The organism is Providencia sp. PROV141, from assembly GCF_028481645.1.
GTDB lineage: Bacteria > Pseudomonadota > Gammaproteobacteria > Enterobacterales > Enterobacteriaceae > Providencia > Providencia rettgeri.
The window spans coordinates 1-41,879 of sequence record NZ_JAMPPR010000027.1 but is presented as its reverse complement, the minus strand read 5'-3'; the positions used below and the strand labels follow the sequence as shown (position 1 = coordinate 41,879).

Below are 41,879 nucleotides of genomic sequence, written 5' to 3'. Positions count from 1 at the left end.
AGCTCACAAGTTGTTTGGTGGGTAGCAGAGTTTTAGTAAAATCCAATGGATATAGTGAGTTGGTGGTTTACCTAATATTGCGATGAATGGAATGACTTGAGTCAAAGTAGTGAGTAACAACTCACCTCTATTTAATTAGCAAAAGAGTGTGGGGTGATAAAGAACTTAGATATAAAGCGATGGAGAAATAAGAAGTGTAGTTGTAGTTGGGAAAAATTAAATTGCATCTTCAATGCATTTAGAGGTTGAATGTTAATGAGAGATACAAAGTAGTAAGTAAGAGCTCACAAGTTGCTTGGTGGGGAGTGGAGTTTTAGTAAAACCCATGGATATAGCGGGGGGTTTACCTATCACCGCGATGAATGGAATGGCTTGAGTCAAAGTAGTGAGTAACAGCTCATCTCTATTTAGTTAGCAAAGGAGTGTGAGGTGATAAAGAACCTAGATATAAAGCGATGGAGAAATAAAAAGTGTAGTTGTAGTTGTAGTTGTAGTTGTAGTTGGGAAAAATTAAATTGCATCTTCAATGTATTTAGAGGGTGAATGCTAATGAGAGGTGTAAAGTAGTAAGTAACAGCTCACGGTTTTTTTGATGGGTCGCAGAGTTTTAGTAAAACCTATGGATATAGTGGGTTGATGGCTTAACCTATTTTCATTATGAATGGAATAGCGTTAATTAAAATAATGAGCAACAACTAACTTGTTATAGAGACAACTAACCTCTATTTGATTAGCAAAGGAGTATGGGGAAATAGGAGGAGGAGAATTAAATCAAGAGGTTGTACTCTAGATATTTATGTGGTGAATGCTAATGGTGGATACAAAGTAATGAGTAACAACTCACTTGTTATAGCAATTAAAAATATATCGGGGAAAAGGGATTAATAAAACATAATGAATAAGGTCGCAGTAAGTTTTAAGTGATTACTTACTATAGAAATATACCAGTAAAGTTTATTAAAAATGCAACTATATTCAATGAATAAATAATAATGACAATATTAAGTATTAAAAATAATACAATGAAAAAGATTAGTTAGCCTACGTTGAAAATTGAGGTTAAATTAGCATTATTTATATGAAATTGATAATTGAATTATTTTCTCGTCTATAATGTATTTTTTATGATATGTGATTTTATATAAATATTTTTTATGATTCAAGTTATATGTTAAAATTTATATTATAAATCAAGTTATTACAAATTCATTTATTTAAAATGTTTGATAAAGGAAATTCTTCCAATATTTTTTTAAACCATGGTGTAAATATTTCAGGGGTAAGAACGATCTCTTGTTTTAATTGAGGAAGACTTATCCACCTTATAGATAAGACTTCTTCCCTATTTGGTTGAATATATTGGTTATAATAACCAATAAAAATATGGTCATATTCATGTTCAATTAAGCCTCCCTGAACATCAGCTTTATAAATTAAGGAACCCGCATATGTCAATGGAGTGACAAAGCCTAGCTCTTCTTGAAGCCTACGTTCAGCTGCTTTCTGAGTATCCTCATTAGGTTTAGGATGACTACAGCAAGAATTTGCCCATTGCCCTGCTGAATGATATTTATGAAGAGCCCGTTGTTGAATTAATAGCTCATTTTGCTCATTAAAGATAAATACTGAAAATGCTCGATGTAGATAACCGAGTTGATGTGCCAATAATTTTGACATAACACCAACAGGTTCATCATGTTCATTAACTAAAATTAATTCATCTTCCATTTATATTATTTTCCGTCATAAAAATTATTACACTAGTTTAGTATAATTAAAAATATAAGTTTGCATATTAGAGCTGTTTATTAGTTAACATGATTTTTTCAAAGCTCACAGCTATTATAAGGTTATATAGCTGTGAGATTAAAAATTATTTTTGTTGTAACACCCAAACAGCGGCTTCAACCCTTGATTTTAAATTGAGCTTTTTAAGTAAATGTTTAACATGTACTTTTACTGTGCTTTCTGCAATATCTAGTTTACGAGCTATCATTTTATTTGATAAGCCTTGTGAGATCAGTTCTAGAATATCGGCTTCCCTTGGTGTTAATGAAGTTATATTATTATCATCCTGTGTGGTATTGTCTCTGAGTGATTCAGCCAGTACAGATGCTAATGTTGGACTAACAACTAGCTTACCGCTAGCGGCTTCTTTTAGGGCGACTATAAGCTCTTCAGGCTCCATATCTTTAAGTAAATAACCATCAGCTCCTCTTTTTAGTGCATTGACTAAGTCATCACTATAATTAGAAACAGTAAAAAGAATAATTCTACCGGATAGTTCTCTTTTTCTAAGTTCATCAAGAGTTTCAAAACCATTCATTCCTGGCATGTTGAGATCCAGTAAAATAAGATCAGGATCTTGCTCTTCAGCGATCTGTATACCTGTTTTACCATCTCCTGCTTCACCGATAACTTGTAATGAAGATTCCAAACTAATCAACTGTTTGACTCCATTTCTTAGCATCGGATGATCATCAATAAGTAGAATGGTTGATTTTTCGTTTACTATATTTGTATTTTCCATAGATGATTTTCCGGTATGTTAAGCGTCAGATAAAGGAAAGGTAACTTTTACCTCTGTTCCACCTTGAAGCCTAGGTGTAATATAACAGTTACCATTAAGGCTTAATGCTCTTTCTCTCATAATAATAAGCCCATAATGATTAAGTTTATCAGTGTTTGACGTGATCCCTGCACCATCGTCGGTAATGGTAATAGTAACAATACCATCATACTGTTTTAATGAAACCTCAGCCGATGTTGCATTAGCATGTTTTAGAATATTAGTTAATGCTTCTCGGACGATTTGTATAATATGAATAGATTGGTGTGGTGAAATACTCTTTGCGGGTAGGTCGTAATTTAAGGTTACTGTATACCCCATACGTTCGCTAAATTCATTAATGGTACTTTCTAATGAGGGAAGTAAGCCAGGTTCCATTAATTTAAGTCTAAATGTGGTTAATAGCTCTCTCAGTTGGCTATATGCGGTATTAATTTCGCTGCGCATTTCCGTTAACAACTGTTGAGGTTTTTCTGGTAATGGTTCAGGCTGTAATTGCAGATAGCTAATTTGCATTTTCAAACAAGATAAAGACTGAGCGATAGAGTCATGAAGTTCGCGTGCAATTGCAGAGCGTTCATCCATGATAAGCAATTGTTGTTGTTGTTCTATTTGGTGCTCCATCGCGAGCATACCAGAGATTTGTTTTGCTAGAACAGAAACAAGGTTGTTTTGTTCGTCTGAAAGTATTTGATTATCTTCAATCTCACCAATAATAACGCCATAACGATGCATATTGTCTGATAAATCCCATTGTAAGCTGAGAGGTTTATCGATTGAAATTTGTTGTTTTAGCTGCGTTGTTTTCGCTTCAGATAATCCGGTTGAATGGCAACATATTTCATGAAAATATGCTTCATTACTCTCTTCATACAACCGTAAACTTAGATTTTTGAGTATGGTAATGTTTTCTAGTTCAATAAGGACTTTTTGTAATCGTAAATAGAGGGGATCTGACGAATGAAGAATTTGGTTTGATTGATATAAATAAGATAACACCTTATTTTTTGTGATTAAATCTGCAGTTTTTTCTGCAACTCTTTCTTCAAGTTGATGATAGCTTAGCGCTAATTCATCTGACATCTGGTTCAGCGTTTCTCCTAACGCATTTAATTCATCTTGCCTATTATTTTTTGGGTAGCGTTGGCTAAAATCTTTTCGTCCAATCGCATTGACCATTGATAATAATTTAACCCATGGGTAATAAATTTTTCGTCTTAGGTGCCAGATGGTTCCCATGAGTAATAAGAAGACTAAGCTAATAAAAATCAGTTGTGTCATAGCAACATAAGCAATCTTTCTTTCTGTTTTTTCATCAATGTTATGAACCAACTCATCAAGTTTACTTACAAATGATATAACTTCGTATCTTGCATCGTTAGGCGTATTTGCTTCCATTAATGAAGGTCGTAAGATATGTAACCAGTAATTATAGAGCTCATCAAATTGAGGAGTTAAGCTTTCAATTTTTACAACTTGAGTCAGTTCTGGGCTAATGAGGTCAGATTCTAATGCGTCGAGATAACGCTGATTTTGAGTATTCAGAGGGACGAGAGAAAGTAATCTGTAGCTCTGCATTCGTAGTGAACCTGATTTATTTATTGCGTGAGCATTACCTTGTACACTTATAATCATTCGATTGGAAATCGTCATCCCAATAATTCCTAAGATCGCAATCAGTAGCATAAGGCCGATCACTTGGTTAATAATTGAAAATCGACGATACAGTGTGGGCATGTGTCACTTCCTTAAAGAGTCGTGCTAGCGAACTTAAAATGCATAGTTCTAGTATTGTTCATAAAGGGGCGAATATTAAATATACTACTTTGGTAGTAATTTTCTGGTGTTATAACAAAATAGAAAATAGAAAATGAAATTTCTCTTTAAGTTTTTTACTTTTATTTATTGATATATAAGATTAAATTTGATTCAGTCTAGAACGCGGCTACGTATTATAGCTTAAATTAAAGATGAATTTCCTTTGATTTAGATCAGTTTAAATATCGATGAAAATCAATATGTAAAATAATACATATCGAAAAATGTTACTGAAAAACTATCGAATGGCAGGAGTAAAGATAGCTCTAATCGATAGAGCTACCTTTTTGTTTTAGGCTTTTTTAATTTTTTTGAATAGTGAGATTATCGCGACAAGGATTAGGCCGGTTACTAGCCCAAAAAATAAATTAATTATGGTCGGTAAGATAAACTGCATAGTACTACCAATGATAGGTGTTAAGGTTGCGGTAAAGGATATTTCGGTAATCCATTCTGAAATATAGCTGATACCGTGCGTTAGGATACCTCCACCGACCATAAACATCGCAGCTGTTCCTACAATAGATAATGTTTTCATCAGATAAGGAGTCGCATAAATTAAGGAATTACCACATTTTTTTAATAAAGAAGAGGTTTTTTTCTGTAAATAAAAGCCTAAGTCATCTAATTTTACAATACCTGCAACTAAGCCATATACACCGACAGTCATCACGATAGCAATGATAGAGAGTACGGCCACTTGGTTGATAAAAGAGGTGGTGGAAACAATGCCGAGTGTGATGGCAATAATTTCAGCTGATAAAACAAAATCGGTACGAATAGCCCCTTTGATTTTTTTACTTTCAAATTCCTTAAGTTCTTCTGCTGATAATTGCAATTGGTGTTGGGGAAGAGAATCTTTTGCATTAGAATGCAATAGCTTATGAGTGATTTTTTCTGCTCCTTCAAAACAAAGATAGGCTCCACCAATCATGAGTAGAGGCGTGATAGCCCAAGGGATAAACGCACTGATTAACAACGCTAAAGGAACAAGTATTAATTTATTAACAAATGACCCTTTAGCGACGGCACAAACAACAGGAATTTCCCTCTCTGCACGAACACCTGTGACTTGTTGGGCGTTTAGTGCGAGGTCATCACCTAAAACACCGGATGTTTTTTTGGCAGCCATTTTTGTCATGACTGAAACATCGTCTAGCACAGCGGCAATATCATCAAGTAATGTGAGTAAGCTACTTCCAGCCACAAGGATATCCTCAATATTTTTTAAGGTGTCATTAATGTTTATTAGGTCAATTAATGGATAATTAGTTCATTACAATATAAATCATACTTACAAATAAGATAATTCCATTGCAGATTGATAAATCTGAATTTTAAATTATTAAATTATTAAATTTTTATGACAATGGAACCAATGTGATTTTTTCTTTTCTAAATTATTAATTTTAGCGAAGTAACATATTGCTATCTGCTACTTTGCTTTATATTTGGTTTAATTATTTAGCTTATGAATAATTTTTAATAGATTGGTATAGGGTTAATACATGTCTTCTCAGCCAGCTTTGAGTATTGTCGTTGCTGTATATAATGGTGAAAAATTTTTACCTCAGTTTTTTGATAGCTTAATTGCGCAAAAGCTAGAAAATTGGGAGTTGATCGTTGTTAATGACGGCTCTAAAGATAAAAGTGAAGACATCATTAAGTCTTACGCAGATAAATTTGTACATTTAAAAGTGCTTTATCAAGAGAATCAAGGCGTATCAGTTGCCCGTAATACGGGAATGGTTGAGGCTACGGGAAAATATATTACATTCCCTGATATTGACGATGAAATTAGCCCTCAAATGTATGGGCGTTTATTAGAAATCGCATTATCAAATGACCTCGATGTTGCAACCTGTAATGGGACTTATGTTTATACTAATGGTGATGCACCAAAGGCAATTTTCCCACCGAATAAAGTTCCGTCAACTGGGGTAATTTCAGGCCCTGAATGGCTTGAAATAGGCTTAAGCTCACGCAAATTTTTGCATGTAACTTGGCTGAATTTATATCGTTTAGACATGTTGCGCCAACACAAATTTTTCTTTGAACCTAAGTTACATCATCAAGACATCCCTTGGACGACGGAAGTTTTACTCGTGGCGAAGCGCGTGCAATTTATTAATGAACAATACTACCGATATTTAATCCATAACCAATCTGTTTCGCATTCATTGAGTGGTGATGAACGCTCTGTTCGCAAGATAAAAACGTATTTGAAGATTATTGATATGCTTCTAAATATTTACCAGCGTTATCCTGAACAAGTTAAACAGGCACCAGCTTGCTTATGGCAGGTAGGAAAGGAGGGGTTAGGGGTGATTCAAGCGCTATTAGCCATTAAATCACCTGATGTACAGAAGGAAATGGTACAACTATTTTTTGATAAGGGTTATTGGCAAATAGTGTGGGCGCATGCAACAACAGTAAAATTAAAATGGCGATTAATTAGACGCTACACTAAGTTAAAAGAAATTATCAAATCATAATCTTCTGAAAAGGTAGCTGTTTTTATAAGCTACCTTTTTGTTTTTATTTTTCTAGTTGCTTTAGAGATGCAATAAACATATCCCATAACTGAGGGTTATTTAATGTTGTGGCGACTTGTGTATGGCAATCTGCTTTAGCTGGGTGGCGAAAGTCAGTCACTGTCATACCTGTTGTTAGAACGCCTTGTAGCTCGATATCAATTGGAGCCTTAATCGTTTCCATTATGGATGGGTCGATAACATAAGCAACAGCGCATAGGTCGTGAACAGGGGCATGGTCAGTATAGCCATTACGTCTACGGTAACCTGCCGTGTAGTAATTTAGAGATTCAACAACAAAATCACTTACAGGTGTATTTAACGCTGCAATTGCTTCCATTATTTGGTTGTCTGGCCTTGCTTGGTGTGTAAGGTCCAACCCAATCATAGTGATAGGCCAAGTTTCATTAAACACGATATGAGCAGCTTCAGGGTCTATAAGGATATTGAATTCAGCGACTGCAGTACGGTTTCCTGTATGGTAGCCTCCTCCCATTAAAACAATTTCTTTTACTAATTCTACAATTTCAGGTGCTTTTCTCACGGCTAAAGCAATATTTGTGAGTCCTCCAATAGGGACGAGAGTAACTGTTTTAGGGGGATGTGATTTGAGCGTATCAATAATTAAGTCCACAGCGTGGCGTTGGTCAATAGGTAATTTGGGCTCAGGGAGGTGAGTGCCGTCCAGTCCTGTTGTTCCATGAACTTCTGGGGCAGTTTGTATTGTTCTCACTAGTGGCCTAGAGCAACCAGCAGCGATAGGGATATCATTTGCACTAACGAATTCCATAATTGCGCGTGCATTATAAGTAACTTTGTCTAAAGTTTGGTTTCCGACAACCGTCGTTACCGCAAGTAACTCTACATTTGAATTGCCTAATGCTAAGAAAATTGCCATTGCATCATCATGGCCAGGGTCACAATCGATAATAATTTTATTGCTAGACATTATTTCTCCTTTTATTAGGTTATTTACTTTTAATTAACATAATATATGGATGAATTTATTTTTATGTGATGTAAGTTCTATTTTTATGAATACTAATGTAATGAAATTATTCATTAGGGTTACTAATAGAGAGTGATGTGATTAACATATTAATAACAATCGTGTTGAGTTTATAAAGATAATGTGTTCTTTATGAAGTTTTAAGCAATATAAATGAAACCGCCTAGAGGGGTTTTATTAATTAGTTAATAATTGTGGAGGCAGAATGGAGAGCTATCTGGAAAAACTACCTGATGTCATTGATTCTGTTGCAACTAACCAATTTTATCCTAATTTATTATCATGGTTATCTTCATTTATTGCATTCGATAATGCGATTGTTTACTCCTTTGAAAAAGGAGCTCCACCCCGATTTCTTTCTAAAGTAGAGCGCCGCAATAGCGATAGTATTAATAGAATCTATCAACGAGGTGCTTATTTAATGGACCCATTCTACCAAGAAATCCAAAAGGGAGGGGCTTCCAAAGTATTAACATTAAAAGAACTCGCTCCTAAAGGGTTTTACCATACAGATTATTATCTCAATTTTTATCGTAAGACAGGGTGGTGTGATGAAGCTGGGTTGCTATTAGATATTTCAACTGACAGGCAATTAGGCATTTTTTTTGGTAATGAAGATAGGCCTTTTTTCTCAGGCAAATATACGCAAGCGCCACTTAAAGACGCCTTCGATATCATTCGTAGTATGGTCAGACTTCATAAAGACGTTTCTCCTTCTTCGGTGTCGAACCACTATCAACATACTGATATGCAAACACGATTTGGGCTGACACCAAGAGAGTGTGAAGTTGTCGAATTAATCTTAGCAGGTAAAGGTTCACCACAAATTGCACAGATGCTTTTCATTAGTTTAGGAACAGTGAAAAATCATCGTAAAAATATCTATCAAAAACTAAGTATTAATTCACAGGTTGAATTATTTAACTTGTTAATGAATAGGTTAAGCTAAGTATAATGTGTTTTTATATTTATTTTAACTTAGTGATTTAATAGCATTTTATGGCTTGTTATCTTTTTTATTACTGCATTATTTTTTTTATTTTTGTCTAGATGATTTGTATGAACTAAAATTAAATTAATAATCATTATTATTAACATAAGAATGGTTTATTAATTGTTTGATTTTTAGATTATTTTTTATTTTTTTTGAAATTTTATTATTATTTAAATATTCTACTTGCGTCACAATTGTTAACTTTATGTTTCGAATGTCCCTAAAGGGCTATGTAATTGTTAATGTAAGGTTAAGATAATCGAGTTATCGAAAGATACTAAATAGGGTATCCATAATGAATAACCAAGTAGAATCATTGACTTACTATGCTGCAACTAAAAAGTATGACTTACGTTTTCCTACGCTAAAGGAAGATCTTGATGTTGATGTGGTGATTATTGGTGGTGGCTTTTCTGGGATCCACACTGCGCTTGAGCTGTGTGAGAAAGGGATTACCAATATCGCTATTTTGGAAGGACGGCACCTTGGCTACGGTGGTTCAGGGCGCAATGGCGGGCAAGTAATGGCAGGCATTGGCCATGACATCGATGCAATTAAAAAATATGTCGGGCCAGAGGGTTTAGAAACGATTTTTAAACTCAGCAATATGGGCGCAGGGATCATGCGTGATCGCATCGCTAAATATGATATTGATGCAGATTTTTGCCGTGGTTACGCATACTTAGGAAGTAATAAGCGCCAAGAAAAGACCCTACACAGTTGGCTAAAAGATTTCAAGTCAGTTGATCCTGATGAGGAAATTGAATTTTACAGTGGCTCAGAACTAAAACAGATTATTGGTTCTGATGCTTATACCTGTGGGATCAAACACATGGGTGGCGGTCATGTTCATTCATTGAATTTATTATTGGGTGAAGCGAAAGCGATTAGTGAAATATATGGCGCTAAAATATTTGAAAATAGCCAAGTATTAAATGTGGAATATGGTAATACCATCAAAGTCAGAACTGCGATGGGAACGGTTAAAGCACAGAAAATGCTGTGGGCTTGCGATTCATTTTTAAATGGCCTTGAGCCGACGATTTACCCTAAAACTATTAATACTTACGCATATCAATTAATGACGGAAGAGCTGCCTGATGAATTAATCGAGCGAATTAGCCCAATCCGTGGTGCTTATAGTGATATTCGTCCTGTAATAGATTACTACCGGGTGACGAATGAGAATCGCCTACTATTTGGCAGTTCCACTCATTTTCTTGAATACATTCCATCTGACCTTAAAGCATGGAATCGTAACCTAATGCTAAAAGTCTTTCCCTATCTCAAAGATGTCAAAATTGAATTAGCTTGGGGTGGACCAATGGCATGTAGTGCAAATTTATTTCCACAAATTGGTTCATTACCACAACACAAAAATGTGTTTTATGCACAGGGCTATTCAGGTTTTGGTGTTACGCCAAGCCAGATTGTGTGCAAAGTTCTTGCTGAAGGGATGGTGGAAGGTTCTCATCGTTATGACTTAATGAGTTCTATCCCGCACGCCAATATTATTGGTAAAGATAGTTTACGTAATGTGATTGTTTCGTTGGCAAAAATAATGCATCAGACATCCGGTTATTGGCAAGGTCGTCGCTAATTCGCTATCCACCTAACTAGTTTATTTAAATCGATTAAAGGTAAAAATTATGATTAGTCCATTACTGTTAAACAAACCCCTACCAGAGTTATTGAATATTGGTAGCGTGACAAATTTAGGCTCTGTGGTTGTTGAAGGCGATCCTCAAGCGAGTGTTGCCATGATCCACGGTGAACCAACGGATAACCTGACCTGCGGTATTTTTGCTTGTACTAAAGGCAAGTTCAAAATGGTATATCCATTTGATGAAATGGCGACAGTCCACGAAGGTTCGGTGAAGTTAACGGATGTAAAAACCGGTGTAACGGTTGAATACCATAAAGGCGATACCTGGTTTGCCGCGAAAGGTACCGAGGTTTTATGGGAAATTGATACACCACGCTTCGTAAAACATTACTTAGCTTGTGTAAATGCCTAATTAATTTCTATTGAGTGGAGTGATAACAATGAGCGAGTTAACCCTATTACCAGAAGTCAGTGAGTTTTTGAAGCGTCAGCACGGTCATTTTATCAACGGGTTACCGGTTTCTGGCAAGGGCGATACTTTTTTTGATGTTGTTAACCCAGCCACTGAACAGGTTATTGCTAAAGTAAAAGAAGGAACTTTAGCGGAAGTTGATGCCGCAATGGATGCGGCTCATACTGCATTTAAAGGGGTTTGGGCAAACACGACACCAATGGAAAGAGGGAATTGCTTAAACCGCCTTGCTGACCTGCTTGAAAAGCACCTTGAAGAATTAGCCCAGTTAGAAACGTTATGTTCAGGTAAAACCATTCAATTATCTCGTTTTCTTGAAGTGGGGTCATCTGCGCAGTTTTTGCGTTATTTTGCCGGTTGGGCGACGAAAATCAGCGGGGAAACATTGAATGTTTCATTGCCTTCTTTTAATGGTGAGAAATATTCTGCATTTACCCAGCGTGAACCTGTTGGTGTTGTAGCTGGTATTATTCCTTGGAACTTTTCTATCATGATTTCCATTTGGAAATTAGCGGCTGCTTTAACATGTGGCTGTACGATTGTGTTGAAACCAAGTGAATTTACCCCACTAACTATGCTAAGAGTGGTGGAATTGGCAAAAGAGGCGGGAATTCCTGACGGTGTAATTAATATCGTGAATGGTGGTGGTCGTGAAGTTGGGCCGGCACTGATTCATCATCCACTTTGTTCTAAAGTGACATTTACGGGGTCTGTACCAACTGGGCTGGCGGTAGGGCGTTCAGCGATGGAAGGTAAGTTAACCCGAGTAACACTGGAGCTTGGTGGGAAAAATGGTGCTGCGTTCTTAGCTGACCTCCCGGTTGAAAAAATTGTTAATGGGATTATTGAAGCGGGATATCTAAATCAAGGGCAAATTTGCGCAGCTGCTGAGCGGTTCTATATTCCATCTAAATTGATGGATGAAGTATTAGCGCAACTAAAAACGCGTTTGTCTGCGATGAAAGTCGGTTCTCCATTGGATGAAACAACCGAAATGGGGCCGCTGGCCAATAAAGCGCATTATGAAAAAATCTTAGGTTTGTTTGAAAAAGCTCGCCAAGAGGGCAGTGAAATTATTTATGGTGGCCAACCCATTGCAGGTGCTGGGTATTTTGTGCCTCCAACCATTATTCGTGCTAGTAGTCCAGATGATGTGTTAATGAAAGAGGAAACATTTGGACCAATAGGGACTTTCTTGAGTTACGATGATGAAGAAGAACTTATTGATATGATGAATAGTACTCCGTTTGGTTTAGCTGCGAGTTTATGGACAAATGATCTTAGTAAAGCAATGCGCATGATTTCACGCATTGAAGCGGGAACTGTATGGGTGAATATGCATACTTTCCTTGATCCTGCAGTGCCATTTGGTGGCATTAAGTCATCAGGTATTGGTCGTGAATTTGGTAGTGCCTTTATTGAGTATTACACAGAGTTAAAATCTGTCATGGTGCGTTATTAGTGTTCAATTTATATTCAATTAATCAACATTTCCCGGCCATCGTGCCGGGTTTTTTTTGTATTTTATAGATACCATGGCTTATTCGTGGTTATGATGAAAGCTCGTTATTATCCATTATAGGTAACAGTATGAAGAAAGTGTTGATTACAGGTGGCAGCCGAGGGATTGGGAGAGCCACAGCGATTCAATTGGGCAGTCTTGGAATGCATGTACTGATTAACTATAAAAGCGACCAACAAGCGGCTGATGAAGTTGTACAAGAGATTCAATCGGCGGGGGGGATGGCGAATGCGTTGCAATGTGATATCAGTGATGAAAATGACGCTGTTAAATTATTTACAATCATCAAAGAACAGTATGGCGATTTAGATTACTTAGTGAATAATGCTGGAATTTTATTTCAGCAGTGCCGTACAGAAATGCTGACTGCAGCGCGTATTAATCAGGTGTTGGCCACGAATGTGACAGGATTACTGATTTGTTGTCGAGAGTTTATTAAACATGCCTACCATTTTAATCAATTCAAAGATAAAGCCATTGTGAATGTTTCATCTGCGGCTGCGCGTTTAGGTGCAGCAGGGGAATATATTGATTATGCCGCCTCTAAAGGCGCAGTAGATTCGATCACAAAAGGGTTGTCACTTGAGCTTGCAGGATTAGGAATACGTGTTAATGGCGTTCGACCCGGCTATATTTATACTCAAATGCACAAAGATGGCGGTGAGGAAGGTCGAGTTGACCGAGTTGCTTCACAAATACCGATGAAAAGAGGAGGGGAACCACATGAGATTGCTGAAATCATCGTATGGCTGTTAAGTGGTGCATCTTCTTATGTCACAGGTTCAATTATTGATGCGGCGGGTGGCCGTTAGATTTATTGTCATTTTTCTTGGTGAATGATAAACCCGGATGAAACAAGCTCGGTTCGGTTAGTCACATTTGCTTTAGTGAAGATATTGCGTAAGTGAGTCTTCACTGTTGATAGCGAAACCCCCAGTAATAGTGCAATTCGTTTATTGCTCGCACCTTCTCGTACTAAATGGATAATTTCTTGTTCTTTGGGGGTATAAGCCACTAATGAATCAGGTAGTACATCAAATGTCATCAGCTCAGCGACAGGTAAGATAGTGTTTAATCGCATGATTTCTTGTTGGCTAAATGGACTGTCTCGCAGCACTGAAATCCCCGCAATAATTTTATTTTTACGACGAATAAATATTTCAGCCATATCAGTCATGTTATTTGGCCGCATAAAATCATGGAAAAAAGCTTGATTTTGCTGGCGTATTTCAGGATCCATTCTCACTAAGCGTAAATCATCGCTGCGAAAATGGTCAGGGTGTAAAGGATCCAATTGGTGAAAATAAGCGAGATATTCTTCGTGCATTTTTGCCGGTATCCCGTGAAGAACGTAGTTGTCTGGTTGGCAGTGATCATTCACGAGGTAATACACCAATGCAGAAACCGGAATAATATGTGCAATGGTATTTAGGCAGCAATCAATCAATGTTTGTTGATGAGGCTCGAATAATGGTGAATTCATCATATTCCCTTGTGTACTAATCGAATTATTATCATGCCTCTTAATTAATTTAACATAAAATAAACATGTTAATAACGTGAAGTTGATAGCAGTATTTAAAACTCATGAATACCTCATGAATATTGGTTTTCTGCTTTTTGGTATCTTTAGACAGATATTTATTAATATATTAACAAGTGATTTGTTTGCTACATGTTGATATTGCTTTAATTATTTTTTTTGTTCTTAAAAATATGGGTACTTTTCGCGAGCTATACTTTATTTCCCCTCTCTCTGGGTATCGTCCTTTAGAACGATAGCAGCCGATTTAAGCTTATTTCTATAGTGGATATGAAGTTACTTTATTTTTACAAAAAATTCACATCAATGGTTGGATAGAGAGCGAGAGGGAAGCAAGATGAATTTATCCTCAAAATTATCGACACATTTAGAAAAAGGGAAAGTTGGCTTTCCGACCACCTTGGCGAGTTCTGCTGGCTTGATTATGGCCAGTCCTGTTATTTTAACCGTCACGAGTGGATTCGGTATAGGTGGCGATACGTTTGCTTTAGCGGTACTACTTAGTTTCATTATGATGCAAGCTCAGCTAACCACATTTTCGGAGGCTGCGGCAATTTTACCAACGTCAGGCTCAGTATATGACTATATATCTTGTGGGATGGGGCGTTTTTGGGCGATAACAGGTGCGCTTTCGGCTTACTTGATTGTGCATGTGTTTGCAGGAACTGCCGAAACTATTCTGTCAGGGATTATGGCTCTCGTTAATTTTGAACATCTCAACACGGTCTTAGAGACCAGTAACTCATCTTGGATGGTTGGTGTTGGGCTGGTTGTCACGTTTGGTATCTTAAACGCATTTGGTATTGAAGCCTTTGGTAAGGTCGAGGTTGTACTGACATTTGCCATGTGGTCCACGTTAGTGATTTTTAGTGTGAGTGGGCTGTTATTGCCATTTCATGTGGATATGGACGGCTGGTTTGGTCAGCCACTCAATACGGACCCAACACTAATACTGAGCTTTGTTGGTATGGCAATGTTCATGTTTGTGGGTTGTGAGCTAGTGACCCCAATGGCACCTGAAATTAAAAATTCCGCGAAAGTGATTCCCCGTGCGATGACAACGGGTTTATTTTGTGTCGCACTCTGTATGGTGTTATTCGGTGCTGCACTAGCGAACCAAGTGGAAAATGTGGTCGTTGACCCGCAGACAGGTACGCGTTTACTTGAAACACCGATGGCAATCCCTGCATTCGCTGAAATTGTCATGGGGGAGTTTGGTAAATACTGGATAGGTATCGCGTTATTACTGGCTGGTGGAGCGACCATCAATACGTTAATGGCAGCGGTTCCTCGCATTCTTTATGGAATGGCACTTGATGGGGCATTACCACGCATCTTTGCTTATTTACATCCACGTTTCAAAACTCCAGTATTCGGTATTTTAGTGGCTGTAATGATCCCATGTTTGCACGCTTTTGCGATTCAAGGCGACCTTGACCGTATCATTCCATTGGTACTGGCGGCGGTGTGTTCTTGGGGCACGGCTTACTTGCTGGTAACGATTTCAGTGGTGTTATTGCGTATTCGTCGACCTGACTTACATCGCGCCTATCGTTCGCCTTTTTTCCCTATACCGCAAATTATTTCGAGTGTCGGGATTATTTTAGCGATTGTGTACATCACTCCACCAGGCATGAATAAATCGGATATCTATATTCCCTTTGCTATTATGTTAGGTTTAACAGCAGGATATGCATTAATTTGGACCGTTTTCGTACAGAAAGTGAACCCATTTAAACCTGTGGATGTTGAATACGTTTTATCTAATTCCTTCGCTGATGAAGAAATGGAAGGAGGCCAACTTGAGCCATTACGTAACCTCGCCTAAACCGTCTTTGCGGAAGACAATTGGTAAACTTACCCAGCAACGTTTGCCTGCCGGATATCAAACAGGATTGACACTTAATCGTGTTGAGAAGGACATGGCGCCTTATCCATGTGAGTGGGGGGCGCCCGGAGTGCTCCATGTGCAGCTTCAACCTGAATTAACGATTGAGGTGACTGAACGGACAAGAAAATTGTTTCTCGCTTTTATCGTGTATAGCCGTTTTACGGTATCTGGCCAATGTGTAGATAGTATCAATGCAAAAATTGAAGTAAAAACCCGTGGAACTATAAAGAAGAAGCATGTCCATTTTGTTTCGAAACAGATGGATGGGCAGAAAGTTATTGAATGGCTGAATGAGTACCCGATTATTAGGCAAACATTAGAAGAGCTGGAATTTAATCATTGCGAGATAGAGTTTAGCCGAGGTCGTTGGCGTTGTGAAATTGAGCCTTACACGGCATCAGAAATGGTGAGCCGCATTCCCGCAACTCGCCGTTATTTGAGATTAATAAAAAAACAACGCTATTATTTATTGAGCGCACTGCAGTTAATTAACCAACTGGTGGAAAAACGTGCTGTGAGCCATTGAGTTTAAAAGAGTTTTTTGATAGTAATAATTATTATCAATTGACTCGCTGGAATTTGATGTGAAATCTTTGCCTCTTTTAGGTTGTATGTTGTTTTCTTCTGCGGTGATGGCAACACACGCTGACTGTATGCGTTTATCTGAGCTTTCCTTTGCTGAAGGGGTACATGATAGCGAAGGTCATAGCTGCTTATCTTTTGAAGTATCGCAGCAAGATTTTATAAAACAACGCGGTGAGGGTCTTTCCAAGGTTCTGTTATTGGATTCCAATAAACAGCCAGTGCGTGCATTGCAAGAGTACGGTTCAGTTCAAGAACCTCATAGTGCGGATTATTTAGTATCAAAAAATGGGGTTTATTATTTAGCGTTGAATGGTGAGCCGGGTAAGCCCTGGCAATTAAAGTTTGATGTCACCCAGTACCAGCCTTTAGCCATTAAAAAGGATAATGAGCCCGTTAGCCCCAAGCTGCAAAGTTTACTTGATGAATATTATCAAAATGGTGATACAAGCGCATTTTGGCAAGCCGTCGCCGCGCAAGGAACGCCATTGGTTGAAGATTTTTCAAATAGACAAAAACGGGTGACATTCCTTTGGCGTGGTGCGAAAGCAAACGCCTATATTCTAGGTGCGCCGTCAGGTAATCACGAAAGAATGGCCCACTTGGCGGGAACGGATATTTGGTATCGTTCTTTTATTATCCCTAATGATACGTTATCGCAATATAAAATTGCACCTGATATCCCTTCTGTACCGGAAGGCGGTTTTGCTCAACGTAAAGCCATTTTAGTTACAGCGCAGTCTGACCCATATAATTCTCATGTTATTCCTTCCCTAAATGTCGATAAATATAACCGTTTTTCGTTGTTATCATTGGTACCGAACATACGCCAGTGTCACTTCCCTGATATAGAAAATCGGCAGATTAAAGGCCGTTTAGAGACTTTTACGTTGGTGAGTCAAATATTAAAAAACGAAAGAAAAATAACGGTTTATCAACCTAATGTACCAATGGAAACACCGGCGTTATTGTTGCTATTGGATGGGCAAATTTACCTGCAAAACTATCAAATGGAGAAATTCTTTGATAAGTGGATGAATCAGGGGCGTTTTCCAGCGATGAATATTGTATTTGTTGATAGCATAAACTCAGAGCGTCGTGGGGATGAGCTTCCACCTAATAATGGCTTTCCTAAGTTGCTGGCGGATGAGCTCATGCCGCAATTAGCGCAAATGGGAATTCAAGCGCCTGCAAGCCATACGATTATTGCAGGTTCCAGTTATGGTGGGATTGGCGCGACATGGAATGCATTACAACATCCTGAAATCTTCGGTAATGTCATCAGTATGTCAGGATCTTATTGGTGGGCTCCAAAAGATAAAGACCCTGAGTGGTTAATTCGTGAAATCGAAATCATGCCAACGCAACCGATCCGTTTTTTTCTTGAGGCTGGCTTATTCGAGCAACGTGGCAGTTGGGGGGGGATTATTCAAAACCACTACCGATTACTGGATGTACTAAAACACAAAGGTTATCAAGTGGATGCCATTGAGTTACCTAGCGGGCACGACTACGTTTCTTGGTGTGAAACGCTTTATGAGGGAACAAATCAACTTGTGTCACAATGGTAAATTGCCATAACGCTAATTCACAAAAAGCAGCTTATATTTAGCTGCTTTTTCACATTTATGACAAACATCTTCATTTCGCCATAAAAGCGTCATTCAACTGTCATCTAGCTCCTTTAGCATGCCTGTCATTATTTGAAATACACATTTTCTCTTTTCATTATTGATTGGCAAGGAAACAGTTATGACTGGTAATTTTATGAAATCCCTTTTAGCTGTCACGGTAAGTACTTTAATTTTAGGAAGTGCAATCCCTGCCTACGCGGCTGATAAAAATGATGCGGTGTCAGAAAACCGTGCGGCGCAAGGTGATATCACAAAATTTGGTGGTGCGCGTCGTTTAGCGACAGAGCAAACTGATATCATGAAAGCGGCACTTCACAATGGCCAAGCCAAAAATGTGATTTTGTTTATTGGTGATGGTATGGGTGACTCAGAGATAACCGTTGCTCGTAACTATGCAGAAGGTGCTTCAGGGTTCTTTAAAGGTATCGATGCCCTACCAATTACAGGCCAATATACCCATTATGCGTTAGATAAGAAAACACAAAAACCAGACTATGTGACTGACTCTGCAGCGTCTGCCACGGCGTGGTCTTCTGGTGTAAAAACCTACAATGGTGCATTAGGGATTGATGTATTTGGTAACGACCATGAGACATTAATTGAGATAGCTAAACGTAATGGTAAAGCGACGGGTAACGTCACAACTTCTGAGATTCAAGACGCTACGCCAGCTGCACAGTTTTCACATGTGAGTGCGCGTAAATGTTATGGCCCAGAGGAAACCGCAGAAAAATGTGCGGCTAACGCGCTAGAAAATGGCGGTCGTGGTTCAATTTCAGAGCAACTGTTGGTAACTCGCCCAGACGTCACACTTGGTGGTGGAGCTAAGAGCTTCAAGCAAGAAGCAAAGGCGGGTGACTACAAAGGTAAAACGTTGGAGCAACAGGCGATTGAGCGTGGGTATAATATCGTGCGTGACGCTAAGTCATTAGACAGCATTACTGTTGCAAATCAAGATAAACCTGTTCTGGGCTTATTCCATGATGGCAACATGACTGTTGCATGGGAAGGCCCGAAAGCGGTTCATTACGGTAATATCAACAATGCGCCGTTAGAATGTAAACCGAATGCTAAGTTAGACCCGAATGCACCAACATTGGCTCAAATGACGAAAAAAGCGATTGAGCTGTTAGAAGTCAACCCAAATGGTTTCTTCTTGCAGGTTGAAAGCGCTTCTATCGATAAGCAAGACCATAAAGCAAATCCATGTGGTCAAATTGGTGAAACTGTCGCTCTCGACCAAGCTGTACAAGTCGGCTTAGATTTCGCTAAAAAACATGGTGATACATTAGTTATCGTGACTGCTGACCATTCACATTCAAGCCAAATTATTCCAGAAGGCACTAAGTCAACGGGTTTAACGCAAGCGTTGATTACTAAAGACGGTTCTGTGATGGTGGTAAATTACGGTAACTCTGAAGAAGATGATTCTCAAGAGCACACAGGTGCTCAGTTACGTGTGGCAGCTTATGGTCCACATGCGGCAAACGTAATGGGTCTGACTGACCAAACTGATTTGTTCTTTACCATGCGCGATGCAATGGGATTGAAGCAATAAACCAACCCTGTAGTAAAAATTCTCCGCAATAGGATGTTGCGGGGAGTTTTTTTATTTCTAGCTTTTTTTCTTATTTTTCAACCATTCCTCAATAAATGTACTAAACATTTGCACTTCTTTTTTTATTCATTATCTTGATAAATTGATTTATTAAATAACAATAAATGTGCTTATTCATAGGCACGAATAATGAGAATGACATAATGAGAGAAGTTCGCGAACTGCAACGAGAGGAAATCCCATCTGTTTGGTCTATCGACCGCACTGAATTAATTGAAAACCTTTATCTATATCAAAATGGTGAGTTGGTGCTATCCAAACAGCGGTTTGATATGAAAGGTTGGCCAGAAGGCGAACCTGAAGCTTATACCCCTCATTTGTTGGAAAGCTATGACCAAGGAGCGGTATTTCTTGGGGTTTTTGAGCAGGGCAAGCTAATTGCGGCCGCAAGTTTAGATAATGTGTGGCGCGGCGAGCAAAAAAATTTACTGCAGTTGTCTTTCCTGCATGTGAGCCATTCGTACCGAGGTAAAGGTTTAGCAGGGATGTTATTCCAACAATGTGTTGAAATGGCGAAACAAAAAGGGGCAAAAGGGTTATATATTTCTGCGACACCTTCAGAAAATACTGTGCATTTTTATCAACATCTCAGTTGTTCCTTAATTGCCCAACCTGACCCTGAATTGTTTGCATTGGAGCCCGAAGATATTCATTTTATTTATCTATTTCCGTAAGTTTGTATTTTGTAAAATAAGTGTTAATTTATAGCGTGGTGAAATAAAAAAGCATTGAAATTTACTAGAAACCAGATATGATTGATAATCATTATCATTTAAGGGTGTTGAGGTCACTATGCCAACTAGCATATCAAAAACCACAGGTTTAAGGCGTATAGGCGCTGGCCTTTGGGGTGTTTTTGCTGTGATATTGCTGAGCATTGCTTATATACTCAATAATATGGGCTTAGATAATCTAAAAATCATTATGATTACCATGATGGTAGCAACCGCTGGGATGCTATTTAATCGCGGTTCTCGTCGTTTATTGATTATCCCCGCAGTTATTTCACTCACATGTTTTATGATGGCCTTTGTTCTACAAAGGTAGTGCTATCATCTAATCAGTGATTAAATAGAACAAAATAGAGAATTAGGGCAGTGCTAGTCGTACAAGGAAGGTCAAATGGGCAGAGTATTATAAACAATGACTGACCAGTGGTGCGAAAGGGGGGACTTGAACCCCCACGTCCGAAGGACACTAACACCTGAAGCTAGCGCGTCTACCAATTCCGCCACCCTCGCAATACTGTCTTGTCAATACTAAATTATTGTGGTTTATACAAAGTTAGTGGTGCGAAAGGGGGGACTTGAACCCCCACGTCCATAGGACACTAACACCTGAAGCTAGCGCGTCTACCAATTCCGCCACCCTCGCAATACCTAACTAAACTTTGATTCATCAATGCTTCTAACCAGCAATAATGTGGTGCGGATTTTAGGCTAATTTCGACGAACGTCAATAATTTTTTTATGAAGTATTTTCGATTGATGAAAAAATGGCCGGTAAAGGATCACCAGCCAATGAGTAGCACGATCAATTGTGCTTTAATCTAAATTATTAGCGATTAAATTAACGCTTAACTGCTTGGTAAACTTTGAATTTTCCCGTTTTGGCAAGTACTTCGTGACTACCAAAAGCTTTATCAAGTAAATCAGGGTATGGTAAGAAGGCATTAGCCACGATGCGCAAACGTCCACCTTTTTTCAGGTATTTAGGGGCTTGGTAAATCATATTTTCAACCGCACGATAACTGGTGTTTAGGCCATCATGGAATGGTGGATTTGAAATAATCCAATCAAACTTATCGTTAATATCCGAGTAAGCATCACTTGCGATGACTCTGCCGACCAGTTTATTGGCCTCAAGAGTAGATGCTGCGGAATCAAGTGCAGACGCACTGACATCACTTAAAGTGAGCTTGATCTCTGAGTTTTGTGTGCCGATCACTGTAGCGATCACGCCATTACCACAGGCGAGATCAAGCAGATCACCGCTCATTGGATCAGTTAGCGTCGACAACAGTAGATCACTACCGATATCAAGCTCATTATGGCTAAATACCCCAGGTAATGCATTAATTCTAACATTATCAATTTGATAATGACGCCACCAGCGAGCAATATCAAAGGTTGTGGGTTGTTCTAATTCACCATAGTACAAGCCACAGCGGCGTGCAGAGTCGATTTTTTGTAAGCTAGCGATCCCTTCCATAATGGATTCGGCGCTTTTAACACCACTGCGATTCTCACCGACGATAAAAATTTGGCTACCCGCAGCAAGGTGAGTACAAAGGTCATCGAGTTGGAAGCAGGCTTCTTGCTTGTTTTTTTGCCAAAAATAAATGAGAGTATCGCAAGGCTGGATAAATTCTGCTGGGGTTGTGGCAGAGAATAACGCCATATCACCCATTAACGGTTGTAAGCGTTGCCAGTGATGATACTGGTTGGTGATGACGCGAACACTAGCTGCTTCTAAGGTTGCAGCAAGCTCATCCTGAATGTCACCAGCCAAAATGACATGACGATCTGTAAAATGTTCGAGATGGCGTTGAATAACTTCGCTGGCAGGTGTCAGTAATGACATATTCTGTCAATCTCCTAAAATAATAAAAAAACCGATGACATCTTACCAAAGATAAGAGAAATAGCATTGCTCTGTTGGCGCTATTAATCCCCTTTGATAAGATGTGGTTGTAAAATTGCGACTGGAAAATCAAATGACACGACGTGACAGGCTTTTAGAACAAATGGGGATCACTCAATGGATGGTGAGAAATCCTGCCGTGTTACGTGGTGAACGTGGTGTAAGGATCCCAGCGTCGACTAAGCTTATTATTATTACTGATGAGAACCTTGATTTAAATAGCCAATTGCTAAAAGATATTTTTCTTTCCATGAATATTGCACAGGACGATGTGGTTTGTGTCAATTCAGAGCAATTAGGTTTAATCCCAACACCAATAATAACACCATGTTGGGTATTAGGTGATGAAATCCAGCCTGAAGGTTCAAAAGTCATGTTTACTTCACCTGTTTTGTCTGAGCTAAGTACAAGCTGTGGCGCTAAACGGGCACTATGGAAACAAATTTATCAATATGATGAAAATTTCAACACTAAAGCAATCTGATCTCGCAACTGCGTACTTAATTGAGAAGTTAAGCCATGATTTTCCGTGGACTGAGAGAGTTTTTTATGGAAATCAAGGGGAAAAGTACCATAACTTGAAGATTTCTGTTAATAATCAAATTATTGGTTATGCGATAACACAATGTGTTCTTGATGAGGCGACCCTATTCAATATTGCTATTCACCCTGATTACCAAGGGAAAGGGTATGGCCGTTTATTGCTAGAAGAGCTTATCAAGGAACTCATAAAGAAAGGCATTCTCACATTATGGTTAGAAGTGAGGGAATCAAATGCATCAGCTTTGCATTTATACGATAAGCTAGGTTTTCACCAAGTAACGGTACGTAAAGATTACTACCCTGCCAAAAAAGGCCGAGAAGATGCTTTAGTACTTGCTTTAACTCTATTTTCCGATGAATAAATTTAAGTAACAAATAATTTATTACTAATATAATTAAAACCCCAATATGTTGTCAGACATACTGGGGTTTGTGCTTTTAGTGACGATTATTTTTCAATTTCAGGAAGAATAGGTTTACTAATTATTTGGATATTATCTTTTAACTCTTTTTTTGCCGCAGCTTGTGCGTTGATTTCTTCATTGAGGCCTTTATAGGTGGAATAACACATAATTAGCATCATGATGGATAATGGCACCGCCATAGCAACCAGTGCAGATTGCAAACCAGATAATCCACCAGTCATAATGAGCACGATCGCGATTGCTGCAATAATGATTCCCCAAATGGTTTTAGTGACATGAGAAGGATTCGGGTTCCCATTTTCGCTGACCATTCCCAGTACAAATACCGCTGAGTTAGCAGAAGTAATAAAGAAAATCAGCACTAAGACAATGGCTAAAACACTAATAAATGTTGATGCAGGGAAATAGTCCAAGAACTTAAACAATGCAGATGTGACATCGGTTTTTACGGCATCAGCCAGTGCTGTTTGGCCTAGATTTTGAATAAGATGGATTGCTGACCCACCCATGACCGCAAACCAAGCAAAAGCACTTAATACAGGAATAAACACCGCGCCAATCATAAACTCTTTAATTGTTCTTCCTTTCGATATACGAGCGACAAAGCTCCCAACTAACGGCGCCCATGCAATCCACCAGCCAAAGTAAAACAATGTCCAGTTAGCAATCCAAGTACCGTCATTATAGGGTTCAGTGCGAAATGACATGCTGACAAAATTTTGGACGTAGTCACCAATACCTTGGAATAAAACTTTTAAGATAGTTTGGGTGGGGCCAGAGAGAAAGATGAATGCCATCAATCCTAGAGCAAGTATGATATTTAAGTTTGATAGGTGTTTGATTGCGCCTTGTAACCCGGAAATTGTCGAAGCAACATAAACAACAGTAATGATAGCAATTAAACCAATTTGTACATAAATACTAATGGGCAATCCCCATAAGTAATTCATACCACTGTTAACTTGTAGTGTACCAAAGCCTAATGATGTGGCGATACCAATAACGACGGATAACATCACCAATACATTGATCCATTTCCCGACAGACCCGTAGATCCGATCCCCAATTAAGGGATAGAAAACAGAACTGAGTGATGACGGGAGCTTTTTCCTAAATTGGAAATAGCCCAAAGCCACACCGACGAGTGCATAACACGCCCATGCGGAAACCCCCCAGTGCAGATAGACATATTGCATGGCCGCTTTGGCCGACTGTTCTGTTGAACCTTGACCAACGGGTGGGCTGATATAATAGGAAACAGGCTCTGCCACTCCCCAGAACATCAAACTGATACCAATTGAGGCACTGAATAACATCGCAATCCAAGTGACTGTGCTGTATTCCGGCTTATCATTGTCATCACCAAGACGTATGTGACCAAATTTGGAAAATCCAAGAAACATACAGAAGCTGAAAAAGATAAAAACGGAACCGAGGATAAACCAACCTAGGTTGTTATAGATAAAACTTAAGGCGGAATGTGAAAAAGCTTCCAGTTTATCAGGAATAAATGCACCAAAGCTGATTAACGCCAGACTAAAGGCTAGCGACACGTAAAATACGGATTTTTTGTGATTCATCATACCTCTTCTCCAGTTGCTCACTTATTTTTCTTTTATGAGAGTTGGTTTGCAGGGAATACTCGTTTTGTTTTTAAGGGTACTTTTTTGTTAAATGCTACTTTTGGTTTACAAAGAATAGCCATGCAAAGATTACGTAGTCAACAAGTAATTAACTAATTATTAACAGTTGCAATAATTATTGTTAATTCAACTCATTGTTATAAAACAAATAAATGTTATTGATTAAATTTTTGTCAATATTTCATTTGATCATTAATGCGATCTGCATTAACATTCCTGAAAAAGATGTTAACTATAAGTTTACATAAGTGAGGGCAATTATGAGCAATGCAGCTAAAGTCATTTCGATTAATGATCACCTTGATATTGATAACGCATGGACAATCCCTGCTCGTTATTACACGTCTAATGATGTTTTTGAGTATGAAAAAGAAAAAATATTTGCTAATTCATGGGTTTGTGTCGCTCATGTTAGTGAGGTAAGAGAAAAAAATTCGTATATCACTCGTGAGCTCATTGGCGAAAGCCTCGTGATTGTTCGTGGTCGTGATGATGTATTGCGTGGTTTTTATAATGTCTGTCCACACCGTGGACACCAGTTGATCAGCGGTGAAAGTGGTAAAGTCAAAAATGTGATTACTTGCCCTTACCATGCGTGGGCATTCAAGCTAGATGGTCAACTAGCACATGCGACCAATTGTGAGAATGTGAACAATTTTGAAGCAGATGCAATGTCACTGAGTAGCTTCCATGTTATTGAGCATGCAGGGTTTATCTATGTAAATATGACGGCTGGTGAACCTCAACCTATTGAAGAGCAACTTCCTGGCTTAGCCGAAAAAATGCAAGAAGCGTGTGCGGTGATCAGCGATTTAAAACTGGCCGCTCGTTTTGTTAGTCATACACCAGCCAATTGGAAAACCATCGTTGATAACTATATTGAGTGTTATCACTGCCCAACTAACCATGTGAGCTTTGCAAGTTCCGTTGATGTCAACGTATACGAACACCAATTATTGGATAATTGGACTGTTCAAATTGGCAAGGCAAAACCTTCCGAATCATCTTATCAGTTCGATGAATCTGTACTCGACCCGCGTTTCTTTGGCTTCTGGATTTGGCCTAGCACCATGTTTAATATGCCTCCAGGCGGGGATTTCATGACGGTTATCTATGAATTCCCTGTTAATGCAGGGGAAACCTTGCAGCACTATGATATTTATTTCCTCAATGAAGAGCTTACCGAGTATCAGAAAAACCTAGTTGAATGGTATCGCACTGTATTCCGTCCAGAAGATCTTCGCTTGGTAGAAAGTGTACAAAAAGGATTGCGATCACGGGGCTACCGAGGCCAAGGACGCATTATGGCTGACAGGCAGCGTAGTGGAATTAGCGAACATGGCGTCGCCCATTTCCATAAAATTGTCGCCGGCGCACATACTGAGTAATCACGCTATTCATGAAAAATAAAAGGAGAAGTCACAAATGCATCATTTAACTCACCCTGCGCTATTTCGTCAGTCATGCTACATCAATGGGCAATGGGTTGATTCAGATAAGAAAATCCCTGTGACTAATCCTGTTGACCAATCTGTGCTGGGAACGATTCCCAGCCTGTCGGCTGCACAAGTGGATGACGCTATTGAACAAGCGCATGCCGCAATGGATGGTTGGAGCCAACTGACCGCCAAAGCACGTTCTGTCATTCTACGTCGTTGGTTTGAATTGATAGAGGCCAATGTTGACGATTTGGGGCGCTTGATGACCCTAGAACAAGGCAAGCCATTGCACGAAGCAAAAGGTGAAATTCGTTATGCCGCTTCTTTTATTGAATGGTTTGCAGAAGAGGGAAAACGTGTTTATGGGGAAACCATCCCTCAAACGGTGGGAAGTAACCGTCTTTCGACAATCAAGCAGCCGATCGGTGTTTGCAGTGCGATTACTCCGTGGAATTTTCCTGCAGCGATGATCACCCGTAAAGCGGCTCCAGCACTGGCTGCGGGTTGTAGTATCATCATCAAGCCAGCGACTGAAACGCCTTTTACGGCACTCGCCCTCGCTCAATTGGCCGATGAAGCGGGTATTCCCGCAGGGATATTTAACATCATTACTGGGGATTCTCGTGTTCTAGGTGAACGTCTAACTAAACATGAGCTTATCAGCAAGTTTTCATTCACCGGTTCAACGCAAGTTGGTCGAGTATTGTCTGAGCAGTGTGCATCGACAATTAAGAAAACGTCACTCGAACTGGGAGGAAATGCGCCTTTTATTGTTTTTGAAGATGCAGATATTGATAAAGCGGTAAAAAGTGCGGTGCAAGCTAAGTTTCGTAATGGCGGGCAAACCTGTGTTTGTGTGAACCGTTTTTATCTTCAAGATGCTATTTTCGATGAATTTCAATCCAAGTTCGTTGCAGAAGTCGCCAAATTGCAAGTCGGTAATGGCCTTGAAATAGGAACGGATATTGGGCCTATGATCACGACACGTGCCATTGATGGTATGAATGAGTTGCTACAGGATGCACTCGCGAAAGGGGCACATCAATTAACCTTAGGCAGCGAAGTGGCGGAGTATGGCAATTTCTTTAATCCAAAAGTCCTTGTTGATGTTGATGACTCAATGAGGATTGTTCATGAAGAAATCTTTGGTCCCATTGCAACATTAATTCGTTTTAGTGATGAAAATGAAGTAATTACTCGTGCCAATAATACGATTTATGGCTTAGCGGCTTATTTCTTTTCTCGTGATGTTAGCCGTGTTTACCGCGTTGCTGAAAAACTGCAAAGTGGCATGGTCGGTATCAATACAGGCTTAATTTCTAATGAAGTTGCTCCTTTTGGAGGAGTAAAACAATCAGGTTTAGGAAAAGAAGGCTCTCGATATGGCATTGAGGATTATTTAAGTACTAAGTATCTGTGTTTAGATATTGAATAATGAGAGGGTCACTGTGATGAACCAACAAAAAATTGCAGTCAATGTCAGTCGAATTGAGCAAATTAGCCCAAATATCAAAATGTTCGAGTTTGTTGCACAAGAGGGCGCGCTAATGCCTTTTAGTGCAGGTAGTCATGTCACCGTTCATATGGGTGAGCAGGCTGGTTTGCAACGTGCATATTCATTAATCAGTGACCCACAGCAATGTGGAAGCTATTGCATTTCAGTCTTACGTGATGAAAATTCGAAAGGCGGTTCGGCATTTATGCATGAGCACCTATCTGCTGGGGATAGTTTATATTTGTCCCCAGCGCAGAATTTTTTCTCATTAGCTGCGGATAACCAATGTAAGCATATTTTGATCGCAGGTGGGATTGGGATCACGCCTTTTCTTTCTTATCTCTATGAGTTAGAAGAAAATGAAATGGATTTTGAGCTTCATTACTGTTTTCGTGATAGCGCAACAGCGGCATTTCTTGAACATTTACAACAGCGTATTGGCTCGCGTTTATTTCTTTATGACAGCAGCCAAGGGCAGCGAATGTCTGTCGAACAATTGGTTAAAGCACAAGCGAGTAATAGCCATCTGTATGTATGTGGCCCTCAATCATTAATTAATGAGGTGATTGAAAAGGGCCATCAGCACCTTGGTGAATCACAGGTTCATTTTGAAAATTTTGGCGAAATTGCCAGTGAAGGGGATTCATTTGAGGTCTATTTTCAACGTTCAGGCTTTAGTTTGGAAGTGGGTAGAGATGAGTCTATTTTACAGGTAATCGAAGCTGATAAGCGCATTAACGTGGAATGTTTATGCCGTAATGGGGTTTGTGGGACTTGTGAGACGGCGATACTTGAGGGAGAGGCGGACCACCGTGACCACTACCTTGATGATGATGAAAAAGCTGAACAAAAAACGATGATGTTGTGTGTGTCGCGAGCTAAATCTAAACGATTAGTTCTTGATTTATAACCAAAGCTGCCCCGCTTTAGCCATAAGTGGGGCAAGATACTGGTTTTAAATATCTTTTAATTCAAACATTAAAAAAGGTTGTTTTTCATCATTAAAGTGTTGATAAGCTGTAATTTGCTTATCTTGAAAAACGATTTGCCCCCGTCCAGTGCGAAATACTTCATCTAACCAAGGCTTATGGTTTATCACTAATTGATACAATAAACGTTGTAGTTCAAGGTAATCTATTTCAGTCGATTGGTTGTGTAAGTTGCTGGCTAATATTTCACCTGCCTTATCTGTGAATACAACTAAATGATTGAAATGAGATAATAAAACATCAAAATAACATTTGATTTTACGCAGGCGTAGTTCGGTATTTTTACGTTCTGTGTTGTCTAAGCTGATCCCAACCAGCTTTGTCACTTTACCATTAGGACCTTTGACTCCTGTCGCTCGGGAGGTGATCCAGCGGTAATCGCCTTCCCAGTTAATTTTAAAATCCATTTCATGGGCACCACCTTCACGGATAATTTTGGAATATCCATTGACCAATTTCTCTTTAGAGTCGTGGCTCATTAAGGCCCAGAAATCGTCATTACTGGTAATTTTGATGCCATATACGGCTTCAACGTTGTCCGAGTAGTTCAATTCCCCAGTTAATAAGTCCCACTCCCATGTCACGATATCTGCCGATTCTTGAAGGTGGACTTCGTTGATGTTGCGCATGACACCTGAATTGCTAACAGTAACTTGGTTATTGGTATATTCACCGTATTTCAACCATATTTTGTCGACATCTAATAACGTGGCGAGCTTTTCAAGATTATCTTCATCAATCATACCGCCTTTTGTCCACTTATTAACCGCCGTTCGCGAAACACCAAGGGCTTCAGCTGCCTTTAATTGACTCATTTTTTTCTGTTTTAGCAATTTCAACAAACGTTCTTTGAATGTCTCTGTTTCTGTCATCAATTCATGTTTACCTTATAACTTATGGGGTTAACTAAAAACCATGTGATAAGTGAGTCGCAAGGTATTGCTCTAGATTTTCGATAAAGACTCTAAGATTAGCACTCGTTCGGAGACTTCTCGAATATACAGCATAAACATCTGCGGTTTGATGCCATTGCGGTAATACTCGTACTAATTGACCAGACTGTAACTCAGGCTGCACACTCCATTGGGAGCGCAATAGGATCCCTTCACCACTTAAACACCACTGTTTGGCGACTTCACCATTGTTGACGGTTAATTTGCTATTAGGGGTGACCGTCATACTTTCTTGCTGTTGTTCAAGCTTCCATACTGCGGGGGCTTGGTTGCGCTCTTTAATCGCAATACAAAAGTGTTTTTGTTCTAGCTCTTGTGGATATTTTGGATAGCCGTGTGTTGCTAAATAGGTTGGCGAAGCGCACAGAATTCGTTGGTTTTGTGCAATTCGCCTAGCAATAAATTGCTCTGCTATTGCACCGCCAATACAGATATCAACATCAATGTTTTCACTAATAATATCGACAGACTTATCGGTTAAAGTGAGATCAATGCCTAATAAAGGATAATTCCCCCGTAGTGTGAGGATAAACGGGTTAATATAAGTACTGCCAAACCCTGTGCTACAACTGATACGCAGTGAGCCGCGGATCTCTTCACGACAGGCGTTGAGTTGCTGTTGCATCTGTTCCAATTCAGCTAGCATCACTTCACTGCTACGTAAAATAATTTGCCCTTCGTGAGTTAGTTTAATTGAGCGAGCAGTCCTAAAAAATAAAGTTTGTCCTAAATTTTCTTCTAGTAATTTAATGCGTTTAGAAACATAAGCTGGGGACACTAACAGCTGTGAAGCCGCTTGAGAGAAACTCATCAAGCGGGCAACTGTGACAAAAACGCGGATATCCTCTAACGAAGGAAGCTTGTTCATAGTTTGTAAACCTAAGGATTACACTTCATATCTATACTTTATCACAGCAACCCCTAAACTGGAGAACAAACAGACATAATTCATTTATCAGAGGTTTTCACAATGTCACAATTTAATATAGCGGTTATTCCTGGTGATGGTATTGGTACCGAAGTGATCCCTGAAGGATTAAAAGTATTAGTAGCAGCAGCCAATAAACACAATGTAAAACTTAACTTTACCCATTTTGATTGGTCGTGCGAAACCTATCACCGTACTGGGCGCATGATGCCTGAAGATGGCTTAGAACAGTTGCAAAAATTTGATGCGATTTTCCTCGGCGCGGTAGGGTTCCCTGGTGTTCCTGATCATATTTCATTATGGGGGCTGCTATTACCCATCCGCCGCGCTTTTAACCAATATGTTAACTTACGCCCTGTACGCTTATTTGATGGCATTAAATGCCCACTAGCAGATAAAAAACCGGGAGATATTGATTTTTATGTCGTGCGTGAAAACGTTGAAGGGGAATATTCTGCGATTGGCGGTATTCAGTACGAAGGTACGGATGAAGAAATGGTATTGCAACAAAGTATTTTTACCCGTAAAGGTACCGACCGTATCTTAAAATATGCTTTTGATTTGGCGCAGTCACGTGAGAAAAAACATTTAAGTTCAGCGACGAAATCTAATGGGTTATTTCATTCAATGCCTTATTGGGATAGCCGTGTAGCCGAAATGGCGAAGCAATACCCAGATATCAAAGTTGACCAATTCCATATTGATATTTTTGCAGCAAACTTAGTGAGAATGCCAGAGTTCTACGATGTGATTGTTGGGTCAAACCTGTTTGGTGATATTTTGTCTGATTTAGGGCCTGCTTGTACCGGAACTATTGCGATTGCGCCATCGGCCAATATTAACCCAGAAAAACAATTCCCATCGATGTTTGAGCCTGTTCACGGGTCAGCACCTGATATCGCAGGGCAAAATATTGCCAACCCGATTGGTACGATTTGGGCAGCCGCCATGATGATGCAGCATTTGGGGTGCCCCGAGATGCATGATTCTATCATGTCCGCAGTAGAAACAGCGATTAAACAACGTCAACATTTGACTCGCGATATGGGAGGTAATGCCAGTACACAGGCGCTAGGGGATGAAATTACCCGTTTAGTCAGTGCCTAAAGGCGGTGTTTATTGAGTCAATTTAGTGAGCCATCGGGGGACTGTTTTGCCTGTTCCTCGATGCTTTGATTGTTAATACCCCCAAGATCTGCGAAAATATCCGCCAATTTTGATTAACAAGACGGATTTGCGACGCCAAGAGCCACATTGAGCCTCTTCGAATGCTTATACAAATCTGTATATAAACGAAAAGAACGGTTAAATGACAGATCAGAACTTTCTCCATGAAGTTAGCACACGCAGAACGTTTGCTATCATATCCCACCCCGATGCGGGTAAAACCACAATCACTGAAAAAGTGTTATTGTTCGGGCATGCTATTCAACGTGCAGGTACGGTAAAAGGCCGTGGCTCTAATCAACACGCTAAATCTGACTGGATGGAAATGGAAAAGCAGCGTGGTATTTCGATTACTACCTCTGTCATGCAGTTTCCTTATAATGATTGTCTTGTTAACTTACTGGATACCCCAGGTCACGAAGACTTCTCTGAAGATACTTATCGTACATTAACGGCAGTTGACTGCTGCTTGATGGTGATTGACTCAGGTAAAGGGGTTGAAGACCGGACACGTAAACTGATGGAAGTCACCCGTCTACGTGACACCCCAATTTTAACTTTCATGAATAAATTGGACCGTGATATTCGTGACCCGATGGAATTAATGGATGAAGTGGAAAATGAGCTGAAAATTGCTTGTTGTCCAATCACATGGCCTATCGGTTGCGGTAAATTATTCAAGGGTGTTTATCATTTATTACGTGATGAAACAATCCTATACCAAACAGGCCAAGGGCATACGATTCAAGAAGTCCGTATAATTAAAGGGTTAAACAACCCCGATCTCGATGCAGCTGTTGGTGAGGAATTAGCCGCGCAGTTACGCGATGAGTTGGAATTGGTTCAAGGGGCATCCCATGAATTTGACCATGAAGCATTCTTACAGGGTGAATTAACCCCTGTCTTTTTCGGCACTGCGTTAGGTAACTTTGGTGTTGACCATATGTTAGATGGCCTAGTGGAATGGGCTCCACAGCCGCAACCTCGCCAAACAGATTTACGCCAAGTTAATGCGACAGAAGAAAAGTTCACCGGTTTCGTATTTAAAATCCAAGCGAATATGGACCCGAAACACCGTGACCGTGTTGCATTTATGCGTATTGTTTCAGGTACTTATGAAAAGGGTATGAAACTACGCCAAGTGCGTATCAAAAAAGACGTGGTCATTTCTGATGCTTTAACCTTTATGGCGGGGGATCGCTCTCAGGTCGAAAACGCCTATGCAGGGGATATCATTGGGTTACATAACCATGGCACGATTCAAATCGGTGATACCTTCACGCAAGGTGAAGAACTCAAGTTTACGGGGATTCCTAACTTTGCCCCTGAATTATTCCGCCGTATTCGTTTACGTGACCCATTGAAACAAAAACAACTGTTAAAAGGCCTCGTTCAGTTATCTGAAGAGGGAGCGGTACAGGTTTTCCGCCCGTTAACTAACAATGATTTAATTGTTGGTGCGGTAGGGGTGCTGCAGTTTGACGTGGTAGTTTCGCGTTTGAAAAGCGAATATAACGTTGAAGCTATTTATGAAGCCGTTAACGTTTCTACTGCGCGTTGGGTTGAGTGTGATGATGCGAAGAAATTCGAAGAGTTTAAACGCAAAAATGAGCAAAACTTAGCCCTTGATGGTGGCGATAACTTATCTTATATCGCACCGACTATGGTAAATCTTAACCTCACCAGTGAACGTTACCCTGACGTTAAATTCCGTAAAACACGCGAACACTAATTGCGTTGATGACCCACGACTAACAATAGTCAGTGGGTCATCTTATTTCGAACTTCATTTAAAGCTACTTTTCCTGTTTTTTGGTGCTTATCATCAAGAATATTCTGTCTTTATTACCTTTCTCTTTATTTTTTATATTTTTTTACTTAGGCTATATTATTCGTTGTCCATTGCAGTGAAAGGAAGGTTTTTATGAAAAAAGCAAAACTATTGAGCGTGTTAGGAGTTATTGGGTTGAGCTGGGCGCTCGCAGCTTGTAGCTCATCATCGGATAGTGCTTTGAAAAAACAAGCTTCAGAAACGTGGGACAGTGCATCTAAGACAGTGGAAATGGCCGGTAAAGATACTGGAAATGCCATTTCGAGTGGCGCTAAAAATACCGGTGAGTACATTGATGACTCAGCGATTACTGCGGATGTAAAAGGAAAATTACTGGGTACGAAAGGCATTTCAAGTAACAGCGTATCAGTCAAAACCGTCAATGGTGTTGTTTACTTATCCGGTTTCGTAAAATCAGCCGATCAGATGGATAAAATTACCCAAGTTGCATCCCAAGTTAACGGGGTGAAATCAGTGCAAAATGGTTTAGTGATTGCTAACTAATCTATAAATAAATGTCTCAATAGCTCATATTGCTGAATATTTATTGTACAATCTCGATAGAATGGGCTTTCAAAAGGAAGCTCATTCTGTTTTTGAGCTATTTCAAATGAATTTCTGCCATCCAGAGGCATTATGGGAAAACACGTTTCAGTTACACTCGGCACGATTGAGCCGCTAGCATTCTTTGATAATATCAACTCGGGAAAAACTGCCCTGATTTGTGAAGGTGGCGGTCAACGAGGGATTTTTACTGCGGGTGTACTGGATGAGTTTCTTATTTCTGACTTCAACCCTTTTGATCTGATGATAGGTACTTCAGCAGGGGCTCAAAACCTGTCTGCGTATATTTGTGGGCAAGCGGGTTATGCGCGCCGTGTGATCACTCGCTATACGACCAATTCGGCATTTTTTAATCCACTACGTTTTATCCGTGGAGGCCATCTGATTGATTTAGATTGGCTCGTCGACACCACAGCAAAAGAATTCCCATTACGTATACAAGCAGGGCTCGATTTATTAAATTCAGGTCGTGAATTCTATATGGGAGCAAGCCGCAGTGATGATTTTTCGGCTGCTTTTCTAAAGCCGGATGCCGACAACTGGCTCGATATTATTCGTGCATCCAGCGCTATTCCGGGTTTTTATCGGGAAGGTGTTGAATTTGATGGCACGCTTTATCAAGATGGTGGCATTAGTGCTGCTATCCCAGTTGAAGAGGCATACCGCCGCGGTGCAGAGACTATTGTGGTGATCCGTACCGTTCCTTCCCAAATGTATTTTACCCCTGAATGGGTGAAAAGAATGACTCGGTGGCTGGAAGGGGATAAGAATGGCCTACAACGTATGGCCGCGATGCTAAAAGTTCATCTGAAAAGCTACCGTAGAACACAAGAATTTATTGAAAATCCACCAAAAGATGTACAGGTCTTTGAGATTTATCCACCTGTTCCACTGAAAAGCAGTGCGCTGGGCAGTAAGGTGTCTTCGCTTAATCAAGATTACCATACGGGGCGCCGGTGTGGCCGCTATTTTATTGCAGCACTGGGTGATGCCTTTGACCACAACACAAATCGCTTTAGCCATACTTTGGCACAGAAGATTGAGTCTAACCCACTCGATATTCAGCTTGAGCCACAAGTACCAAATGAACTTATTCCGGAATTGGTGACGGAGCCTGTTACATCAATGCCTTTGGCCGCAATATCAGCAAATGAAAATCGTGATGGCTAAACATCAATTTATCGATACCCATTGCCATTTTGATTTTCCACCTTTTAGTGACTCCTTCACTGAAAGTTTGCAGCTTGCTCAACAAAGTGGCGTGAGTGATATTGTTATTCCTACCGTGAGTGTGGATAATTTTGCACGAGTTTGGCAACTGGCACAGCAATATCCGCAGTTACATGCCGCCATGGGGTTTCATCCGTTATATTTGAGCCAATTTCAAGAGAAACACATTGATATTTTGGTTGATTATCTTAACCAAAAAAATAAAAAGTGTGTAGCGATAGGGGAAATTGGGCTCGACCTCTATATGCAAAACCCTCAGTTTGAACGCCAGCAAGGGGTGTTGTCCGCACAATTGAAGCTAGCGAAACAGTTTGATTTACCGGTTATTTTGCATTCACGTAAAAGTCATGACCCACTAGCGGCGATGCTGCGTCGTTTTGATGTTCCTGCTCGTGGAGTCGTACATGGCTTTGCTGGTAGCCTATCTCAAGCACAAGCCTTTGTTAAACTTGGTTATTATATTGGTGTCGGTGGGACAATTACCTATGAAAGAGCGAATAAAACTCGCTATGTGATGTCACAACTTCCTTTGACTTCATTATTATTCGAAACGGATGCCCCTGATATGCCTGTTTCAGGTTTCCAAGGCGAGCCAAATCGGCCTGAACGTATTGAGTGGGTTTTTCGTTCATTATGTGAGCTTCGCCACGAATCCCCTGCAGAAATAGCCCAACAACTTTACAACAATAGTTTGTCGTTATTTAATCTTTCCCAGTAAAACTGCATACATAATCATAAATAATATTTATATAATTTCATTAATTAGCTATTTAAATCTATTTGGTTTTTATTGTGATTAATTGGGACTTTAGTGCCTTTCCAGACTAAACTGAGTTGATTTTGTGATTTTTGTCACATTGTGTGAATTTTTGTTGTTTATTGCAGTATGTATTTGTGATGAGTATTGCGGGTTATTGGTGATGACTAGGTATAATCATCAAATTAAGAGTCAAGGCGACTTACACGTTTCCTTATATATCAACCTAAAATAAAGTGAACAGGGATCCTTCCATGCAGCTCATTATGAGTATTATCGGAATGGCGGTACTTATCGCGATAGCTATTCTATTTTCCAGCAATCGCCGAGCAATTAGGCTACGCACAGTTGGCGGCGCATTTTTAATTCAATTAGCCATTGGTGCATTTGTTCTTTATGTTCCAGCGGGGCGTAGTGTGCTCCAAGGGATGTCTGACGCGGTTTCTAAAGTTATTGGATATGGCCAAGATGGGATGAGCTTCATCTTTGGTGGCCTAGTTTCCGATAAAATGTTTGAGCTGTTTGGTGGCGGTGGTTTTATTTTTGCTTTCCGCGTTTTGCCAATCATTGTTTTCTTCTCTTCATTGATTGCTGTCCTTTACTACTTAGGGATCATGCAGTTAGTGATTAAAATACTTGGTGGTGGCCTACAAAAAATATTGGGAACCTCAAGAACAGAATCGTTATCTGCGACAGCAAATATCTTTGTTGGGCAAACGGAAGCGCCATTGGTTGTTCGTCCTTACATTGCAACAATGACGACATCAGAGTTATTTGCCATTATGTGTGGTGGTTTAGCGTCTGTCGCGGGTTCAGTTTTGGCGGGTTATGCACAAATGGGTGTACCGATGGAATACCTGATTGCTGCTTCCTTTATGGCCGCTCCAGGTGGTTTGTTATTTGCCAAGCTGATGGTTCCAGAAACAGAAGATGTAAAAGATAGGGTTGATGCGACAGATTTAGTCGCTGAAGATGAACGCCCTGCCAATATCATTGATGCGGCCGCTTCTGGGGCATCATCCGGGATGCAACTAGCGCTGAACGTGGGTGCAATGTTATTGGCGTTTATCGCTTTAATTGCATTGATCAATGGTATCTTAGGTGGCATTGGTGGCTGGTTTGATTATCCGCAGCTGTCACTGGAACTATTGTTAGGTTGGTTATTTGCCCCAATCGCATACTTAATTGGTGTGCCGTGGAGTGAAGCGACAATTGCCGGTTCTTTCATCGGCCAAAAAATTGTCGTGAATGAGTTTGTTGCATTCATGAACTTTGGTGAATATATGAAAGCGGATGCTGAAGTACTGGCGGCAGGTAAACAAGTACTTTCTGACCATACTAAAGCGATTATTTCATTTGCATTATGTGGTTTTGCTAACCTTTCATCCGTCGCTATCTTACTCGGTGGTTTAGGCGGAATGGCGCCAAATCGCCGTGGTGATGTTGCTCGTTTAGGTATGAAAGCGGTTATGGCCGGTACCCTGTCTAACTTAATGAGTGCAACGATTGCTGGCTTTTTCTTGACGCTAGGCGCAGCGGCAGTCATTTAAATTATATTGGCTATCAACCAATTCAATTAGACGGAAGGGGAATAATCCTTCCGTTTTCATTTTGATTCGCTATATTCTTTTGTGACTTTTTATATCAATCGTAAATTTTCAACTATTCTTAACTTAGTCAATTAATGATAAAGAATACATTGAAAAGCCATTTGAGAGAAAAATGGATGGCGAGAGAAGGTATAATTAGATGTAGATCACATTTTTTATTTTAATAATGTAACATTCAGTCGATTAATGTGATTTGTAGCACATAAAATGGCACCATTCCATGGTCAAATAGGCATTAGTAAGCTGCTATGGAACTGCTAGTTCTCAGAGTCTAGGACTCTAGGGCATGATGCGGTGAGAAGGATCTCAGCTGCTCAGTTCGGAAAGCATCCGACTAGCATCTTTAAGGAACCAAGCCCGCTCGCCAACAAAGAACGTGTCGTTCTGAAGAATTAACAACGTTGGAGAGTTATATGACTGATTTAAAAGCGGCCGCACAACGCGCGCTGTCCCTTATGGATTTAACCACTTTAAATGATGACGATACTGATGCGAAAGTCATCGCACTGTGCCATCAGGCGAAAAGCCCTGCAGGCAATACGGCAGCAATCTGTATTTATCCTCGTTTTATTCCAATCGCACGTAAAACATTACGTGAGCAAGGCACTCCAGATGTACGAATTGCAACGGTCACAAATTTCCCTCACGGTAACGATGATATTGATATCGCATTAGCTGAAACTAAAGCGGCGATTGCTTACGGTGCGGACGAAGTTGACGTGGTATTCCCTTATCGCGCATTGATTGCCGGTAATGAGCAAATTGGTTTTGACTTAGTGAAAGCCTGTAAAGATGCTTGCGCAGCAGCCAATGTGTTGTTGAAAGTGATCATTGAAACAGGTGAGTTAAAAGATGCAGCATTAATCCGTAAAGCTTCTGAAATTTCCATTAAAGCGGGCGCAGATTTTATTAAAACGTCAACAGGTAAAGTGCCTGTTAATGCAACATTAGAAAGCGCAGAAATCATGATGCAAGTTATCCATGATATGGGCGTGAAAAAAACAGTAGGTTTTAAACCCGCTGGTGGCGTACGTACCGCAGAAGAAGCGGCAGAATACTTAGCGTTAGCTGGTCGAATTTTAGGTGATGATTGGGCAGATAGCCGCCATTTCCGTTTTGGTGCTTCTAGCTTATTAGCAAATTTATTAAATACGCTGGGTTTTGACGTTAAAAAATCAAGCAGCAGCTATTAATTTTCGCAATATCGTTAGCCGATAAATTCGACTTTAAAGGAGCATATTGTGTTTCTGGCACAAGAAATTATCCGTAAAAAACGTGATGGTAAGCCATTAAGCGAAGAAGAGATTCGTTTCTTTATCAATGGTGTTCGCGATAACTCAGTTTCAGAAGGTCAAATTGCTGCATTGGCAATGACTATCTATTTTAATGATATGACCATGCCTGAGCGTGTTGCATTAACGCTAGCCATGCGTGATTCAGGAACTGTTCTGAACTGGAAATCACTCAATCTCAATGGCCCATTAGTTGATAAACATTCAACTGGCGGTGTGGGTGATGTCACTTCATTAATGCTCGGCCCAATGGTCGCAGCGTGTGGTGGCTATGTACCGATGATCTCAGGTCGTGGTTTAGGCCACACCGGTGGCACATTAGATAAACTCGAAGCGATCCCTAATTTCGATATTTTCCCAGATGATGTTCGTTTCCGTGACATTATTAGAGATGTCGGGGTAGCAATTATTGGGCAAACCAATTCATTAGCACCTGCAGACAAACGTTTTTATGCAACCCGTGATATCACAGCAACAGTGGATTCCATTCCGTTAATTACAGCTTCGATCTTAGGTAAAAAATTGGCTGAAGGCCTTGATGCTCTAGTGATGGACGTTAAAGTTGGCTCAGGTGCATTTATGCCAACTTATGAGAAGTCAGAACAGTTAGCTGAGTCTATTGTTAAAGTTGCGAATGGGGCAGGTTGTAAAACCACCGCATTATTGACTGACATGAATGAAGTGTTGGCATCCAGTGCCGGTAACGCTGTTGAAGTACGTGAAGCTGTACAATTTTTGACAGGTGAATATCGTAATCCACGTCTTTATGAAGTCACCATGGCATTATGCGTAGAAATGTTAGTGTCTGGTTCATTAGCCGCAAACCGCGAAGAAGCACGTCAAAAATTACAGGCAGTATTAGACAATGGTAAAGCGGCTGAAGTGTTTGGCCGTATGGTTGCAGCGCAAAAAGGGCCTGCTGATTTTGTTGAAAATTACAACAAATACTTGCCAACTGCGGTACTGAGCAAAGCGGTTTATGCACCAAAAGACGGCATTATCACGCAAATGGATACCCGTGCGCTGGGAATGTCTGTCGTGACTTTAGGTGGTGGTCGTCGTAAAGCGACAGACCCAATTGATTATAGTGTTGGTTTGAGTGATATCGCTGCGTTAGGTGCCAAAGTGGATACCCAAACGCCACTGGCAATTATCCATGCAAATAGTGAAAAAGCGTGGGAAGAAGCAGCGAAGGAAGTGCGTGAAGCGATGGTGATTGGAGATAAAGCACCTGAAGCAACACCAATGGTTTATCGCCAAATCAGCGAGTAATACACAAGATTTTAGTGGTATATCGTATTTAAAAATACCGCAGGAGAAAAATATGAAACGCACATTTATTATGGTTTTGGATTCCTTTGGGATCGGTGCTGCACACGATGCACATAAATTTGGTGATGAAGGCTCAAATACGTTGGGTCACATTGCAGATGCTTGCGCACGCGGCGAAGCGGATATTGGTCGTAAAGGGCCTCTGCATTTACCGAATTTAACAAAATTAGGTTTAGGTAAAGCAGGAGAGGAATCAAGCGGTTCATTCCCTGCGGGCCTTGATCCTAATGCAGAAATTATTGGCGCATACGCTTATGCGAGCGAAATTTCTTCGGGTAAAGATACTCCGTCAGGTCACTGGGAAATTGCGGGTGTGCCTGTCCTATTTGATTGGGGTTATTTCTCTGATGAAGAAAACAGCTTCCCACAAGAACTGCTGGATACTTTAGTCGAGAAAGCAAATTTGCCGGGCTATTTAGGTAACTGCCATTCATCCGGTACAGTTATCCTCGATCAACTGGGTGAAGAGCACATGAAAACCGGTAAACCGATTTTCTATACCTCTGCTGACTCCGTATTCCAAATTGCGTGTCACGAAGAAACTTATGGCTTAGATAAACTGTATGAGCTGTGCGAAATCGCACGTGAAGAGTTAACCAAAGGTGGTTATAACATTGGTCGTGTTATCGCGCGTCCATTTGTTGGTGACAAAGCGGGTAACTTCACACGTACAGGTAACCGTCATGACTTAGCGGTAGAGCCACCGGCACCGACTGTGTTGAAAAAACTGGTTGATGAAAAACAAGGTGAAGTGGTTTCTATCGGTAAAATTGCTGATATTTACGCTCATGTTGGTATCACTAAGAAAATTAAAGCCACAGGTATTGATGCACTGTTCGATGCAACGGTAGAAGAAATGAAACTGGCGGGTGATAACACCATCGTTTTCACTAACTTTGTGGACTTTGACTCAGCATACGGCCACCGCCGTGATGTGGCTGGTTATGCCGCAGCATTAGAATTGTTCGACCGTCGTTTACCTGAACTAATGAAATTAGTGAAAGAAGATGACATTCTGATTTTAACGGCTGACCACGGTTGTGACCCAACTTGGCCAGGTACAGACCATACCCGTGAGCACATCCCAGTGCTGATTTATGGACCAAAAGTGAAACCAGGTTCATTAGGTCACCGTGAAACGTTCGCGGACATAGGGCAGACAGTTGCTAAGTACTTTGATTTGTCGCCGATGGAGTATGGTAAACCAATGCTCTAACACCCATTACCCGTCATTCTTTGAGCTGTC

36 protein-coding genes and 2 tRNA genes are annotated in these 41,879 nt (G+C 40.1%); 26 read left to right on the top strand and 12 right to left on the bottom strand.

Annotated elements, in window-relative coordinates; translation table 11 throughout:
• Positions 1 to 1,206: 1,206 nt before the first annotated feature.
• From idi to PSF09_RS18330, 4 genes are all read right to left on the bottom strand, one after another.
• Positions 1,207 to 1,728 carry an isopentenyl-diphosphate Delta-isomerase gene (gene idi, locus PSF09_RS18345; RefSeq protein ID WP_210840410.1) on the bottom strand — a complete coding sequence of 174 codons (522 nt, stop codon included), beginning with the start codon at positions 1,726 to 1,728 and terminating at the stop codon, positions 1,207 to 1,209.
• A 145-nt stretch (positions 1,729 to 1,873) separates the two neighbouring features.
• Entirely contained in the window at positions 1,874 to 2,530 is a 657-nt protein-coding gene (gene narL, locus PSF09_RS18340; RefSeq protein WP_004914835.1) for a two-component system response regulator NarL, read from the bottom strand.
• Positions 2,531 to 2,548: 18 nt separating this feature from the next.
• Positions 2,549 to 4,306: a nitrate/nitrite two-component system sensor histidine kinase NarX gene (gene narX, locus PSF09_RS18335; protein WP_210840411.1), complete on the bottom strand. Its 1,758-nt coding sequence runs from the start codon at positions 4,304 to 4,306 to the stop codon at positions 2,549 to 2,551.
• A gap of 373 nt (positions 4,307 to 4,679) precedes the next feature.
• Entirely contained in the window at positions 4,680 to 5,594 is a 915-nt protein-coding gene (locus PSF09_RS18330; protein WP_272665675.1) for a DUF808 domain-containing protein, read from the bottom strand.
• A 301-nt stretch (positions 5,595 to 5,895) separates the two neighbouring features.
• On the opposite strand from PSF09_RS18330, the gene PSF09_RS18325 reads away from it, so the two are divergent.
• Entirely contained in the window at positions 5,896 to 6,882 is a 987-nt protein-coding gene (locus PSF09_RS18325; RefSeq protein WP_272684286.1) for a glycosyltransferase, read from the top strand.
• 43 nt (positions 6,883 to 6,925) lie between these two features.
• Here the strand turns inward: PSF09_RS18325 and uriH are convergent, their stop codons facing one another.
• Entirely contained in the window at positions 6,926 to 7,870 is a 945-nt protein-coding gene (uriH, locus tag PSF09_RS18320; RefSeq protein ID WP_272665674.1) for a uridine-preferring nucleoside hydrolase UriH, read from the bottom strand.
• A 265-nt stretch (positions 7,871 to 8,135) separates the two neighbouring features.
• Between uriH and PSF09_RS18315 the strand changes: the two genes are divergently transcribed.
• The 5 genes from PSF09_RS18315 to PSF09_RS18295 all read left to right on the top strand — a co-directional run bounded on the left by PSF09_RS18315 (position 8,136) and on the right by PSF09_RS18295 (position 13,336).
• A complete protein-coding gene (locus tag PSF09_RS18315; RefSeq protein WP_272665673.1) occupies positions 8,136 to 8,879 on the top strand; it encodes a helix-turn-helix transcriptional regulator in 744 nt (247 codons plus the stop codon).
• A 340-nt stretch (positions 8,880 to 9,219) separates the two neighbouring features.
• The gene (locus tag PSF09_RS18310; protein ID WP_210837029.1) at positions 9,220 to 10,524 is read left to right on the top strand and encodes an NAD(P)/FAD-dependent oxidoreductase; all 1,305 of its coding nucleotides are present in this window, start codon (positions 9,220 to 9,222) and stop codon (positions 10,522 to 10,524) included.
• A gap of 49 nt (positions 10,525 to 10,573) precedes the next feature.
• Positions 10,574 to 10,942, top strand: coding sequence for a cupin domain-containing protein (locus PSF09_RS18305; protein ID WP_096865186.1), 369 nt, complete (start codon positions 10,574 to 10,576; stop codon positions 10,940 to 10,942).
• Positions 10,943 to 10,970: 28 nt separating this feature from the next.
• The gene (locus tag PSF09_RS18300) at positions 10,971 to 12,464 is read left to right on the top strand and encodes an aldehyde dehydrogenase family protein (protein WP_210837030.1); all 1,494 of its coding nucleotides are present in this window, start codon (positions 10,971 to 10,973) and stop codon (positions 12,462 to 12,464) included.
• 128 nt (positions 12,465 to 12,592) lie between these two features.
• On the top strand, positions 12,593 to 13,336 hold the full coding sequence (locus tag PSF09_RS18295; protein ID WP_272684285.1) for an SDR family oxidoreductase: 744 nt from the start codon (positions 12,593 to 12,595) through the stop codon (positions 13,334 to 13,336).
• Between the two features lie 8 nt (positions 13,337 to 13,344).
• Here the strand turns inward: PSF09_RS18295 and PSF09_RS18290 are convergent, their stop codons facing one another.
• Entirely contained in the window at positions 13,345 to 14,007 is a 663-nt protein-coding gene (locus tag PSF09_RS18290; RefSeq protein WP_210837032.1) for a helix-turn-helix domain-containing protein, read from the bottom strand.
• A 397-nt stretch (positions 14,008 to 14,404) separates the two neighbouring features.
• Between PSF09_RS18290 and PSF09_RS18285 the strand changes: the two genes are divergently transcribed.
• The 6 genes from PSF09_RS18285 (at position 14,405) to PSF09_RS18260 (ending at position 20,839) form a co-directional block, all read left to right on the top strand.
• The gene (locus PSF09_RS18285) at positions 14,405 to 15,895 is read left to right on the top strand and encodes an APC family permease (protein WP_198642066.1); all 1,491 of its coding nucleotides are present in this window, start codon (positions 14,405 to 14,407) and stop codon (positions 15,893 to 15,895) included.
• Positions 15,870 to 16,484 carry a DUF3156 family protein gene (locus tag PSF09_RS18280; protein WP_272684284.1) on the top strand — a complete coding sequence of 205 codons (615 nt, stop codon included), beginning with the start codon at positions 15,870 to 15,872 and terminating at the stop codon, positions 16,482 to 16,484. The genes PSF09_RS18285 and PSF09_RS18280 overlap by 26 nt, the downstream gene beginning before the upstream one ends.
• A 58-nt stretch (positions 16,485 to 16,542) precedes the next feature.
• Positions 16,543 to 18,111: an alpha/beta hydrolase-fold protein gene (locus PSF09_RS18275; RefSeq protein ID WP_272665668.1), complete on the top strand. Its 1,569-nt coding sequence runs from the start codon at positions 16,543 to 16,545 to the stop codon at positions 18,109 to 18,111.
• A 181-nt stretch (positions 18,112 to 18,292) separates the two neighbouring features.
• Positions 18,293 to 19,732, top strand: coding sequence for an alkaline phosphatase (gene phoA / locus PSF09_RS18270; RefSeq protein ID WP_272665666.1), 1,440 nt, complete (start codon positions 18,293 to 18,295; stop codon positions 19,730 to 19,732).
• A 203-nt stretch (positions 19,733 to 19,935) separates the two neighbouring features.
• Complete coding sequence (locus tag PSF09_RS18265) at positions 19,936 to 20,466, top strand: GNAT family N-acetyltransferase (RefSeq protein WP_272665664.1); 531 nt, start codon at positions 19,936 to 19,938, stop codon at positions 20,464 to 20,466.
• Positions 20,467 to 20,584: 118 nt separating this feature from the next.
• The gene (locus PSF09_RS18260) at positions 20,585 to 20,839 is read left to right on the top strand and encodes a DUF1435 family protein (protein ID WP_272665662.1); all 255 of its coding nucleotides are present in this window, start codon (positions 20,585 to 20,587) and stop codon (positions 20,837 to 20,839) included.
• A 108-nt stretch (positions 20,840 to 20,947) separates the two neighbouring features.
• Here PSF09_RS18260 and PSF09_RS18255 read toward each other — a convergent pair.
• The 3 genes from PSF09_RS18255 to rsmC form a co-directional block, all read right to left on the bottom strand.
• Positions 20,948 to 21,033, bottom strand: a tRNA-Leu gene (locus PSF09_RS18255).
• A gap of 47 nt (positions 21,034 to 21,080) precedes the next feature.
• Positions 21,081 to 21,166 (bottom strand) — tRNA-Leu (locus PSF09_RS18250).
• A gap of 195 nt (positions 21,167 to 21,361) precedes the next feature.
• The gene (gene rsmC, locus PSF09_RS18245; protein WP_272684283.1) at positions 21,362 to 22,375 is read right to left on the bottom strand and encodes a 16S rRNA (guanine(1207)-N(2))-methyltransferase RsmC; all 1,014 of its coding nucleotides are present in this window, start codon (positions 22,373 to 22,375) and stop codon (positions 21,362 to 21,364) included.
• 133 nt (positions 22,376 to 22,508) lie between these two features.
• On the opposite strand from rsmC, the gene PSF09_RS18240 reads away from it, so the two are divergent.
• Both PSF09_RS18240 and rimI read left to right on the top strand, forming a co-directional pair.
• A complete protein-coding gene (locus tag PSF09_RS18240; protein ID WP_210837042.1) occupies positions 22,509 to 22,919 on the top strand; it encodes a DNA polymerase III subunit psi in 411 nt (136 codons plus the stop codon).
• The gene (gene rimI, locus PSF09_RS18235; protein ID WP_196718586.1) at positions 22,888 to 23,340 is read left to right on the top strand and encodes a ribosomal protein S18-alanine N-acetyltransferase; all 453 of its coding nucleotides are present in this window, start codon (positions 22,888 to 22,890) and stop codon (positions 23,338 to 23,340) included. Before PSF09_RS18240 ends, rimI begins: the two co-directional genes overlap by 32 nt.
• Before the next feature lie 86 nt (positions 23,341 to 23,426).
• Here the strand turns inward: rimI and PSF09_RS18230 are convergent, their stop codons facing one another.
• Positions 23,427 to 24,986 (bottom strand): BCCT family transporter, encoded by a 1,560-nt coding sequence (locus tag PSF09_RS18230; protein ID WP_210837043.1) that lies wholly within the window; start codon positions 24,984 to 24,986, stop codon positions 23,427 to 23,429.
• Between the two features lie 320 nt (positions 24,987 to 25,306).
• Between PSF09_RS18230 and PSF09_RS18225 the strand changes: the two genes are divergently transcribed.
• Genes PSF09_RS18225 through PSF09_RS18215 form a run of 3 tightly spaced genes read left to right on the top strand, consistent with a single transcriptional unit; the run spans position 25,307 to position 28,890 of the window.
• The gene (locus PSF09_RS18225; protein ID WP_272684282.1) at positions 25,307 to 26,434 is read left to right on the top strand and encodes an aromatic ring-hydroxylating oxygenase subunit alpha; all 1,128 of its coding nucleotides are present in this window, start codon (positions 25,307 to 25,309) and stop codon (positions 26,432 to 26,434) included.
• A 37-nt stretch (positions 26,435 to 26,471) separates the two neighbouring features.
• A complete protein-coding gene (locus tag PSF09_RS18220; RefSeq protein ID WP_272665656.1) occupies positions 26,472 to 27,920 on the top strand; it encodes an NAD-dependent succinate-semialdehyde dehydrogenase in 1,449 nt (482 codons plus the stop codon).
• A 16-nt stretch (positions 27,921 to 27,936) separates the two neighbouring features.
• Positions 27,937 to 28,890 (top strand): PDR/VanB family oxidoreductase, encoded by a 954-nt coding sequence (locus PSF09_RS18215; protein WP_210837046.1) that lies wholly within the window; start codon positions 27,937 to 27,939, stop codon positions 28,888 to 28,890.
• Positions 28,891 to 28,935: 45 nt separating this feature from the next.
• Here PSF09_RS18215 and PSF09_RS18210 read toward each other — a convergent pair whose 3' ends face one another.
• Positions 28,936 to 29,841: a helix-turn-helix domain-containing protein gene (locus PSF09_RS18210; RefSeq protein WP_210837047.1), complete on the bottom strand. Its 906-nt coding sequence runs from the start codon at positions 29,839 to 29,841 to the stop codon at positions 28,936 to 28,938.
• A 34-nt stretch (positions 29,842 to 29,875) separates the two neighbouring features.
• On the bottom strand, positions 29,876 to 30,790 hold the full coding sequence (locus tag PSF09_RS18205) for a LysR substrate-binding domain-containing protein (protein ID WP_272665652.1): 915 nt from the start codon (positions 30,788 to 30,790) through the stop codon (positions 29,876 to 29,878).
• 102 nt (positions 30,791 to 30,892) lie between these two features.
• On the opposite strand from PSF09_RS18205, the gene PSF09_RS18200 reads away from it, so the two are divergent.
• The 9 genes from PSF09_RS18200 to deoB all read left to right on the top strand — a co-directional run bounded on the left by PSF09_RS18200 (position 30,893) and on the right by deoB (position 41,849).
• Positions 30,893 to 31,957: a tartrate dehydrogenase gene (locus tag PSF09_RS18200; RefSeq protein ID WP_004914795.1), complete on the top strand. Its 1,065-nt coding sequence runs from the start codon at positions 30,893 to 30,895 to the stop codon at positions 31,955 to 31,957.
• 202 nt (positions 31,958 to 32,159) lie between these two features.
• The gene (gene prfC, locus PSF09_RS18195; RefSeq protein WP_272665650.1) at positions 32,160 to 33,749 is read left to right on the top strand and encodes a peptide chain release factor 3; all 1,590 of its coding nucleotides are present in this window, start codon (positions 32,160 to 32,162) and stop codon (positions 33,747 to 33,749) included.
• A gap of 192 nt (positions 33,750 to 33,941) precedes the next feature.
• Positions 33,942 to 34,352, top strand: a complete 411-nt coding sequence (locus PSF09_RS18190) for a BON domain-containing protein (protein WP_115166591.1) — start codon at positions 33,942 to 33,944, stop codon at positions 34,350 to 34,352.
• 132 nt (positions 34,353 to 34,484) lie between these two features.
• The gene (locus PSF09_RS18185; RefSeq protein WP_272684281.1) at positions 34,485 to 35,582 is read left to right on the top strand and encodes a patatin-like phospholipase family protein; all 1,098 of its coding nucleotides are present in this window, start codon (positions 34,485 to 34,487) and stop codon (positions 35,580 to 35,582) included.
• Entirely contained in the window at positions 35,575 to 36,360 is a 786-nt protein-coding gene (locus PSF09_RS18180) for a TatD family hydrolase (RefSeq protein ID WP_272684280.1), read from the top strand. The genes PSF09_RS18185 and PSF09_RS18180 overlap by 8 nt, the downstream gene beginning before the upstream one ends.
• 305 nt (positions 36,361 to 36,665) lie before the next feature.
• Positions 36,666 to 37,949 carry a NupC/NupG family nucleoside CNT transporter gene (locus PSF09_RS18175; protein WP_272665677.1) on the top strand — a complete coding sequence of 428 codons (1,284 nt, stop codon included), beginning with the start codon at positions 36,666 to 36,668 and terminating at the stop codon, positions 37,947 to 37,949.
• A gap of 473 nt (positions 37,950 to 38,422) precedes the next feature.
• Positions 38,423 to 39,202 (top strand): deoxyribose-phosphate aldolase, encoded by a 780-nt coding sequence (deoC, locus tag PSF09_RS18170; RefSeq protein WP_112307952.1) that lies wholly within the window; start codon positions 38,423 to 38,425, stop codon positions 39,200 to 39,202.
• 48 nt (positions 39,203 to 39,250) lie between these two features.
• Positions 39,251 to 40,573 (top strand): thymidine phosphorylase, encoded by a 1,323-nt coding sequence (gene deoA / locus PSF09_RS18165; protein ID WP_272665645.1) that lies wholly within the window; start codon positions 39,251 to 39,253, stop codon positions 40,571 to 40,573.
• Between the two features lie 52 nt (positions 40,574 to 40,625).
• Positions 40,626 to 41,849, top strand: coding sequence for a phosphopentomutase (gene deoB, locus PSF09_RS18160; RefSeq protein ID WP_272665644.1), 1,224 nt, complete (start codon positions 40,626 to 40,628; stop codon positions 41,847 to 41,849).
• Positions 41,850 to 41,879 lie beyond the last annotated feature (30 nt).

Excerpts from the sequence above, each read along its gene's own strand:
- idi (WP_210840410.1), bottom strand. The coding sequence starts at position 1,728 with ATGGAAGATGAATTAATTTTAGTTAATGAACATGATGAACCTGTTGGT.
- narL (WP_004914835.1), bottom strand. The coding sequence starts at position 2,530 with ATGGAAAATACAAATATAGTAAACGAAAAATCAACCATTCTACTTATT.
- narX (WP_210840411.1), bottom strand. The coding sequence starts at position 4,306 with ATGCCCACACTGTATCGTCGATTTTCAATTATTAACCAAGTGATCGGC.
- PSF09_RS18325 (WP_272684286.1), top strand. The coding sequence starts at position 5,896 with ATGTCTTCTCAGCCAGCTTTGAGTATTGTCGTTGCTGTATATAATGGT.
- uriH (WP_272665674.1), bottom strand. The coding sequence starts at position 7,870 with ATGTCTAGCAATAAAATTATTATCGATTGTGACCCTGGCCATGATGAT.
- PSF09_RS18315 (WP_272665673.1), top strand. The coding sequence starts at position 8,136 with ATGGAGAGCTATCTGGAAAAACTACCTGATGTCATTGATTCTGTTGCA.
- PSF09_RS18310 (WP_210837029.1), top strand. The coding sequence starts at position 9,220 with ATGAATAACCAAGTAGAATCATTGACTTACTATGCTGCAACTAAAAAG.
- PSF09_RS18305 (WP_096865186.1), top strand. The coding sequence starts at position 10,574 with ATGATTAGTCCATTACTGTTAAACAAACCCCTACCAGAGTTATTGAAT.
- PSF09_RS18300 (WP_210837030.1), top strand. The coding sequence starts at position 10,971 with ATGAGCGAGTTAACCCTATTACCAGAAGTCAGTGAGTTTTTGAAGCGT.
- PSF09_RS18295 (WP_272684285.1), top strand. The coding sequence starts at position 12,593 with ATGAAGAAAGTGTTGATTACAGGTGGCAGCCGAGGGATTGGGAGAGCC.
- PSF09_RS18290 (WP_210837032.1), bottom strand. The coding sequence starts at position 14,007 with ATGAATTCACCATTATTCGAGCCTCATCAACAAACATTGATTGATTGC.
- PSF09_RS18285 (WP_198642066.1), top strand. The coding sequence starts at position 14,405 with ATGAATTTATCCTCAAAATTATCGACACATTTAGAAAAAGGGAAAGTT.
- phoA (WP_272665666.1), top strand. The coding sequence starts at position 18,293 with ATGACTGGTAATTTTATGAAATCCCTTTTAGCTGTCACGGTAAGTACT.
- PSF09_RS18265 (WP_272665664.1), top strand. The coding sequence starts at position 19,936 with ATGAGAGAAGTTCGCGAACTGCAACGAGAGGAAATCCCATCTGTTTGG.
- PSF09_RS18260 (WP_272665662.1), top strand. The coding sequence starts at position 20,585 with ATGCCAACTAGCATATCAAAAACCACAGGTTTAAGGCGTATAGGCGCT.
- rsmC (WP_272684283.1), bottom strand. The coding sequence starts at position 22,375 with ATGTCATTACTGACACCTGCCAGCGAAGTTATTCAACGCCATCTCGAA.
- PSF09_RS18240 (WP_210837042.1), top strand. The coding sequence starts at position 22,509 with ATGACACGACGTGACAGGCTTTTAGAACAAATGGGGATCACTCAATGG.
- rimI (WP_196718586.1), top strand. The coding sequence starts at position 22,888 with ATGATGAAAATTTCAACACTAAAGCAATCTGATCTCGCAACTGCGTAC.
- PSF09_RS18230 (WP_210837043.1), bottom strand. The coding sequence starts at position 24,986 with ATGATGAATCACAAAAAATCCGTATTTTACGTGTCGCTAGCCTTTAGT.
- PSF09_RS18225 (WP_272684282.1), top strand. The coding sequence starts at position 25,307 with ATGAGCAATGCAGCTAAAGTCATTTCGATTAATGATCACCTTGATATT.
- PSF09_RS18220 (WP_272665656.1), top strand. The coding sequence starts at position 26,472 with ATGCATCATTTAACTCACCCTGCGCTATTTCGTCAGTCATGCTACATC.
- PSF09_RS18215 (WP_210837046.1), top strand. The coding sequence starts at position 27,937 with ATGAACCAACAAAAAATTGCAGTCAATGTCAGTCGAATTGAGCAAATT.
- PSF09_RS18210 (WP_210837047.1), bottom strand. The coding sequence starts at position 29,841 with ATGACAGAAACAGAGACATTCAAAGAACGTTTGTTGAAATTGCTAAAA.
- PSF09_RS18205 (WP_272665652.1), bottom strand. The coding sequence starts at position 30,790 with ATGAACAAGCTTCCTTCGTTAGAGGATATCCGCGTTTTTGTCACAGTT.
- PSF09_RS18200 (WP_004914795.1), top strand. The coding sequence starts at position 30,893 with ATGTCACAATTTAATATAGCGGTTATTCCTGGTGATGGTATTGGTACC.
- prfC (WP_272665650.1), top strand. The coding sequence starts at position 32,160 with ATGACAGATCAGAACTTTCTCCATGAAGTTAGCACACGCAGAACGTTT.
- PSF09_RS18190 (WP_115166591.1), top strand. The coding sequence starts at position 33,942 with ATGAAAAAAGCAAAACTATTGAGCGTGTTAGGAGTTATTGGGTTGAGC.
- PSF09_RS18185 (WP_272684281.1), top strand. The coding sequence starts at position 34,485 with ATGGGAAAACACGTTTCAGTTACACTCGGCACGATTGAGCCGCTAGCA.
- PSF09_RS18180 (WP_272684280.1), top strand. The coding sequence starts at position 35,575 with ATGGCTAAACATCAATTTATCGATACCCATTGCCATTTTGATTTTCCA.
- PSF09_RS18175 (WP_272665677.1), top strand. The coding sequence starts at position 36,666 with ATGAGTATTATCGGAATGGCGGTACTTATCGCGATAGCTATTCTATTT.
- deoC (WP_112307952.1), top strand. The coding sequence starts at position 38,423 with ATGACTGATTTAAAAGCGGCCGCACAACGCGCGCTGTCCCTTATGGAT.
- deoB (WP_272665644.1), top strand. The coding sequence starts at position 40,626 with ATGAAACGCACATTTATTATGGTTTTGGATTCCTTTGGGATCGGTGCT.